The organism is Scatolibacter rhodanostii (assembly GCF_900197595.1).
GTDB lineage: Bacteria > Bacillota > Clostridia > Oscillospirales > Acutalibacteraceae > Scatolibacter > Scatolibacter rhodanostii.
The window spans coordinates 115,343-173,013 of sequence record NZ_FZLO01000005.1 but is presented as its reverse complement, the minus strand read 5'-3'; the positions used below and the strand labels follow the sequence as shown (position 1 = coordinate 173,013).

The following is a 57,671-nucleotide window of genomic DNA, read 5'->3' as shown; positions in this document are numbered from 1 at the left end:
AACGTTGACAATAGAACCCTTATTGCAGCCTTCGTTCAACAGCATTTTTCGAACAGCATATTTGTTGCTCATAACGATACCAATCATATCGGTGTCAATTACGCGCTCAAAGTCAGAAAGCTCCATTTCGTGCAAGGGTGCTTTCTTTTCCGGAATGCCGGCATTTCCAATTAAAATGTTCAGTTTACCATAAATTCTAATTGTTTCATCCATTAAGAATTTCACTTCATCTTCTACCGTTATGTCGCATTTTACGAAGGCAGCTTCTCCGCCTTTTTCTTCGATGGCGTGCACAACGCTTTCTCCGCGTTCTTGGTTACGTCCTGAAACGATAACCTTTGCGCCTTCTTCTGCAAACAAGTAAGCGGCAGCTTCTCCGACACCAGAGGTAGAACCTAAAATAACAGCAACCTTATTTTCAAGTAATTTCATTTTTTCCTCCCAGCCTATATGGCTATGTTCATAGTTTTTAGATTTATTTATTTCGGTTAAGCGAGCGATTAAGATGGAATACAGCTGCTATTCCCAACAGAGCCAATACGATAGAAATATAATAACCTGTGGTGAATTTTCCTGTAGTTGCATAAAAATAGGTGGCCAATTTAGGGCCGACAAAAGCAGCTAAAGAATACCCAAAGAAAATAATACCATAGTTAATACCTAAATTCTTAGAGCCAAAAGCTTTTGCTGTGAGAGGGGGAAACACAACCATAGGGCCGCCAAAAGCAAAACCGAGAATAGCGACAGCAAGATAGAACGCAATTTCTGATCCTTGACCTGTAAAACTAATGATGATCAAAGCAATAATTGTTAAGGTAAAGGAAAGAATGAGCGATTTTGTTCCGCCAATTTTGTCGTAGATAGTACCAAAACTGAGTCGGCCAATAAAATTCATGATGGTAGAAACACTCACCATAAGTGCTGCTACTTGTGTTGTCAATTGAATTTGAACCGTAGAAATCGTGTAAAGCACGCCAATCATCATATTTCCGGCACAAGCAACCGCCATAAATATGAACAACATCTCATAGAAATGGAAGGTTTTTACCATCTGCTTGGGAGCAAGATCTGTTGTTTGTGCGGTTGTTGCTGAAGCAGAAGCTTGTGTTTTTTCTTCGGGTGGATTCCAGCCTTTAGGCTTATATCCAACAGGCGGTTGCGCTTGTGTTACAGCAAAGAAAAGCGGAATAATAATGACAGCCAGACCAAAGAACAAAAGTGTTTTATTGACGCCCAAAGAATGGTACCCTGCATTTAGAATAGGTGCCATTGCAAACGGTCCCAGTGAAGCAGATGACAATAGTAAGCCAGAAGCTTTTCCACGTACATCCGGAAACCATTTGAGTGTAGAAGTAAGTAAAGCATTATAAAGAATACCGGCGCCCAGCGCAGTTACAACGCCAAATGACAGATAAAACATTAGAACGGAGTCAGCCATACCGGTAAGAATCCATCCTAAGCCACAAATTGGTGCACCTACAGCAACAATCAGCTTGCAGCCATGCTTGTCTGCATATCGTCCGGCAAAAATACCAACGGTAGAAAGGGTTAGAAGATACAACGCATAGGCCAGTGTTAAAGAGTCTAAGGTAAGTCCCTTTTGTTCGGCCACATTGCTGCTAAGCACAGAAAAAGTGGCGTTAACAGCGAGAAGAAAAATGGTGAGCCATGCACCAAGAAATATAAGCCATCTTGGGTAGCTCTTGCTACTGTCTTGTTTCATAAAATCCTCCTGAATAATAATGAATTCGACGCATAAAGATATGAATCAGAGAAACTTCATCAAGCTGGTTACCATCAAAACTTCCGCTCATTTTGATTGACAATCCTAACAAATTGTCAAATAACTCCTTGAAACACCCTAAATTCTACATAATTTTACGCAATCCTTCAGTAGTATAGCAAATAACTATTGTTAAAAAAATAACTTTTTGGTATAGTATTCATAGCACCAAGCTATCAATCAAACTTTTTAACCCACGGTATAAAAGGAGCCAACAAATGAATTACAATCACTTAAAATACTTTTCGGTTTTGGCACATCTACAACACTATACAAAAGCAGCTGATGTTCTACAAATCTCTCAGCCTTCTCTAAGCAATGCCATCAGACACATGGAGACAGAACTTGGCGCTTATCTTTTTGAAAAACAAGGACGCAATGTTCGGTTAACCAAATACGGAAAACGGTATTTAGAATATGTGGATAAATCTTTGGATTTTTTAGAGGTGGGACAAAAAGAACTTGATAGCATGGTTAACTTAGAAAACGGGCGCATACAATTAGGCTTTATTGCTTCTGTATCTGCCACTTTAGTTGCACCTATCATGTCTGATTTTTTAAAGCAGCATGCGGGTGTTCGCTTTCACTGCCAAGAAGGCACTTCTTATCAATTAATTGATGATTTAGAGCAGGAAAAATACGATATCGTCATCTGCTCTCAAAAAACGGACAACCCTAACATCCGCTTTCAAGCGCTTTGGGAACAAGGCTTGACCGTCATAGTCCCTTGTAATCACCCGCTCAGTCTTAAAAATTCGGTTTGCATACAAGATTTAGCCCCATTCCCCATCATTTATTATGATAAAACAGCTGGTACTCGCCCTCTAATTGATAATCTGTTTCAGGCAGAAGGATGTACACCGAATATCTTCTGCGAAGTAGGAACAGATTTTTCTATGGTAGGCATGGTTGAGAACGGAATTGGAATTTCAATTGTATGTGACACTGATATGATTCGCCTATTCAACGTAAAAAAATTACCTTTAAAGTGTTCGTCTTACAACCGAATTATTTACATGGCTACCATGCAAAACAGCTTTGTGGGTGCAGCACCATTAGAGTTTTCTAAATTTTTGGTAGAATCCGTTAAGTGTACGGATAAAGAAAAGCAAAAAGGTTGAAAAAACAAAATAAAAAGATACAATAGTAATAATGAAGGTACTTTAACAATTTTATTGAGCGTATGATTTTGAAACTATACATAAAAGCGGGTGATTTTTTATTAAGGAATACTACACCATTGGAGAAGTGGCTAAAATATTCAAGTTGTCTACTCACACACTGCGGTATTACGATGAAATCAATTTATTAAAGCCATGGAAAATCGAAAAAAACGGCTACCGCTATTACTCAAAGGCTCAATTTGAAATGATATCGACTATCCTATTGTTGCGTTCTATTGGTACACCCATCAGCAGATTAATTACTGTTTTGGAACATGAAAATGCGAGCCTAATTGAACAAGAATTATCTAACTACACGCAAGAAATCGATAACAAAATAAATGCACTGAAAAATCTAAAATCACAGGCGTTGATGCTTCAAGATAGCGTAAAAGATACCTGCTACGACAATCAGATTACGGTTAAAACGATACCCAAGTTGTGGATGTTGGCAAAAAAATTTGATACGCAAGAAAATGACGAACTAGATATTAACGAAATCGTGAATGCGAATGATTCAGCACAAGAAAATTGGAATTCTTTTGCCAACATCATTTCTACTATTGACAAGAAATCTCTTTTGGCTGGCGATTATCATACTTATAATCAATATGGTTATATTTCAGAGCAACCGTGCAAAACTAATCGAGTAGACCTGCTGCAAGTCGTTGAAAGTCGGCTATGCGTGTGTTGTAATGCAAAAGTAAACCGAATTGACCATTTAGATATTGATGAGGTCTATGACAAAATGCTGCAATACATTACTTACAATAATTATCGAGTGGTAGCAGATGCCATTGAAAGAAATGTGCTGGACTTATATGCAGGCAGAGAAAAAGATTTGATTTTATTTTTTAAAATCTATATCCCCGTGGAAAAAATTTAGGCTTTAGATTATTGCCAATAAAAAGGATGGATTGCGGGTCAATCCATCCTTTTTATTTTTAACATTGTTGGGATTATAAAGGCTACTTTTCTCTGTATATAAACTGATTGAATACATTGCACTTCTACATTTCAGTTGACATTAGAGTTACTAGAAGGTTTATACTTTTGAATGAAATTCTGTTGTATGAAACAACGACTTGGTTTATTGTTGTTTCACGTAAAGTAAACTTTAAAGAAGGAGTTGCTCCCTATGAAAAAATTAGTTACTTCAAAAGGAAATATCTTTGTTGATTGGCTAGGTCGGCACACACTGCTGCATGGAATCAATATGGTTTGCAAAGAAAAAGATCGAAATTATATCGGAGATTATCATGACAAAGACTTTGAAACCTTACGTAACGGGGGCTTCAATGTTATCCGTCTGGGTATTTTTTGGGATGCAGTGGAGCCAGAACCAGGGAAATATGATGAACACTATCTTAGCAAGATAGATGAATTGATTGCCATGGCTGCAGCGCATGATATTCACGTGTTTTTAGATATGCACCAAGACTTGTTTGGCAGTCAATTTTCTGACGGCGCACCTGATTGGGCAACTCTTACTGACGGCTATGAACATGTCCAAACAGATTTGTGGAGCGAATCTTATTTGCTAAGCAGAGCTGTTCAAACGGCATTTGATAATTTTTGGAATAACAAGCCCGCCTGTGATGGTGTGGGCATACAAGACCATTATATTCATATGTGGAAACACATTGCATTGCGCTATAAAGACAATATCACGGTTATTGGTTATGATGTCATGAATGAACCTTTTATGGGTTCAGGTGCAAGTGAAGTTTTGCAAGCTTTACTCAGCGGTCTAGCCGAAGCGATGCCAAACAATCTCGCACTGAATCCAAATGATTCTTTGGCATTATGGTCTGACTCTTCGAAAAAAGAGGAGTTGATAGGACTTCTTACCGACAAAACTCTCTATACAAATCTAATACAAGGTGCGCAAGGTTCTTCACAGCAATTTGAGAAAACGAGTCTTCGCACATTTTATAATAGAATTGCCAGAACTATACGAGAAGTCGACCAAGAAACTATGATTTTTTTGGAAACCAACTATTTCAGCAATGCCGGGATGACTTCAGCCATTACCGCTATCGTAGATAAAAACGGTTTGCAAGACCCAAATCAAGCATATGCCCCACATGGCTACGATATTTTGGTGGACACAGATTTATATGAACAATCATGTAATGCAAGGGTGGAGGTAATATTTGAAGCTCACAAACAGGTGCAAAATAAATTGAATCTGCCTCTGCTAGTTGGAGAATGGGGTTGCTACCCCAACGCCTCAGAAAAGCAGTTGGAGCAAGCGGCTCATCTCGTTCAAATCTTTGAAAAAGACTTAGCCAGTGATACTTATTATGACTTTTCTCATCTCTACCACAATCCTATTTCCAAAGTAATTGTCAGACCATATCCCATGAAAGCCGCCGGTCGCATTTTAGAATACAGCTATACTCATCAAAATAACCGTTTTCATTGCAAAATACAAGAAGAGAAATCTTCTACTGATACTGTGATTTTTGTACCGAATCTGGAATCCATCAAAGATGTGACGTTAGTACCTTATGGACAAGGATATACCCTGGAACAAATAGACGGCAGCCATTCCGGCTATGTATTTCTTCCAGCTTTGGGATATCCGGAAATAAGACAGATTGATTTTTCTTTAATACAGTAGATTTAATCACTCAATTTGTCTTTTAATTTTCATGGCACTAAGCTATTCCCTTTCTTTTATTCTGTATTTTAATAAGCGAAAAGACCTGCGTATTATGCACAGGTCTTTTCGCTTATATTTCTATTTGAATAGCTACTACAGAGTGTTAATAGGTTAGCACTTCATGTCCTGTTTCTGTTACCAATACAGTTTTCTCCCATTGGGCAGAGGGTTTTCCGTCTACTGTATAAACAGCCCAATTGTCACCTGTATCTGTTACGATATCGGCTTTGCCCATATTCACCATAGGCTCTACTGTAAAAACAAGTCCTGGCACTAAAAGCATACCTGTCCCCTGTTTTGTCACATAACCCACCCACGGTTCTTCATGAAATTGTAAGCCAATGCCATGGCCTCCAATTTCCTCCACGACAGAATATCCATTCTTTATCGCATGGTCATTTACGGCTTGCCCCACATCCCCGAGAAATCCCCAAGGCTTTATCTGTTCAATGCCCAACTCCATACATTCTTTTGCAACATCAACCAATTTTTGCTTTTCAGGAGAAACTGAACCCACACAAAACATACGGGATGAGTCAGAAAAAAAGCCATTATAGATTGTCGACAAATCAACATTGACGATATCACCGTTTCTTAGAAACACATCTTTAGAAGGGATGCCATGACAGACAACGTCATTAATCGAAATACAAGAGCTTTTAGGATATCCCTCATAATGAAGATCTGCCGGAATACCACCAAGCTCTTTGGTTTTTTCATAAATAAGCCGATCTAGCTCTTCGGTGCTTACCCCGTCGATGATATAGTCTCCAATAAAATCCAGTAACGCAATATTTATTTTGCTACTTTCTCGAATCCCCTCAATTTGCAGTTTTGTTTTCAATAGTTTTCGTTGCGGTACTTCATGCCCTCTTAAACGGTATCTTTCTATTTGTTCATCCATAATGGAATGACATTTTTTATATTTGCGGCCGCTGCCACACCAGCATAAGTCATTTCTTCCAAATTTATCTAACATGTTATCTCCTTGCCCTAACAAATTTGGAGAAAGCAATCCATCTAAAGGTTAAGTCTGGCCAACTTGACACCACAAGCTTTTCGATATTGTCGCGGCGAGCATTGAAATTCTTGAGAAAAAGCTCTGGCAAACGCTTCTGACGATGAATACCCGTAACGAAAAGCAATATCGGTAATTTTGTCATTGGTCATGCAGAGATCATAAGCAGCCGCTTTTAATTTACATTGAGCAAGAAATTGCTTATAGGTCATGCCCATGTGCTCATGAAATTTTGCAGAACAGTAATACGGCGAATACCCAACATAAGCAGACATATCCTGCAAACTTGGGTTCTCTGTTATATTATTTTCGACCCATTTGGCCATTGACTTTATTGTTTGTAAAGACATTTGCCTCACTCCTTCCCTTAGTATATCAATTTTTGCTGATAATTACCTGATATAAGTTGCACAGATCATTATCATAGCTAAACTCGTCTGCCTGAATTTTGCCAAGCCGTTTGGCTTTTCACTGTTTTCTTGCTTTTATCACAAAAGTAGCCGGAAGCATTTTTGCTTTCTTTGCAAAATCGTCTTCTCTTAACGCCAACATATCTTCATCAGACTCCTCAATTAATTCTTCCATTATAAAGCCTGCCTTAGCCAGTACATTTATATACGTAGACAACTTACGATCGGATAAGGTAAGCGAACTATCGCCAAGGGTTACAGAATACCAAGACTCATCAAAATAGCTTTTTTTGAATAGTAGTGTATCGTTTTCTACCGCTACACATTTGTGGATGGGATGAGACCAGCTAAAAATAAACTTACCATCTTTTTTCAGATAGGAGGCAATGCGACAAAAGGTAGCTTCTAAATCGGTGGTCCAACCAATGGCATAAACTGAATACACAATATCAAAATAATTTTGCGGTATACCACATTCTTCTTCCATCGGTGAACAAACTAATTTTGCGGACAGACCATTTGCTGTTAAATGTTCTTCTGCCTTTTTAATCTGTTCTTGTGATAAATCAACACCCCATAGTTCTGACGCTTTACGTTCACCTACATACTGCAAAGAATGACCTGTTCCGCATCCTATTTCTAATACTTTCTTCCCAGTGATATCACCGAGAAGCTGACATTTTTCTTCTGAAATAAATGCGCCATAATGAGGCAGCGCCGTGGTGCCGAGAAGGTCATTTCCTTTTGTGTCCCAAAAAAGACTGTTGGCTCGATGAACCGTGTCTTTCTTCATGTGGATTGAAACCGCTTGACCAACCTCGCCGCCGCCAATAATATTCGTTCTGCTCACAGCATTCTTTTCCATATTTACCATCCTTAGAATAAATTACAGTACAATAATAACCGTTATCTTGTTAGAGAATATTTTGTCCTTTAAATCATCAATGGCTCATTTGAATCATTAATTCTGCCGCTTGTCCCGAAGTGATTCTTGATACATCAATTTTGTGCGTATTCAGTTTTGCATAAAGCGGAATCCGCTCTATACTCCTGTCTATCACATCTTCTTTTCGAATATTCGCATCCACATCCTTGCTTAACCGAGCAGAAAGTGCTTGTTCATCGCATACCAAAGAAATCGCGTGAATCTTACAATTTGCTGTATCAAGGCGCGAAACAATTTCATCTATAATAGCCTGTTGGTGCATCACCCAACAAAAAATTATGTTTTCGTAAGCAGAGCATTTAATAAACTGATTTAACAAAAAACAAATATTGTCCATTACCATATCTTTTGTTTCTTCTGTCACTTGAAAAGGATGCATATCCCAACACCAATCTCCATCAAGAAAAACGCTCTTATCCAAACTATTTTTCACAATTTGACAAGTCGTTGTTTTTCCTACTCCCATGGTTCCGCCCACTAAAAAAATATTCTTCATTTTTACCTCTCACACGCATTCTAACGGTTTCTATGTAATCCATACATTTTGAAAATGGCACTATAAAGCTAAAACAAGTATAGCAAAACCAGACATCCGTATCAATAGATGTCTGGTAATTTAATCAAGATAGATTTATGAAGTCATTTGCCTTCAAAATAATGTTCACTTCAGATTTTGATGGGGTGAAGCTCGATATAACCTCTAGCACCAATTGGTTCCAGCTGTATGCGAGGGTTTGACAAATCCCACTGAGCATCTATTACTTGGGGGTCATAATCAGCAATTGCCGCTTGCAGTTCTTCGATGGCAGGACAATATTCTTCTTCGTCAAAAGCTTCCCCTTTAAACATGAGATACTTTGCAGCTGGCAGAATAATGACATCTAATCCATCGGGAACAATGCCGTCATAATCTGCCGGAACCTCTACTCCCTGCACATACTCTGAAGTGCCGGGCTCGATATACTGCGACGGAAGCCATAAGCATACAGGTTCAGCACTAATTGATTTTATGCTTTGCAACAACCCCCATATGTCACAGCCAACTTCCTCACAATAGGCAAAATAGTCGGTTGCCTTGATTCCCCTTTTAATGAGTACCTTTCGTTCCGGTTTTTCAATTACTTGCACAAATACATTTTTCATAGTCTCCATTTTCTTCTCCTTTCGAGGTGTTCGATATTTTACTCCATAAGGAGTGAAAAGATAGAGAGGAACTGGATTCTTTGCATAAGCTCTTGGATTACACCCAAATTCTCGGAAGAATGCTCTTTGATAACCGTCCACGCTTCCAAACCCGAGTGATAATGCTACATCGATAATCTTGCAAGATTCATCCCGCAGTCGAATAGCCGATTTAGACAGACGCAACCTTCTAACATAATCTGCTGGTGTCATATTGGTATACTGCAAAAACAGGCGATAAGAATACCATGGTGAGAAACAAGACACTTTCGACAGCGAAGCCAGTGTAATTTCTTCGGATAAATAAGCTGCAATATAATCTTGCATTCGCTGAACAGCTTCAATTTGTTCTATCATCTTTTCACCTCCTCATGGCTCTTATCTTACCTCGGTAGGCAAAAAATTTCTCGACTATTTTTGCTTAATTCAATTTCGAATTAGCTAACGCATTTATCGTTCAACACACTTTTTGTCTGTTGGACGATTGCATTATTTAAAGCTACGCCGATGTCTTCTATGAGATTCTGTTTATATTTTGCAGTTACAACTTCAACCACATGGTTGGGCGAACACCGCCTGTACATCTGCCGTCGCTGAGATTTCCAATCAATATATTGTTACCTTGAATCCCGATATTACCGTCAGTGCCGTGAATATATACGGCTTTTACGTTTACTCTGCCCGGTGACCGAAGCCACCACCACCAATTCCAATCATTATCCTGAAGCATAGCCAGCCGTTTACCATTGTTCTTGTCTTTTCTTTCAAACCAGTAACGTTGGTTTTTTCCTTTGTGATATAAATTTGCGCTGCTGTCACCAAAATATTTACAGGCCGCCTCTTCAAGACTCAACAAAAACACATTGTCTGTCGTGTCATCTCCCCCTCGTGAACCATACCATGGGTTATCTAAATTTTGATTAAGCACAGGGATGATTCTTGCTTTTTCAGCTTCACTGAATCTGTCATAAAATTCACCATTTAGATATTTTCTCAGTGCACATTCTGCCCAAGTGGTATCTTTATACACATCATGGTAAGGGCGCTGTTCAATTATCTTTTCAGTTATCATCAGCACTTTGTCCTCTTGCTTGTCAAGCACACGCCAATCATAACTGCCAAAAGACAAGATTGTTCCAACATCAATCATTTCCATGTGTTTTCTCCTTAATGGGCAATAACAAGTCGAACTGTGTATCTTCCATTTTTGCTCCGTCCTGCATCATGTTGTAATAATTCAGCACTTCTTCAAAACACGGTTGCCCTTCGCTTATTTCATATTTTTCACTCGCCTTGACCCATTCTTGAAGCAAAGACCAGTCTTGTTGAAAATTCCAATCTCTTAACACATGAGCAGCATATGTTCCCCCAGCGAAGGTTTTCTTTACCAAAGGCGCTTTTACTTCCATGTCATCCGGTATGGACACCCATGCCTCATATGCAGTTGCTGTCTCCCCAATTCTGATTTTCAGGCTTTTGTCTGAACAGTCAAAGCCCATTCCTCTAGCATCAGGTTTCGCCTTTAGAAGTTTAGTTTCCCAAACAAATTGTTCTATTTTGCTAGTGGCTTCTGTTCCAACGCCGTATTCAAATTGCCCAGAGGCATAAGATGCCGCTACGGTCATTGGTGGAAGATAAACAATTCTCACATCTTTGTCTTTCAGTTTATTTAAAGCTTCATTTGCCTTGTTTAGTTCCTCCATTGGTTTCTCCTCCTGAATTGTGTTCTTCGGAAAAGAAAGACCGTCAACAACAGAAAACGCATAATTATCACTTAAATAATCCAATTGCAGGCACATATTTGCTTTTTCCTGCAAGTCTTTAACAAGACGCCCAATATAGATTTAACCGTTGCCAATGCCGTAATCTGCTCATCTATTTCACTCATATTGCGTTCAAATACTTCTATTATGCTTACCGCATTGTTGTTGTCAAAAATCTCACGAATCTTTTTAACAGAAACACGCAGTTTGCGTAATATGATGATTTGGCGAAGTCTGCGTATTGCTCCTTCGTCATAAACCCGATAAGCATAATCTTCTTTACGCACACTTTGAATCAGACCTACTTGTTCGTAATAACGCAGCATTCTGGTAGAAATACCGTATTCCTTTGACACCTGACTTGCTTTTTGCAGTTCCATTGTGCGACCTCATTTCTTTTTCCTTAGCTTCATCATAAAGCACGACACGGTGTTTGTGTCAAGGGATTTTTAAGCTTATTCTTTTTCTTACAATTCTACTTTGATTTTGACTTATTTACTGCTTTCCTCTATCTAATTGGTACTTACTATAATATAAACATAACTGCTATAAACGCATAAGCGTATTTAGTATTTCTATTCAGCACGATATAAACAGTCCCATATAGAATAGACATGAGAACAGTATATAAACCTGTGTTAAAATCCTGAAGTAAAATATGTACGAGCCCCCAAGTTAAAGCTAAAACCAAGCCACCCCAAGGTAAGTTTTCTTTTTTTGTAATCATATCTCCAAATTTTTGGCCAAACGCAATGGTCAATAAAATTAATGCAGATTCAAACAAATAGTAAATATTTTGAAAAATAGAAGTGATGAGCGCTTTATACTCTATAACTGGTTTAAACCCTTTGCACACGATAGTTGTAATTACAATGGCAATAACCGCTATGCCAATTGAAACCACCCAGCGTTTTGAGGAAATGGAATCTCTTTGCCCCATTAAATTAAGGTCGTACTTCTTTTTTGAAAAGTGCAAAAGAAAAGCCGTCATACTTCCCCACAAAAGACAAGTCAGCACCCAATGAGTCACATGATGAAAGGTCGTATAATCTGAGCTTTTTACCCCTAGTACAGTTGGCAAAAGCATAGAAAGGACAATTTCTAGCCCAAACCCCGCAAAGGCATACAGCGCTAATGCAAGAAAATCACTTGCCGTTCTCTTTTTTATCTTCATACCCATTCCTTCTTTCCTTTAATCATTTTCCCTCTGTTTAACATTTAACTCCTCGCCGTTTCGTCTATGGGTTCTTTGATTCGTTCTGTTAAAATAAAAGTCCCCGTTTACCTCTATTTGTGATGAAACTGGTATTACACAAAAAGGCTCCTGCATACTATGCGGAGTCTTTTTGCTAATGGTTAATCTCTTCTTTTAGAATTATATACTATTTATTATTCTTATTGCAACAGAAAGTTATATTACTTCTGTTGTTTTTTCTGCCTAACCCCCCTTTATTCCTTGACTGGTACTTTTATAACTGAACTATTCTATCCGTCCTTAACCTTCATCAATCCTCAGTTTAGCTTTCAAATCGTTCCTTCAATCTGCCGTTTTTCTGCAGCAGCTCGTCAAACAAGTCTTCTTCTAATACTTATCAAATCCTTCATTTACAGTGAAAATCTCTGTCCCTTCATCTTGCTCAGTAGAGTCCTCGTCTTTCACGGGATAAACAATCTGATCTTGTGTCAATTTAAATTTTGCGACTGCTTTCTGTAAAACATGTGCCTGTGCTGCCAATTCTTCACTTGAAGCAGAGCTTTCTTCGGCCGTAGCCGCATTCGTTTGCACCACTGACGAAACTTGTACTAATGCATGATTAATTTGCTCAATTGCATCCGTTTGCTCTCTAGAAGATTCTTCAATTTCTCGAACTACCTGATCTGCGAGATGCACTTTTTCAGATACGTTCCCCAAAACCTTTAGGGTCTCAGATGCCAGTTGTTCTCCTTCATGCACAGAACTGGTAGATTTTTGAATCAGTTCTGCAGTCTGCTTCGCCGCTTCTGCCGATTTTGTAGCCAAATTACGCACTTCGTCCGCCACCACGGCAAAGCCTTTTCCCGCATTACCGGCGCGTGCCGCTTCTACTGCTGCATTCAAGGAAAGAATGTTAGTTTGAAAAGCGATATCTTCCACTAGTTTTGTAATCTTAGAAATCTGCTGTGAGGATTCTCCTATATCACCCATTGCTGTATTCAGGCGCTGCATATAATGATTGCTCTCTGCTACCCCTTTTCCTGCTTGCTCAACGTATTCCGTTGCTCTACGAACATTGTGTGCGTTTTGCTCTGCTTGCTGTGCTATATTAATAGCAGAAGCACTCAGTTCTTCTACCGTTGCCGCTTGTTCTGTTGTACCTGAGGCTATTGATTGCGCTCCACTTGCAACCTGCTCTGCCCCTGTATTCACCTGTTCTGCTGTAACATTAATTAGCTGGAGTGTTGCATTCAAGGAGGAAGATGTATCAAGCAAAGATTGCTTAATCGCAGCAAAATCGCCTATATAATCTGACTCTACCGAAATACGCATATCGCCTTGCGATAACTGGGTGAGTTTTGTGCTAATGTCCTCAATATAAGACATAATTTTTGTGTTAGTCATTCGAATATTATTTGCCATACCACCTAATTCATCCGAACTTTCATAGACAGGCTGAACATGCAGATTTCCGTTTGACATTTCTTTATAAACACCCTCGATTTCTTTAATCGGGGTAAGAATTGCTTTTGTTATGACAAGAATAGAGAGCACAGTAACCGATATGGCAATCACAAGAATTAAAATCAACATTACCCAAACTTGTGAAATGGTCCGTGAAGCCGCTGCACTTTGCTCTGCTTCACGAGCTTCACCAGTAACCATGAAATCATCCAAAATTTCATTGGCTGCATTGAAAGCAGGCAAATAACTGTTTGTATAAATCTCATAGGCAGTTTTACGGCTGTCTACTGCTGTATCTCGAATTTGTTCTACAATTGCTTCACGAGCTTTTCCTACTTCACTCATCAATTCTTTCACTTCAGCAATTTTATCATCATTCACATTGCTTCGCTGATTATTGGCAAATGAATCAAAGCTGGCAAGATAACGATTAGCGCTTTCTTCAGCAGCTGCCAAAGATGGTTCTACATCTGCCTTTTGGGATTTTTCTTGCAAAGCTATTAACAAATATCGCTGTGTAGAAACCATATCTCGCTGTGTGGATAAATTAGAATTGGCCAAAGGATAGGTATATTTCGAGTACAAATTCACTTGTTCACCCATTCGGGAAATTCCCCACGCTGCTACAATAAAAGAAATCAGTACAATCATGAATATTCCACCGAACCCAAACAAGAGTTTTCCTCGAACCGATAACCTTTTAACTAATGGTAGTTTCTTTTTCTCCGTCATATAATGACCCCCATTTCACTTTCATACTCATTTCATTTTGAACGATTTTACATCGGCAAACATCACAAATGTATTAAGCAACGAACTTGATTCGAGACTCCCCTCCATTTCTCTGTGATTTTATCCTATTCATTTGCTATTATAAGCAAACCTATCTTTCAAAATCCTTTATAAATATGGATAAATTACTAAAATTATACAAATTTTTACTTAATTATATAACTTTAATGTGTATGATGTCAATGATTTTAAAAATAATTTGTCTAAAAAGAAATTATTTTAGTTTATAATACTTATAATTGCTGAACACTAAATTTCTATAATAAATTTAAATTGGCGCAAATAAAAATCTCTCGATATAAATCGAGAGATTTTCTGTTCTTCATCACTATGTAGTTATTTAAAATTTCACTTTGCTTTTTCTGTTAACCCCTAAAATTCCTCCGAGTGAACCACTAAGCAATATGGCGGCAATCTTCCACACACTGGCAAAGCTCATACTATTATGATAGACCAACAAAGAAACAAGTATCATAATTAGTGAAAAAACAGCGGCAGCTGACAAGCCATAAAAGGCACCCTGTTCTTTTACACGAGTGGACACAAAAAAAGCACCAAGAAATGCCGATGCACAAGCAATGATAGTGGTCAAGAGATTGACGAAATCTCCTGCCAAGGTGCCTGCTTTCGCCAAAATAACGGCCACAATAAACAAAAGGCACAAAGAGATAACTGACATGATTGCCACAGAAACCAAAATTGTTCTTAGCTTTTTCATATAAAAACAACCCCATATTTCAATCTATAATAAAGATATGAAACATAGAGTTCTTTTATGCCTTGCCTTAATAGAAAATTAGTCTTCGTCGTGAATGGTATCAACACTGCCGATTGCCCAGCGTTTGATATGCAGCTTTGATTTATCGCTTCCTGTTTCAATCACAATAGACTCTGTTTCTTCTTTCACAGCGATAATTCTGCCGCTAATGCCGCCGATTGTTGTAATCTCATCGCCAACCTGTGCATTCTTTTTCATTTCAGATTCTTTTTTTCTCTTTTTGTTCTGGGGACGAATCATCATAAAGTACATGACGACAAGAATTAAAAGCATGGGCAACAAAGACACCAGCATGGTCATCAGGTCGCCGCCCTGTGCCGCTGTGGTCGTAGCAGCAGCTGCTGTGTCAAGAAATATCAATTGATTCATTCAAATCGCACCTCCAAGTTAATGTTATATATTATAGCAAAAAAAGATAAGACAAGCAAGTGAATTTTTTGTGTCTTTCTCTCAAATTCTCTGTCCAAGTTTTTCGGCATATTCGTCACAAAAAGCCTCAAATGTTCCCTCATCTAAGTGATCTCGAATCTGCTGCATGAGGTGATTGTAAAAATGCAGATTGTGCATTACGGTCAGACGCATAGCCAGCATTTCTTTGGCTTTAAACAAATGATGAATATAGGCTCTTGAAAACTTTTGGCATGTTGGGCAAGTACAAGTTTCATCCAGAGGTGCTTCGTCCAATGCGTATTTCGCATTCATCAGGTTTCGGCAGCCCTCCATTGTGAAAGCATGTCCATGACGTGCATTTCGGCTTGGCATAACGCAGTCAAAAAGGTCAACCCCACGCCGCACCGCTTCTAAAATATTCTGTGGTGTGCCCACTCCCATTAAATAACGAATTTTACCCTCTGGCATATGCGGTTCAACCGCTTCAATAATGCGGTACATTTCTTCGTGACTCTCACCAACTGCCAAACCGCCAATAGCATAGCCGTCCAAATCCATTTTTGCAATGGTTTTCATGTGGTCAATGCGAAGGTCTTCATATGTTGCCCCTTGGTTAATACCAAACAGCAATTGTTGTGGGTTAATCGTATCTGCCTGTGCATTAAGGCGATTCATTTCTTTTTGACAGCGTTCAAGCCAACGTGTTGTGCGTTCCGTAGAATGCTTAGCATAGTCATATTCCGCCGGATTTTCCATACATTCATCAAACGCCATTGCAATGGTAGATGCTAAATTTGACTGAATTTGCATACTGCTTTCCGGTGACATAAAAATTTTATGGCCATCGATGTGAGAAGAAAATGTCACGCCTTCTTCTATAATATTGCGAAGCTTTGCCAACGAGAAAACCTGAAAACCTCCGCTATCAGTGAGAATGGGACCATGAAAGCCGGTAAACTTGTGCAGTCCACCGAGCTTTTTAACGGTTTCATCACCGGGGCGCAAATGCATATGATAGGTATTGCAAAGCTGAACTTGGCAATCTATATCATGCAAATCATAGGCAGAAACACCGCCTTTAATTGCCCCTGCTGTTGCGACATTCATAAAAGCCGGTGTTTGCACTTCTCCGTGTACGGTAGTAAACGTTCCTCGCCTTGCCTGCTTTTCTTTCTTAATTAATTTGTACATAGCCAAACCTTTCTTATCCTTTTCTTGTTCTTGTTTCTGTTCTGCCCTATTATATTGCTTTCAAAAGTTACTTTAGCTGATAAACATCGCATCTCCAAAACTAAAGAATCGGTATTTTTCTTTGACTGCTTCTTCATAAGCATGCAGAATGTTTTCTTTTCCGGCCAAAGCCGACACAAGCATAACCAATGTGCTTTCCGGCAAATGGAAGTTTGTGATCAAAGCGTCTATCCCTTTGAATGTATAACCAGGATAAATGAATATCTCTGTCCAACCGTTGCTCTCCGTAAAGTGACCGTTTTCATCGGCACAAGATTCCAGCGTTCGGCAGCTTGTTGTGCCAACGGCAATCACTCGCCCACCGTTTTTTCTGGTCTCATTGATGATATCAGCGGTTTCCTGCGGCATATAATAATGTTCGGAGTGCATTTTATGCTCATCGATAAATTCAGCGCTGACAGAGCGAAACGTTCCCAACCCCACGTGCAAAGTCACAAACCCAACTTTTACCCCTTTTGCACGCAGCTTGTCCAGTAAATCTTCGGTGAAATGCAAACCGGCCGTTGGCGCCGCAGCCGAACCAAGCTCTTTGGAGTATACTGTCTGATAGCGTTCTTGGTCCTTGAGTTTTTCGTGAATATAAGGCGGCAGCGGCATTTGCCCGATTTTGTCAAGTATGGCAAAAAACACGCCGTCATAAGAAAATTTCACCAAACGATTGCCGTCTTCTTTCACTTCGACGACTTTGCCCTGCATTAGTCCTTCACCAAAAGTAAATTCTGTGTCTACTTTTGCTTTTCTGCCTGGACCTGCCAAGCATTCCCAAATATCTTCTCCCAAGTTCTTGAGCAGTAAAAATTCTACCACCGCACCGGTCTCTTTTTTTGTTCCATAAATTCTTGCCGGCAAAACACGAGAGTCATTCAGAATTAGACAGTCATTTTCATGAATAGCTTCTACAATATCATAAAAATGCTCGTGACTAATTTCTCCTGTTTGTTTGTTCAGCATTAACAGCCTTGAAGTGTCTCTTTTCTCAAGCGGTGTTTGTGCAATCAGTTCTTCTGGCAGATCATAATAAAAATCACTTGTTTTAAAAGAATGTGTCATAAATCCTCCCAATATGAACGAAATTCATGCCCATGGAATAGTATAAATTGTGATAGGTAATCCTCAAAAAAAATTGACAATCCTAGCAAACTAGGGTATGATTAATGTTAGAAATAGAGGCGCGGTTTTCACGAGTAAATTATCGGAGGTTGCCCAAACCTGTGAAGATTTTTGAAAAGGCAAGCCGCCGAAGAGTATATTTGGCGCATATTCTCTGGGTGCAACAGCGAAAGCTTTGCAACTGTCATCATGTTGATGGAGTGCTATTCGTGTTTTTTGAAAATAAGTCTATAACACGACATTTCTATTATATGTGATTGACACCCGGTTTTCAAGCCGGTTTTTTTCTACCTACTATTGGGAGGCATGATTTTTTTAACTAGCCTTCTAAAACATATTGTTTGGCCGCATTAAGCTTTCGTTTTGCGCAAGCAATATGAATTTCATCCCTCGCATACTATGCGGATAAATTGGTTTTTTGAAAGCAAATTGTTCTGGGTAATTTGGGTAAGAAGAACACAGGTAGTATAAAGAAATGTTTTATGATTAATTTGATTTGCATACCCTTTACTTACTGATCTCCTTTTTCTAAAACCCTTAACAAACTATGATTTCAATAACCCCCTTAAGAAAGGATTGATTAAAATGAATAAAAAGTATAATGTTGGTATTATCGGCTGCACAGGAATGGTTGGTCAGCGTTTTATGCTGCTCCTTGAGAATCACCCGTGGTTTCACGTCACAGCTTTAGCCGCCAGTGGACGTTCTGCCGGAAAACCCTACCATGAAGCAATCCAAGGACGTTGGTTTATGCCTGAGGCAGTTCCTGCGGCCATGAATGATATGAAAATTTATGATGCTGAAAAAGATATTGATGAAATCGTCTCAAAAGTTGACTTTGTTTTCTGCGCCGTTAATATGGGCAAAGATGAAATCAAAAAGCTTGAGACTGCCTATGCAAAAGCTGAATGTCCAGTTGTATCCAACAACAGCGCTTTCCGTGGTACAGATGATGTTCCTATGATTATTCCTGAAATTAACGCTGATCATACTGATGTTATTGAAGCACAGAGAAAACGCCTTGGCACAAAAAGAGGATTTATCTCTGTCAAATGTAACTGTTCTTTACAGAGCTATGTTCCTGCTCTTCATCCCCTCATGGATTTAGGTGTTACAAAAGCTTTGGCTTGTACCTATCAGGCTATTTCAGGTGCCGGCAAGACATTTGAAACTTACCCTGAAATCGTCGACAACGTGATTCCGTTTATCGGCGGCGAAGAAGAAAAATCAGAGCAAGAGCCACTCAAAATTTGGGGTAAAGTCGTAGACGGCAAAATCGTCAATGCTACTTCTCCAAACATCACCGCTCAATGTTTCCGTGTTCCTGTTGCTGACGGACATATGGCTGCTGTCTTTATGTCTTTAGAGAACAAAATCTCTAAAGAAGAGATTATTGAACGCTGGAAGAACTTTAAAGGCCCCGCACAAGAATTAGAGCTTCCCAGTGCACCTAAGAACTTCTTGCATTATTTTGAAGAAGAGAACCGCCCGCAGACTAGACTTGACCGTAACCTTGAAAATGGTATGGCAGTTTCTATCGGCAGACTGCGTGCTGATTCACAATATGACTATAAATTTGTCTGCATGGCCCACAACACACTTCGTGGCGCAGCCGGCGGTGCGGTCTTAATGGCAGAACTTCTCTGCAAAAAAGGTTTTTTTGACTAAACCAATCTGAAAACCACTCGAATCCACTAATTTTGTTTAAAATCCTATTTTCTTTTGTAACGAGGAAATAGGATTACCATTTTATTCTTTAACAAAGGAGTCTACACAATGAAAGAGATTCTATTTACAGGCTCAGGTGTTGCTCTTGTAACACCCTTTGACGAAAACAGGAATATAAATTATGAGGAACTTGAAAAGCTGATTGAATTTCAGATTGAAAATAAAACAGATGCTATCATTGCTTGCGGCACTACAGGCGAATCCTCTACCATGACCGAAAAAGAACATTTAGATGTCATCGGCTTCATCATCGACAAGGTTGCCGGACGTATCCCTGTGATTGCCGGAACAGGCAGCAACGATACCCGCACAGCAGTTGAGCTTTCTGTGCATGCCAAAGAACTTGGTGCAGATGGTATTTTGCTCATTACTCCTTATTACAATAAAACCTCACAAAAAGGCTTGGTTGAGCATTATAATTACATTGCAAACGAAGCAAAAATTCCGGCAATTGTTTATAATGTGCCTAGTCGTACCGGTCTTAATATTTTGCCTGAAACTTATCTGGAAATTTCTAAAAACCCCTACATTGTAGCTACAAAAGAAGCAAACGGCAACGCTGGAGCTCTTGCTCACACCATTTCACTTTGCGGCAACAATCTGCATGTATACAGCGGTGAAGATAATATGACTCTACCCATTATCGCTATGGGTGGTTTGGGAATCATCTCTGTTTTTGCCAATGCGCTGCCTAAAGAAATGCACAATTTGGCACAAGCCGCTTTAGATGGCGACCTTGCTGCTGCCAGAGCACTCTCCAATGAATATCTTGATTTAATGGACGGTTTCTTCATGGATGTCAATCCCATTGCGATTAAAGATGCCATGAACCAAATGGGTCTTGTCTGCGGCCCCTGCCGAATGCCGTTGACTTCTATGACCGATGCCAATCACGCAAAGATGCAGGCTTTACTGCAAAAACACGGCTTAATCTAATGCCTGATGTACGGGGAATGTAAAATCGGAGGACACTATGATTAATATAATTTTATATGGCTGCGGTGGCAAAATGGGCAGAACCATTCAAGCTTTAGTCAACGAACGGCAAGACTGTCAAATTGTCGCTGGAGTGGACGTCAATGTATGCGAAAACACGGACTTCCCTGTTTATCACGAAATCGCTTCTATTGCCGAATCAGCTGACGCTATCATTGACTTTTCTCATCCGTCATCACTGCCGTTTATTCTTGACTACTGCAAAACACGGAACATCGCTGCCGTATTATGCACCACCGGTTATAGTGATGAACAAGTTGCTGAAATTCAAAAAGCAGCTGCTACCCTACCTTTATTTTATTCCCGAAATATGTCGTTGGGTATCAACCTGCTCATTGAACTTGCCAAAAAAGCAGAGCTTATTTTAGGTGATGATTTTGATGTGGAAATCATTGAAAAGCACCATAACCAAAAAATTGATGCTCCGAGCGGCACTGCTTTGATGATTGCTGACGCCATTAATGATACTCGAAATAACGAGATGAAATATACCTATGACCGTCATTCTCGCCGCATGAAACGTGACAAAAGTGAAATTGGCTTGCACGCTATCCGCGGCGGCACCATTGTGGGTGAGCATGAAGTTATCTTTGCCGGACGTCACGAAACACTTTCTCTTAGCCATTCAGCACAGTCGAAAGAGCTATTTGCTTCTGGTGCCGTCAATGCCGCCATCTTTATGAATCATAAACCGGCTGGTCTTTATGACATGTCTGATTTAGTGTAAGCTTCTTTGCTTTGTCTTTTGTATTTCATAGCTTCTCTAGTAGTCAAAATTAGCCACCACTTCTTTGGATACAGTTAAGAAAGGAATGATTATCATGTCTGCTACCATCACAGCAACCGCTAATATCACATTGGTCACCCTGCAAGGTTTTCCGGCAAACATTAAATCTGTTTCTGATATATTGGCAAAAATTGCGTCCTATCACATCAATATTGATATGATTTCGATGGCTCCTACTCATGGTGCCTCGACCGGTCTTTCTTTCTCCATTTCTGACGAAGACTTGGTTGAAATGTTGGCCTTTACTTCAGAACTCAAAAAGCAATTGGGTATTAATGTGATTGTAAGCAGTGTGAATCATAAAATCTCCATTCATGATGAAATTATGCGACATACTCCGGGCATTGCTGCCCGTGTGTTCGCAGCCATTGCCGATACTGACGCTGATATCCGTTTGATTACCACCTCTGAGGTAGAAATCTCTTTACTGGTGAGCGAAGCTGACTATGACACGGTTCTCTCCTCTCTTGAAAAAAACTTGATTTAATTAGCTAAAAAATAAATAATATAAAAAAGCAGCTGTCTGGATTAATACTAGACAGCTGCTTCTTTTCGTTCTATGGCAATCAAGAAAATATTACCTCATTTAAGTCTGAAACATATTGATTGGAATTTCGCCTAATCGTTTCTTCTTCTGTCAAAAAGCTTTCATCTTTTACAGCCACTGTATAAAACCCAGCTAATTTTGCCGTTTGCAGTGCATGAGGAGAATCCTCAAAAATAATGCAATCTTCAATTTTTGCATTCAGTCTTTCGGCAGCCTGTAAAAATATGTCTGGCTCTCGTTTGCTGTTGCCCACTTCGACCGATGTAATGATAAAGGAGAAATATTTGCCCAATCCTGTTCTTCTCAAGGCATATTCTACTAAATATTGATCGGTAGCCGTAGCAATGCACATCTCTTTATCTTTGTGTTTTTCCAGGAATGCAATCACTCCTGGCTTAGGTTCGATTTCAAAACGGTATTTTTCTTCTATTAAGTCGTTGATTTTACTGCAAACCAACTCCGGACGCATCGCAATGTGAAAAGTGTCAATAAAATATTCGGCTGCCTCCCACAAACTTTTTGCTTTAAAGACTTCTGGAAGGTTATCTGGAATTTCAGATTTAGGAACTCCTACATATTCCAAAAATTCATAATCAACTGTATCCCACACATACATAGAATCCATCAATGTACCGTCAAAATCAAAAATAAATTTATTCTTCAATTTTGCAACCTCCTCTGATAATTCTGTATCGTTTATTGTGTACTCTGCCGTAGCAACTAGGCAAAAATCTGGAAGTTAATCTTTCGTTTAACCGTATCATTCTCTTATAATTCTTATTTAACCAAAGACTTATTCATACATTCAAATGATACTGAAAACCTCTATAAAAACAAAAGTGAGGAATGCGAGAATGCATACCCCACTTTGAATATGAAAAGTTTTTTATCCATCTACTTTTAGCTCTAAGTAAATGATTTTGCGCAATAAACTTATTCTTTCACAGCTAAATAGCAACTCCCATAATTGATTATACCATCAGCTGTAAATTTTGTCAATTTATGTCATATTATAGGACACAAGTTTCATATTTTATCTTTAATTCCTTTATAAAATATTTATATTTTTTTTAAAGACAAAGTTAATCTAACTCTTCATCTTCTTGGCAAAGTCTTTTCTACAATCTTATACGCTCTCAAGATAAATCAGTTTGCCTTTGAAGTCACCCTGCATTTTTTCTAATAAAATGCCGGCATTCATGAGGGTACTGCCTTTATAAGTCTTGTCGTTTACTGACAATCTATAAGATTTTTGCTCGTCAAGACCTTTTAGGCGGAGGATTCTTCCTCTTGTATTCGGCTGCGCCATAACCTGAATATAGGTCACCAAAGCTTTGGTCTTATCCTTAGAAACAACCTGCCAACAATCATGATTGTGGTTTTCGCCGTATGAAGCTAAGCGATAATAGTCACCCTCGCGCACCAAATCATTATATCGGTGATACATCTCAACCTGTTCTGGAATCATAGCTCTATCTTCTGCCGGTATTCTTGTGACATCAAGCTCATAGCCAAATGTTCCAGCCAAAGCTACATAGCCTCTGGTTTCAAATGGGGTTACTCTGCCAACCGTATGATTCGGGCAATCGCTGACATGTGCTCCCATTGCAGACAGCGGATAAACCATAGCTGTACCCTCTTGAATTGACAATCTCTCAATGGCATCCGTATCATCCGAAGTCCAAATTTGTGGGCTGTAATAAAGCATTCCGGGGTCAAAACGGGCACCACCACCAGAGCAGTTTTCCAACAAAATATGCGGAAATTCTTTGGTCATTCTTTCTTGCAGCTCATAAACGCCTAAAACGTAGCGATGGAACAATTCGCCCTGTCTATCAGCTGGCAACTCCACTCCGCCAATATCGCTAAGCGGTCTGTTCATATCCCATTTGACATACTCAATATTGGCACTGCGCAAAACAGTGGCAACACTCTCATAAATATAGTCAATTACTTCTTTTCTAGAAAAGTCTAATACATATTGATTACGCGCTAAGCCTGCTGTTCTGTTCGGAATAGCAATTGCCCAGTCTGGATGAGCACGGTAAAGATTAGAATCTGGTGAAATCATCTCAGGTTCAAACCAAATTCCAAATTTCATATTCAGTTTATTGACTTCATCCACCAAATATTTTAGACCACCGGCAATTTTCTCTTCATTAACCGTCCAATCTCCCAACGCTCTATTATCATCGCTTCTGTGACCAAACCAGCCATCATCCATGACTAACATTTCGATACCCAAAGAAGATGCTTCTCTAGCAATACTCAGCAATTTTTCTGTGTCAAAGTTGAAGTACGTAGCTTCCCAGTTATTGATTAAAATAGGCCGCTTTTTATCTTTATATTCGCCTCGAATCAAGTGATTTCGATATAAGTCATGGAAATTCCGGCTCATGCCGCCAATTCCTTCACTTGAATAAACCAAAACAGCTTCAGGAGCTTGAAAAGAACATTCTTTCTCCAGTTTCCATTTGAAATCAACTGGATTGATACCAATTACAGCACGCACAGTGCCATGTTGATTCACTTCTGCCAACGTATGATGATTGCCTGAGTACACCAGATTAAAGCCATACACTTCTCCTTCTTCTTGAGAAGCATTTGCTGTTGTCAATGCCATAAATGGATTTTCCTGATGGCCTGATTCTCCTCTTAAAGAAGCCACACCCTGTTTACCATAGCCAATCTTTCTTCTTTGAATATGGCGCTCTCTTGCCCAAGAGCCGTGTAGTGTAATCAAATCAAAGTCACGGTTATCCATATCTATACAAGAAGAAAGTACTTTTGTTAGATAAATTGCTTCTGAACCATGATTATTGACACGTACACTTCTTGTCACAGCATCAACATCATTAAAAATGCTATAAACTAGCACAACCTCTAGGCCCAGCACTTTATCTTCACAATAGAGTTCTAATGTTTCGCAGTTAGATTCGTCGCCAAAAGTAGAGGGCAGACCTTGCAGAACGGACTTGCCTGCATAAATTTTGTGGCTGACATATCCCAACTGCAGTCCTTTATGCCCTGACAAAGTTTCGACGGCTATAGAATCTTCGCGAAAATCGCCTACTCCATGTGTGGAATATTCCATTGGAAAACTATCATAAAAACTTAGTCGGTCACGATTGTTTTGGCTTGGTACAAAAGGTGCTTCACTAATACGCAGTAAATACTGCAAATCACTGTCTTCCACTCTTTTGCCATAATAAACATGTCCGACAAAATTCTCTGTGTCTACAATACCAATGACATAACTGGTATTTTTCGTGTCTAGCTTAAACACTTTTTCAGCCTCATAAAATTTAATGCCCATTCTTTTGCTCCTTTTGGTTTACTAAATCTCGTCTCAAAGGATTGCCACAGTTTGCCTAGAAAGACAAAGCTACCGATTTAATTCTCACTTTTTCCATCCAATAACTTGGCCCTCGCAATATGCATTAATCTTATCATGAGTTGTTTTAGGTTGCAAGACATATCCTCTATTTTTCTAATTTGATTTAATCGCTCGGTTCGCTTTCTACAAGCAAAATAACAACTCAACATTTTCGAAAAATATAGTTCATCCATTTTCTTCATCTTGACAAGCAGTTAGGGGTGTGATACTATTTTATAGTTAATAGATATCGATTAAAAAGCCTTAAATTGGTTATAAATCGACTGATTTTGAGGTTCAATGAGTAATCTCATTTTGAAAAAATTTCTACTATCTGTTCTTTTGATTGTGAAGATTTGAATTATAAAACTTTGGTTTGATTCTCGTACACCTTTCTCTTTCAAAGAATGATAAAGTTAGAATTAAATTGTTGTCGTTCTGGCACAAAGAGGTGTTTTATGCATACAATCACTGGCAAACCCACAGATGATTCTATTATGATTCGCAAAGAAGTTTTTGTTTCTGAGCAAGGTTTTGTTGAAGAGTTTGACGAGACCGATAATGCAGCCAAACATATTGTTCTCTATATCAATAATTTGCCGGCTGCAACTTGTCGCTATTTCAAGAAAGCAAACAGCAATCAATATACAATTGGCAGAGTTGCTGTCCTAAATACTTTTCGTGGACAAGGACTTGGCAAAAAAGTAATGGAGCTTGCTGAAAAAGCAATTGCAGAAGATAACGGAGAGTCCATTATCTTAGCTTCTCAAACGCAGGCACAGGGCTTTTATGAAAAATGCGGTTACACATCAGTAGGTGAAGTTTTCTTAGAAGAAGATTGCCCTCATATTCATATGCAAAAAGCTTTATGATCTAGATTTCCGTTTACTTATTAGCAGATTAGAAGAGTGTGCTTAGATAAAGCTCACTCTTTTTTATTTCTTATCTACTACTTTTTCTCTATATTTGCATCTTATAGAAAACTAAAAAGCCAACCTTTACATTATAAAAGGTTGGCTTTTTAAATAAGCAAATTTTTTATCTATTAGCGATTATCTTACAACTATATTGACCAGTTTACCTGGAACATAAATTTCTTTGACAACTGTCTTACCTTCTAGTGTCGGTGCAATTTTAGCGTCAGCTTTGGTTAATGCCAGTGCATCTTCTTTGGTGATATCAGCAGCCACCGTCAACTTTGCACGTACTTTACCGTTAATCTGCGCCACAATCTCAATTGTTGATTCGACACATTTGCTTGCATCATAAACAGGCCAAGATTGTTCAGCGACTAGTCCACTGCCCAGTTGATTTTTCGCCCAAACTTCTTCTGAAACATGAGGCGCGTAAATATTCAACATAATACTAAACGCGGCAAGCTCTGTCTTTGTAATCGTTCCAACTGCATAAATATCATTTAAAAGACTCATCAAAGCAGCAATACCGGTGTTGAATTTGAGGTTTTCAACGTCTTCATCAACCTTTTTGAAAGCCTTGTGAAAAGCACTTTCAAGCTCAGGACGAATGGAGTCACCATCTGTCAGAATATTCTGTAAATTCCAGTAGCGATCAACAAATCGACGGCAACCTTTAATGCCATCACTGCTCCATGGGGCAGCCTTTTCAAAGTCACCGATAAACATTTCATAGAGTCGCATGGTATCAGCGCCATATTCTTCTACAATGTCATCGGGGTTGATAACGTTGCCTCTGGATTTACTCATCTTTTCGCCATTCTCGCCTAAAATCATGCCGTGGCTTGTGCGTTTGGCATAGGGTTCTTTGGTCGGCACCACTCCAATGTCATACAGGAATTTGTGCCAAAAACGGCTATATAACAAGTGAAGCGTGGTGTGCTCCATGCCTCCATTATACCAGTCAATGGGTGACCAATAATCAAGTGCTTCTTTAGAAGCCAAAGCCTCACTGTTGTGTGGGTCCATATAGCGCAAGAAGTACCAAGAAGAACCTGCCCACTGCGGCATAGTGTCAGTTTCTCTGGTCGCTTTTCCGCCGCATTTTGGGCAGCTGGTATCAATCCAATCCGTCATTTTGGCAAGTGGAGATTCACCGGTATCGGTCGGTTCATAGGATTCCACATTAGGCAATCTTAAGGGCAAATCATGCTCCTCAAGCGGCACCCAACCGCAGGTTTCGCAATAAACCATCGGAATCGGTTCGCCCCAATAACGCTGACGGGAGAATACCCAATCACGCAATTTATAATTCACCTTGCTGTGGCCGATTCCCTCTTTTTCAAGATGCTCGGTGATTTTCTTCTTTGCTTCTTCCACCGATAGGTCATTTAAAATACCAGAATTGACCATAATACCAGTACCGCAATCGGTAAAGGCTTCTTTTTCTACTTCGCCGCCAGCTACTACTTCAATAATCGGCAAGTCAAATTTCTTAGCAAATTCCCAGTCACGAGTATCGTGTCCCGGAACCGCCATAATGGCGCCTGTTCCATAAGAAACCAGCACATAGTCTGAAATAAAAATGGGGATTTCTTTGCCCGTTAATGGATTAATCGCTTTGACACCTTCAAGGCGCACACCTGTTTTATCTTTGGCAACTTCTGTTCGCTCAAAGTCAGATTTCTTAGCCGCTTCTTCTTGATAGGCATGAATAGCATCCATATTTTGCAACTTATCGGCCCATTTTTCAAGGTAAGGATGTTCCGGCGAAACGACCATATACGTTGCCCCATAGAGTGTATCAGGACGTGTCGTGTAAACTGTCAGCAAGTCACCCTCAGTGGTCTTGAAATCAACCTCAGCGCCTGTTGATCTGCCAATCCAGTTTTTCTGCTGTGTTTTAACACGCTCTGGGTAATCAAGATCATCCAAATCATTGATAAGACGCTCGGCATATTCCGTAATCTTCAGCATCCACTGTGATTTATTTTTATGCACAACCTCACTGCCGCAGCGCTCGCAAACACCATTCACCACTTCTTCATTTGCCAAAACACACTTGCATGAGGTACACCAGTTAACATTCATTTCTTTTTTGTAAGCAAGGCCATTTTTGAAAAGCTGAATGAAAATCCACTGTGTCCACTTATAATAGTCAGGATCTGTCGTGGCAATTTCACGGCTCCAATCAAAAGACATACCCAAAGATTGAATTTGTTTCTTGAAACGAGTAATATTTTGGTTAGTAAATTCTGCCGGATGCACGTGATTTTTTATGGCATAGTTCTCAGCGGGTAGGCCAAAAGAGTCCCAACCCATGGGGAAAAGGACATTATAACCCTGCATACGGCGTTTTCTGGAAACAACGTCCAAAGCCGTGTAAGGACGGGGATGTCCTACGTGCAAGCCCTGACCGGAGGGATAAGGGAACTCTACCAAGGCATAAAATTTTGGCTTTTCAGAATGGTTAGAAGCCTCAAAAACACCGGTTTCGCTCCATTTTTTCTGCCACTTTGATTCAGCAGATTTATGATCGTATTTCATGATATCAGACCTTTCTCACAATATAGGGAAAACCTGCTTGGTAAAGCAGGTCATTGTTTCTTACTTCAAAAAATCAAGTTCCATTTTTGTGCCATCTCTCCAAAGTCGGTCTAAATCGTAAAAATCCCGACCCTCAGGGGTAAAGATATGCACCACAACCTCTGCATAATCCAATAAAATCCATGAGTTAGAACGATAGCCTTCCACACCCATAGCCATAAGGCCTTCTTCTTTGAGCTTGACTTCCAGCTCGTCTGCCAAAGCTTTCACGTGTGTGTTGCTTGTGCCGGTTGCGATTAAAAAATAATCTGCCAAACTTGAAATAGAATCTATTTTCACAATGTTAATATCTTCTGCCTTTTTATCATATAGAATTTGTGCAGCCTGTTTTGCCATTTCCCAAGATGCCATATTTACACCCTCTCTTTTCTCTCATTCAAACATAATACAATGTCGTTATACGCTTCTGCCGTGTTTAAATCGAGCAAAACTCCTTTTTTTGTCAGCTCTGCAATGGTAAACGCAAAACCGTAAAGCATAGCATCTTCCAAGCTGATTTTTGCAAGCCTGCGCATTTCTTCAACGCCAGGATAGTCACGGTCAGCAGAGTTAAAATCAGCAACAAAAACGACTTTTTCTAGGAGACTCATATTCTTTTTGCCGCTTGTATGCCAGCGAATTGCCTCAATAATATCACCATCTTCAATACCGATGATATGCTTGACATACGCAGCGCCACTGATAGCATGATAGAGCTTATGCGTTTTTTTCTCTGTTTCTTGCATCATTATACCAAAACGCTCTATTATTTTCAACTGTTCTTCAATAGGCGTTTCTTTGCAGATATCATGAAGTATGCCGGCGATTTCTGCTTTGTTCACATCGGCACCATATTGCTTTGCCAGTTTGGCCGCTTCTTTCGAAACACACTGGCTATGATAAAATCTAGCATCACTCAATTTTGGGCGAATCAACTTTTCACACTCTTTAACAGAAATCATGCTTGCTTTCCCCCATTCCTACCATTGCTTTTCTGCCACTTGTCATTTTCTTTCTTGCGTAAAACTTAAAACACTAGCTATAAATATGATTTTCTTCTATATACTCTGCCACTGTCTGCGGAACCAGACTTTGAATATCCTTGCTCCGCTTTCTATTCTCTCGAATTTGTGTGGAAGAGATCGACAAATACGGAATCTCTTCAATGAGCACTCTCGCCGCATATTCTGTTTCCAATATCAACTTATGCTGCTTGATTTTTTGGATACTATGGCTTCTGGGTGCCACGACAATATTGGCAAGCTTCATAATTTCATCAGCTCGGCGCCAATTCTGCAACGTCAGAAACATATCTTCCCCCATCAGCAAAAAAATCTGGGCGTCCGGATATTTATCCTGCACAAATGCCAGTGTATCCGCCGTATAGCTGCGACCCTGCCGCTTGATTTCAATATCGCTGACTTCTGCCTGTGATAGTTCAGCCACTGCCAGTTCACACATAGCCAAACGGTCTTTTGCAGAAGCTAAATCTTTCACTTCTTTATGAGGCGGTGTTCCTGTGGGAATCAGCAAAAGCTTTTGCAAATCTAAACGTTTTATAAATTCTTGTATCACATGAACATGGCCAGCATGAATGGGATTGAACGTCCCTCCATATACTCCTAATCTCATTTTCGTGATTGTTTAGGCAAAATGATTTTAGGCTCTTTATGGTTTCTCTTATATAAGCAGAATTTAGAACCAATGACTTGTACAACTTCACTTTTGGTGGCATCTGCAATTTTTTCTGCCGCTTCTCTAGGTGAAATGGGGCTTGTTTCGGTCAACACTTTCCCTTTAATTAGTTCTCTTTTCACCAAAGCATCGCCTGCCTGTTGAATTAAGTCATCACTGATTCCGTTTTTTCCCACCATTAAAATTGTATCTGCATTAACCGCCAGTGAGCGCAGAAATGCTCTTTGTTTGCTTGTCAGCATAGTTACCTCTGTTCTTGATTTAAATAATCATTTAATTTTACGGCAAACTCTCGAAGAGATTTACCTCTATGGCTTCTTTTATCTTTCTCTGCCGGAGAAAGTCTACCAAAGGACAAGCCCTCTTGCATAAAAATGGGGTCATAGCCAAAACCGCCCTCACCGTCTGCTTCATGGGCAATTGTACCAAAGCATTTTCCCTCGGCCTCTATCACATCACCATTTGGGAATACACAGCAAATGGCACTCGTAAAATGCGCCTGTCTATTCTCGGCAGGGACATCTTCCATATTCGCAAGGAGCAGTTCAAGTCGGCCCACATCATCGAGCCCCTCGCCGCCGTATCGTGCCGAATACACGCCCGGTGCTCCGTCAAGCGCATCAACACATATGCCTGAATCATCTGCCACTGCAGGCATACTTGTTTCTTTGCACGCACTCTCTGCTTTTATTTTGGCATTCTCGGCAAAGGTTATACCGTCCTCAATTGGTTCGCTGATATCGGCCGTCACAATTTCAACCCCTAAAGGAGCCAAGATACGCTGAAATTCTTCTACTTTATGTTGATTATGTGTCGCAATCACTAATTTCATTACGGGTTCTCCTTGTTAGAACTGTCACGGGCAAACAACCCCTCTGCAAAATCTTCGGGTATAAACGGCTGTAAGTCATCGACTTGTTCACCAACACCCACAAATTTCACGGGCAAATCTAAGTCTTCACGAATTGGCAGAACTACACCGCCTTTTGCTGTGCCATCTAGCTTAGTAAGAATAATACCAGTGATATCGGCCGCTTCTTTAAATTGTTTTGCTTGATTCACAGCATTTTGTCCGGTTGCAGCATCCACTACCAACAGAACCTCTTTATCACAACCAGGCAATTCTCTGTCAATAATTCGTGCAATTTTAGCAAGCTCGTCCATCAAATGTTTTTTGTTGTGCAGTCTGCCTGCTGTGTCACAAATCACTACATCCGCATGACGAGCTTTTGCTGCGGTTATCGTATCAAACACAACCGAAGCCGGATCTGAACCCTCGGGGCGACTGATAATAGGAACATCGGCTCGCTCTGCCCAAACTTCAAGCTGTTCAATGGCTGCTGCACGAAAGGTGTCGGCAGCACCCAGCAAAACAGATTTCCCCTCTGCTTTCAAGCGCGCCGCTATTTTGCCTATGGATGTCGTTTTACCCACACCATTGACGCCAATCACCAAAATCACAGACGGCTTTGTGCCAAGTTTCAACTCACAGTCACCTGAAAGCATTTCCGCTACGACTGCTTTTAGCTCATCCATAATCAAAGCTGGGTCGGTAATACCCTTTTCTTTGATTTTTTTTCTCAACATTTCACAAATATGCTGTGAAGTCGTCACGCCAACATCACCCATAACCAGAAGTTCTTCTAGCTCTTCAAACAACTCTTCATCAATTTTTGTGAAAGAATTGAGCATGCTTTGAATTTGTCCGCTAACGCTTTCTCTTGTCTTTTTCAGACCTTCCTTTATCTTATCAAAAAAGCCCATTCACAACCATCCTTTCGCACAAAGCGGGTTTTCTCTATCTTCATCTATCAATCTATTCTCATAAAAATCATCTTTTTTAGCCCGCATATGTATCCAAATCAGCATCTGTCTTAAGTGACAACAGCTTCGATATTCCCTGATCCTGCATGGTGACACCATACAGCATATCAGAACCTTCCATCGTACCTCGACGGTGTGTAATGGTTATAAACTGCGTATTTGCACTCATGCGGCGCAGATATTGAGCAAACCTTGAAACGTTGACATCATCCAGTGCCGCTTCAATTTCATCGAGTACACAGAACGGCGGTGGGCTGACCTTCATAATCGCAAAATAGATAGAAATGGCAACCAGTGCTTTTTCTCCACCAGAAAGCGATTCAATGTGCGTGACAATTTTACCCGGCGGATGAACTTTAATTTCAATACCTGAATTAAGAATATCACTTTCATCTGTAAAGGAAAGTTGTGCACTGCCTCCACCGAAAAGCTCTTTGAAAATCTGTCCAAAATTACGGTTGATTTCTGCAAAGCGAACCGCAAACTGTTCTTGCATTTGTCGAATTAAATCGCCGATTAATTTCAACAACTCTGCTTTCGAAGTTTCAACATCGGTCACCTGCTCTTTGAGGAAAGTATAGCGCTCGGCTACTTCTTTATATTCAACCACAGCTGCCACATTGACAGCACCCAATGACTTGATATTGCTTTTTAGCTGCTGCAAGCGAATTTGTGCTTTAGAGATATCTTCAATCTTGGCGCCAAGCTCTTCCGCTTCACGCTTGGTTAGCTCATATTCTTCCCACAGTTTTCGTACAACAGAGTCATATTCATTCTGCAAATTGCTTTTTCTCTCTTGCAACCTTGCCAGCTCTTGTCCCACATTTTCACGCTGAGAAGAAGCTGATTTTTCTTCTTGGCGTAACTGTGAAAGCTGACGTTCTAATTCTGCTCGCTTGCTGAGTATCTCTGCAACAGAAACACGTTTTATTTGTGCTTGCTCTCGCAAGTCTTGTGTTTCTTGCTTTTTCTGCTCAATCAGCTCCTGAATTTCAGTAATCTTTTCTTCAGTCAGGCGAATTTCTTCTTGTAAGGCCACCACGGCGCTTCCACTCTGATTTTTGCGAAGTTTGAGTTGCTCTACTGTTTCTTCAAGTGCTTCTTTATCTTTAAGAGCCGACATTTCGCCTAACTTAATTTGCTGGATAGCCGCTGAAATATCTTCGGAACGTTGCTGAAATTCTTCACGGCTATGGCTCAATTTTTCTGATTCTTCTTGCAAAGTTTGCAGCTGTTTTTCAATTTTTGCTATTTCAGTTGCTGCCGTTTCTGCTATCAAATGCAACGTAGCCAAACGACCGCCCGCATTCTCTTTTTCGCTCAGCAAATTTTGGCAGTCTAGCTTAAGCTGTTCCAAATCCCTTGTTGCGCGGTTCTGTTCAGAAGCAATCTTAATATGTTCCTCCTGCAAAGAAACCAGCTCGGCCTTGGCACTCTCCCAATCTGCTTGGCAAGCAGCAAAATCCTGCTGCTTCTGCTGATAATCTTGCTGTGCTTGTAAGACCTGTTCACGCAGTTCTTTTGCTTTCTGTGTGATTCTTTCAATTTCCGCATTGCGGCTCAAAAGTCCGGAATTACGCACGTTAGCACCGCCTGTCAGCGAACCGCCGGCATTCACAACTTGTCCATCCAAACTCACTATGCGGTAACGATATTGAATTCGTTTGGCGATTTCGACCGCACTGTCTAAATCCTCTGCCACCAACACACGTCCTAAAAGGGAATCTCTAATGCCCTCAAACGGTTTATCACACTCGCAAAGCTCAGTTGCCACACCGACAAAACCGGGCATAGAGGAGACTTCAGCGGGATTCGCTCGGTTTCCTTTAATTACCGTTCGCGGCAAAAAAGTAGCTCGTCCAATTCCTTTTTGCTTTAAGAAACGAATGGCAGCCTTGGCGTCCCCTTCTGTCTCTACCACGATATTCTGCATAGCGGCGCCCAAGGCGGTTTCCAGTGCAACGGCATATTCTTTTTGCACGTGAATCAGTTTGGTAACTGGACCATGCACGCCTTTGAGTATGCCTCTCTCACTTTCTTTCATGACAGCCTTAACACTCTGCGCAAAACCCTCTAAGTTTTTCTCTAAGTCAGCAAGCAGCTTTGCCCGCCTTTCTTGTTCACTGGCGTCAAGCATTCGTTTGTCGCATTCAGCTTTGACAGTTTCCAGCTTTTGTCTACGTGAATTCACACGCAGTTCATGGCCTTTCAGCGCATTACGGGTTCGGTCTGCCGCCAATTCGTTTTCTGCCAGCATAGCCGTAAGCTCCTGCACCTCAACGGACAAGGTTGCTGTTTTTTCGGCATTCTGCGCTATATTTTCATCAACTGCACCCGCACGAAGTTCAACCTCTTGAACCGATGACAGAGCGGAGGATTGTTTAATTTTTTCTTCTGCTGCTTCTGCGTGCAAACGGGCAAGTTCTTGGGCTGTTTTTTCAATCTCTTTGGTAGAATTATCAGCATTTTCACGCAGTGCTGTCATCTTTTGATTGAAAGAATCGAGTTGCTGACGACTTGCTTCTACTTCTGCTAATTTCAGGCGAATTTGCTCTCTTTTCACCGCAATCTCATTCTGAATATCTTGTTCAGAGTTCTCAGTCAATTCAATTTGAGATTTTAGTCTCTCGATATTTTCTTCTGCGTGGTGCGTATCGTTTTCAAAAACAGAAATTTCACCTTCTGTTCGCAACGCTTTTTCATCAAGCTGCGAAGCCATGGTTCTTTCTTCTTCCATCTTGGCATGGCAGAAATTCATTTCATTGGTATGCTGCTCAATCGACTCTTCTAATTCCTCTAACCGGCTGACAATTTCAGCAAATTGATTCTCTGTTACAGCGATTTTTTCTGTATGTTCACGCAACACTTTAGTCGAACGGTCAATGGTTTCTACCCAAAGGCCAATTTCAAGTTCTTTTTTCTCAGCGTCCCACTGAATAAACTGCTCTGCCTTTTCTGCTTGTATACGCAAAGGTTCAACACGGTCTTCTAATTCTGTTAAAATGTCACGCAGACGCACCAGGTTTTCTTCTGCTTTTTTCAAGCGCCGCTCTGATTCTTCTTTGCGGTAGCGAAATCGCGAAATGCCTGAAGCTTCTTCAAAAATCTCACGTCTATCTTCACTTTTGGCACCCACAATGCTGTCAATCTTACCTTGACCGATAATTGAATAACCGTCACGACCCAAGCCGGTGTCCATAAAAAGCTCATTAATATCTTTTAGGCGCACCATGGTTTTGTTGACCAAATATTCACTTTCGCCGGAGCGATAATATCGTCTTGTAATTGCCACATTGTCGTTGTCAAACGGAAGTCGTCTGCTTTTATTCTCAATGTTCAGCGTCACTTCGGCATATCCCTGTGCTTTTCGTTTGGGGGTACCGCTAAAAATGACATCTTCCATTTTGGCGCAGCGCAAAACTCTGACGGATTGCTCCCCCAGAACCCAACGCACAGCGTCACTGATATTGCTTTTTCCGCTTCCGTTCGGACCGACAACCGAGGTGATTCCCTCTTCAAACGTCAGCTTTGTTTTATCGGGAAACGTCTTAAATCCTTGCAGTTCCAAAGATTTTAAAAGCATGGCTTCTCCCCTTATCTTATTGGTTTCCTTTTTATTTCTACTCGCTGTGCTGTGTTTCAAGCAAATACTCTCCCACCGCCACAGCAGAATCTTGCACAAATTGAACGGTAAATCCTTCTTTTTTTAAATCTATCTCATTTGATTTTTTCTGTCCTGCCGCCACTGACAAATACTTAGGGTTAACCTTAATAGTATACTGGATTTCTCCTGTTTTGACAAGGTTCTCCTGTAAATCAGCTATAAGACGTTCATAGAAAATCTGACTTAGGCAAAGCTCTTTAAAAGCAGGGTGAAACGGCCCAGCGACACACTTTTTTTGCATTTCTCCTTCTGCATGCAGTCCTACCCGAATCACTTTAATTTCGGCCTGTTCAAAAGTAGGAATTAACTTGGCACAAAGCTTCACTGCTTCTTCTAAGCCCTGCGGTGTATACTCATTCTTTTGCCAAAGCTCATACAGATAGGTATCCTTAAACAGAAGTGTGGGATAAATGCGCACGGTATCCGGTTTGAGTTGGATTATTTTTTGTGCTGTTTCAAGAGCTTTTTCGGGTGTATCTTGATAAAGACCCGTCATCATCTGCAAACCCAATTCAAAGCCAAACTCCTGAATCATAACAGCCGCTTCTTCCACCTGTTTGGCGGTGTGTCCACGTCGATTGGCAACCAAGACCTCATTAGACAGCGACTGTGCGCCCAGTTCAATGGCTGTGACACCGTGTTTCTTTAATAATGACAGAATTTCTCCATTTATTGCGTCAGGTCTTGTCGAAACACGAATTCCTTTTAAACGAAACCGAGTTACGTCCTCATAAGCTGCTTCAAGCAGTGACAGCATATATTCTCTGCGAATCGCTGTAAAACTGCCCCCAAAAAAAGCAATTTCCACACTTTCAGGTTCTTGCACAATTCTCCCTTGTGCCTGCAAAACGGCATGGTGTACATCTTCTCCCGAGATAAGATTGGTTTGTCCCGTGATTTCACGCTGATTACAAAAACTGCAATGACAGGGACAGCCAACATGCGGCACAAACAGCGAAATATTAGCGTGTTTAATAGCCCATCAGCTCCAATGCTTCTCGTGCGGCCTGTTGTTGTGCGCCTTTTTTGCTTTTGCCGCCGCCTCGTCCAATAATGTTGTTATTCAGGTGAACCTCAACTTTAAAATGCTTATCATGGTCAGGCCCGGTTTCAGACACAACAACATATTCCAGCTTTTCTTGTGGATTTTGCTGAATCACTTCCTGCAGAATCGTCTTGTAATCTTTAAATGGCTTGTCGGTTTGCTTTTTAGCCGCCGGTGCAATAAAGCGAAGCGTAAATGCCTTGGCTTTCTCTAAATCACAGCTGTCAATGTAAATAGCGGCAATGGTCGCTTCAAAAACATCCGCTAAAATACTAGGCCGCTCCCGACCGCCCGAATGCTGCTCACCATGACTGAGAAAGAGAAAATCGCCCACTTCAAGCTGTTTGGAAAATTCGCAGAGAGAGCGTTCACAAACCAGAGACGCTCTGTTTTTGGTCAAACGTCCCTCTGGCAAATTCGGATAGTTCTTAAATAAGTATTCCGCTGTCACAAAGCCTAAAATGGAATCCCCCAAGAACTCCAGTCTTTCATAGCTCTGCACTTCTCCTCTTTGTTCATTGGCATAAGAAGAATGAGTCAATGCTTTTTTTAGCAGACTTCTATCTTTAAACGAATAACCAATTTTTTCTTCGAACTCCTCAAGCTGTCTCATCTTCTCCTCCGGATTTTTTGGAAACTGTTTCTGCGATAATATCAATAACACCTGATTCTACATAATTCTTTGTCAAACGCAGCGCACTGGCAACTGTTTTTGCCTTCGCACTACCATGAATTTTAAAGACAGGTTTTGTCGCACCCATAATGGGAGCGCCGCCATGTTCATGATAATCCATCGATTTCTTGAGTTCTTTCATGTCGCCCATAACCGCAGCAGCAGCAAGCTTGTTTTTCAAACTTTTTGTAAAAATACCTTTAATTTTGCTCATAACAGCTGTAGCGACACCTTCATATACCTTCAAAATCACATTACCAGTAAAACCGTCGGCAATGACAATATCCGCACCGTCAAGAGGCACGTCGCGACCCTCTATATTGCCAACAAAATTAATATCTTTTGCCTCTTTCATTAGTTTGTTGGTTTCAATGCGCAATTCGTCGCCCTTGTGATCTTCTTCGCCAACATTGACAAGACCCACTCTCGGGTTTTTCACTTTCATAACATGCTTCATATAGGCGGTTCCCATTTGGGCAAATTGCAGCAACATAATGGGGCGGCAATCTACGTTAGCGCCACCGTCAGACAGCATGAAAAAGCCTTCGCTTTTGGGCATAACCGGCGCAAATGTCACTCTTTTAATTCCTTTAATGCGCTTCACAATCATAGTCGAACCAACTACAAGCGCACCGCTGTTTCCGGCACTGGCAAAAGCATCTCCCTTGCCGTCTGCCAATGCTTTGAGTCCTACGGCCATAGAACTGTTGGCTTTTTCTTTGATAACACTGGTTGGCTCATCATGCATAGAGATGACATCATCACACTCGAGAATCTCCATTTTAGCGATTGCCTCTGTGAGTTCCAGCTCTTTCGCCGCCTGTTCAATTTTGGCACGATTACCAGAAAGAAGAATCTCAATGCCTAGTTCTTCTGCTGCCTGCACACAACCTTTGAGTATTTCACCCGGTGCATTATCTCCGCCAAATGCGTCCACAATGATTTTCATAGTCATCTCTCCTTTTATTAATTCTATCGTTCAATTTGTTTATCAATCTCTTTCAGCGAGCGTTCTGACAGTGCGCCATATCGCAACCTTTTATCTCGAATTTCGGTATCTAATCTTGGCAAAATTCCAAAATTAGCACCCATAGGCTGAAAGCTTTTTCCCTCATAGGCTGAAATATGCTTCGCCAGTGAGCCCATCATTGTGGTTTCTGGCAAAATCAGCGGTTCTTCTCCACTTAATCGTTTCACCGCATTAATGGCAGCCAAAATCCCAGAAGAAGCTGACTCCATATAGCCTTCGACCCCTGTAATCTGCCCTGCAAAAAACACATTAGGGTTTGTCCTTAATGAAAAATCAGCATGCAGCAATTCGGGCGAATTCAAAAAAGTATTGCGGTGCATGACACCATAGCGCACAAATTCAGCATTTTCCAATCCCGGAATTAGAGAAAAGACACGTTTTTGCTCGCCAAATTTAAGATTTGTCTGGAATCCCACTAAATTGTAAAGTGTCTTTTCACGATTTTCTGTTCTCAACTGCACCACTGCCCACGGACGATGACCTGTTCGAGGGTCAACTAGTCCTACCGGCTTCATCGGGCCGAAACGAGCAGCATCCCTGCCTCTTTGCATCAAAATTTCAATCGGCATACAGCCCTCATAAACCTTAGGATTCTGCACATCAACATCATGCAAAGGCGCACGTTCTGCGCTGATAAGCTCGTCAGCAAAACGTTCGTATTCTTCTTTGTTCATAGGACAATTGATATAGTCACTTTCGCCTTTATCATATCGTGTCGCATAAAAGCACTTTGTAAAATCAATGCTCTCTGCCGCCACAATCGGAGCTGCCGCATCAAAGAAATAGAGCGACTGGGGACAAATTTCGGCAATTTGTTGTGCCAACTTGTCCGATGTCAGCGGCCCTGTCGCCACGACAACAATTCCTTGGGGAATGGTCTCTACTTCACCATTTATCACTTCAATCAGCGGGTTCTGTTTGATTTTTTCTGTCACCATAGCCGAAAATTGGTCTCTGTCCACCGCCAATGCCCCACCAGCGGGAACTGCGCACTTGTCCGCACATTGCATGAGTAATGACTCAAAACGGCGCATTTCTTCTTTTAAAAGTCCGGCTGCGCTGTCAATTCTTGCGGCTTTAAGCGAGTTTGAACAAATAAGCTCGGCAAAATCTTGGCTTTTATGAGCAGCAGAAAACTTCTCTGGTTTCATCTCATAAAGCTTCACAGCAATGCCTCTTTTAGCAATTTGATAGGCCGCTTCGGAGCCGGCAAGCCCTGCACCGATGACATGAATGACGCTGCTCATTCTTCTGCCTCAGCTAGTTTCTTGCCCTCAAACGTACAGTTAGGGGTAACACAATAAAGTTCAGGATTTTTCCCTTTTTTCTGCATCAGGGTTTTATGGCAAATCGGACATTTTTCTTTTGAGGGTGGATCCCATGACACAAAATCGCAATTAGGATATTCACTGCAGCCAAAAAATTCTCTGCCTTTTTTGGATTTACGTGAAATAATCTTACCACCGCATTTTGGACATTCCGCACCGGTTTCTTTTAAGATTTTCTTCACATTCTTACATTCAGGATAGCCAGAACAGGCCATAAAGCGACCAAAACGGCCATACTTAATGACCATCGGCAAGCCGCATTTATCGCAAATTTCATCCGTCTCATCTGATTTAAGCTTAATTTTAACGCCGTCCATTTCTTCTTTGGCTTTTTTAACAGTTTTCTCAAATTCGCCATAGAAGTTACGCAGAACTTCAACCCATTCATCGTCTCCACGCTGAACACCGTCTAATTCATCTTCTACACTAGCCGTAAACTTGGTGTTGACGATTTTGGGGAATCTTTCTTTCATCAGCTTTGTAATAACCTCACCCAGTTCAGTGGGTCTAAAAGCTTTTGCCTCACGAATGACATATTCTCGGCCTGTGATGGTAGAAATTGTTGCGGCATAGGTAGATGGACGTCCAATCCCGTTTTCTTCCAGCGTTTTAATGAGCGAAGCTTCTGTAAAGCGTGGGGGCGGCTGTGTAAAATGCTGATTTCCCTTGAGCTCTTTGACTTTCAGCTTCATGCCGACTTCTAAGTTCGGCAAATCCTTGCCTGCTTTTTCTTCTTCATCATCTTTACTCTCTTGATAAAGAACTGTAAAACCATCGAAATGAACGTTAAAGCCAGAAGCTTTAAAAATATATTGATTCGCTTTAATTGTCGCTTGTGTGGTATTCAGCACGCAATTTGACATCTGGCAAGCAAGAAAACGCTCCCAAATCAATTTGTATAATTTATATTGGTCACCTGTGAGTGATGCTTTGATTTCATCAGGCACAATACTAATGTTAGCCGGGCGAATTGCCTCATGACCATCTTGCGCATTGGCACGAGATTTAAACACTCTCGGCTTTGTCGGCAAATATTTTTTACTCCAACGGGTTTCAATATATTCAGCAGCCTGTCCGATGGCTTCTTCAGAAATACGAAGCGAGTCTGTTCTCATATAGGTAATCAAACCGACAGAACCCAATCCGTCAATTTCTACGCCCTCGTATAATTCCTGTGCCGCTTTCATAGTACGTCTTGCCTGAAAACCCAGTTTACGAGAGGCCTCTTGCTGCAAAGTAGAGGTAATAAAAGGCGGTGCCGGCGCACGATTTCGCTTGCCTTTTTTCACCGTATCAATCAAAAATTCAGCTTCTTCTAAATCAGCCAATATTTTGTCAGACTGTTCTTTGGTTTTAATTTCAATTTCGCCTTTTTCATCGCCATGAAAAGCAGCAGCAAAAACAGACCGTGAGGGCGGTGCAGTCAATTTTGTATCAATCGACCAATATTCTTGTGGCTCAAATGCCCTAATTTCTTCTTCTCTATCAACAATCATGCGCACGGCAACAGACTGTACACGGCCTGCAGAAAGCCCACGGCGAATCGTTTTGGCAAGAAAAGGACTTAGCGTGTAGCCCACCAAACGATCTAAAATTCTTCTGGCTTGTTGGGCATTGACCAAATCCATATCAATGGCACGGGGATTTTCCATGCCATTTTGCACACCATGCTTAGTGATTTCGTTGAACGTTACACGGTCTACCGCTGTTTCTTCCAGTCCCAAAATATAAGCCAAATGCCAAGAGATGGCCTCTCCCTCACGATCAGGGTCAGTCGCGAGATAAATCATATCTGCTTTTTTGGCAGCGTCTTTTAATTCTTTAACTGTTTTTTCTTTTCCTTTTATAATCGAATATTTCGGTGTGAAATCATTCTTTACATCAACACTTAAACGGGATTTTGTCAAATCTCTGACATGCCCCATTGAAGCGATTACTTCATAATCATTTCCAAGGTATTTTTTTATCGTTTTTGCCTTGGACGGTGACTCAACGATTACCAATTTTGACATTACTTACCTCCAATTCAGAACAGAAATCTGCCTGAAAGTTATTCGAGACCACAACATATGGTCGTCTTAAATTTAGATTATACTATCTATTTTCTTTTTTTTCAATCATAAATCATTTCAACGCATATCTTCTGCCAGAGAAAGAGCGGATTTGAGCAGAAAGTTCAAGTTCTGTCAGTGCCGCCAATACCGCTGAAGAACTAAGATTTGTTTCCTTTTCGATAACAGAGAAATGCTGCGGCTCTGCTGATAAAACAGAGAGTATTCTGTCCTTGTCTGTCAGTTCTGCTCCCTTAAAAATCTGTCGCTTATCTTCGACGTCGGCCATTACCGCCGCAGCCATAGGCATCTCAATTTGAATCACTTGGGGTACAACTTTTTTCTTTTTAGGATTGTTAACAATCACAGGAGAAAAGCGATTTTGGTAATCTTCTAGAATTTCATCGCCCGACACAATGGATTTTGCGCCGTCCCTCACAAGTGCCTCACACCCTGCAAATTCCTTGCTTCCCGCATCTCCTATATAAACAAAAACATCTCTGTCTTGTTCTTTGGCATGCCTTGCCGTAATCATTGCTCCACTTTTTTGCTCCGCTTGTATAATCAAAGTTGCGCAAGATAAGCCAGAAATAATACGGTTTCTCACTTGAAACGTACCTTTTGTTACCCCAGTATCAATCGGATATTCAGTCACAAGTGCGCCATTATCAACAATTTTTTCTCGCAAAGCATAATTTTCTACCAGATATCCATTTGTCAGCCCACAAGGCAGTACGCAAATCGTCTTCCCCATTCCTCGCATGGCACCGCGATGAGCAGCAGAGTCTACACCCAACGCACCGCCGCTAACCACCATAGCTCCTGAAATGGCAAGCTGATAGCCAATGGTTGTTGCAGCGTCTAAAGATTTTTGCGACGCTTTTCTGGTTCCCACAACGGAAATGGTCGGCGAAGTATCTACATTTGGCAACTCGCCTCTATAATAGAGTACAGCAGGAGGATCAAAAATATTACGAAGCGCATCCGGATATTTTTCATCTTCGGGTGTTATGACTTTATGCTTCAGCTTTTCGCACATTTCTAGCAGAATTTCTGCTTGTTCCAAGGAAAAGACAGAAAGCATTCGAGCTTCTTTTTCTGAAATAAATTTCATTGAATTCCATAATGGTGTCTTTCCGTTATGGAATTCCTCCACTCCTCCTTGAAATCGACGGTGTATTGTCCACGGCTTATGACTTCCTGCTCCAAAAGCGTGCTGAAGCCATATCCAATATGCCCTTTTATCCAACTTCAACCCAGCCTTTCTTGATTTCTGCGGCTACTTCGAAATTTCCCACAAACAAATTGCTGCTGCTGCCGCTGCATTGAGCGATTCAGCCCTGCCCTTCATTGGAATTGTAATCTTGCGTTTGCAAAAACGAATCGCTTCTGCTGTCAGCCCATTTCCCTCATTGCCGATAAAAATCATGGTATCGTTTGGATAAGAAACACTGCCAAGCTGTTCAGCCGTTTCATCCGGAACTGCCGCTAGGCAAAGCATATTCTCTATCCCCTCAAATTGGTTTATTTCTGACACTTCAGCACATGTTAATATTTGCATACGAAAAACCGCACCCATTGAAGCTCTCACCGCTTTAGGAGAGAACAAATCACATCCGCTAATATGCACCAGACCATCAAAGCCTAGCGCTTCTGCTGTTCGCATAACCGTACCTAAATTAGCAGGATCTTGTACATTTTCTAGTGCCACCCACTTACCGGCAAGTCGACCTTGCCTCTCTGTTGGTATTTGACAAAGACAGAATACCCCTTGCGAGCTTTTTGTTTTCGCAAGCATTTCTGCCACATGATCTTGAATTTTGTAGGTCACTTTCGCCAAAGCAACAACAGGTTCTATATAAGAACCATATTTTTGACACGCTTCTTCCGTCAGGAATAGTTTTTCTATTTTAATGCCGCTTTTGGCTGCATCTTCACAAAGTCTAGCTCCTTCAAGAAAAAACAAACCTGTTTTTCTGCGCTCTTTTGCGGATGAAGCAATTTCAACAGCGGCGCGAATTTCTGCATTTTTTCTACTGGTAATCCACGGCAGTTCTGCCATAATTCTGCTCTCCTCTGAAACAACAATATAAATCGAAAACAAGTAATTCATTCAATAAATAAATTTTTAGAATAGTCTTTATCGGCCACCTTGCATCCTGCGTCTTTCAACAAAAACAGACAAAGTTTTTAACTCCTGTTTTTCTAGTGATTAGATTCGCATTTGTAAAAGCTAGTTTTCGCTTTATAGTCTTTTAATCTTTTTCCACAAAAACAGAGAGCGCCCGAGGCAATCCTCAGACGCTTGCATGCTCGCTATTATAAAGCTGATTTAGCTTGTTCTACAAGAGCGGTAAAAGCTTTTTCGTCAGAAATAGCAATTTCTGAAAGCATTTTTCTATTCAATTGAATGCCTGTTTTCTTAAGACCATTCATGAAAGTAGAATAATTAGTACCGTTTAGTTTGCAAGCAGCAGAAATTCTGGTAATCCAGAGTCTTCTGAAATCTCTTTTTCTATGTTTACGGCCGATGTAAGCATAATTGCCTGATTTCATGACGGCCTGTTTAGCCATTTTAAAATGTCTGCTCTTAGAACCCCAATAGCCTTTTGCAAGCTTTAAAACCTTTTTTCTTCTTTTGCGCGTAGCAACTGCGCCTTTTACTCTTGCCATTTATAATTACCTCCAAATTCGGAATTAAACTCTTTTAACATCCGAAACTCTTTATTGATACGGAAGAAGTCTTTTGATTGCTGCTGAGTTTGTTTTATCTGTAACGGCTGTTTTACGCAGTCCTCTTTTACGCTTCGTCTTCTTCAGCGTGGGCTGATGACTCGTGTTAGCATGTGCACGGATAAGCTTTCCGTTTTTAGAGACTTTAAAGCGCTTTTTTGCGCCGCTGTGCGTTTTTAACTTTGGCATAATTTCTCCTCCTTGATATTCTAGAGATGCCCTTTAACATTATTTCGCCGATTTCGGCGCAAGGAACATGAACATAGAACGGCCTTCCATCTTAGCCGGATTTTCCACATTAGCCGTTTCTGCCATTTCTTCAGCAAAACGACGCATGGTGGTCAAGCCAAGCTCCGGATGTCCCATCTCTCTTCCGCGAAAACGAATGGAAACTTTTACTTTGTTGCCACTCTTCAAAAACTTTTCAGCATGTTTTTTCTTAGTCTCGAAATCATGGACGTCAATGTTGAGTGACAATCGAATTTCTTTGAGTTCGATGACTTTTTGATTCTTCTTGGCTTCTTTATCTTTTTTGGATTGTTCAAATCTGAACTTACCGTAGTCAATGATTTTACACACGGGCGGTTTGGCCTGTGGTGCAATCTTGACAAGATCTAAGCTTTTTTCTTCTGCCAGTTTCAAGGCATCATGAGAAGACATCACGCCAAGCTGATCTCCGTTGTCGCTGACAACGCGAACCTCGTTGTCACGAATTTGTTCGTTAATCTGCAGTTCCTTGTTGCTAATGGGTAAGCACCTCCATCATTATACAAATTGAATCGAGTCACAACATAACAAAAGCGGACAGATTTCTCTGTCCGCAAATCAATTCAAACCTATATGCTTGCCGCATATTTTCTGATATTGACCTGTGTCAGACGAAACTGCACGGGTGAGAGTATGACTCTTCTTTGTTTTACTATACCACTATACACTAAACTCAATGCATAGTCAAGACATTTTAAACTTTTTTCGGTCTTTGTTTTTTCATGCGTTCTTCTTTATTCAAAATTCTTTTGCGCATACGAATGCTTTTTGGTGTTACTTCCACTAACTCATCATCTGTAATAAATTCGATGCTCTGCTCGAGGCTCAATACAGAATGAGGCGTTAATTTCAAAGCTTCGTCAGCACCGGAAGAACGAGTGTTGGTGGCATGTTTCTTTTTACATACGTTGACAGTCATGTCTTCACTCTTCGGGCTTGCACCGATAATCATACCCTCATAAACACTTACGCCGGCACCAATAAACAAGCGGCCGCGATCTTGTGCATAGAAAAGACCATATGCTGTCGATTCACCTGTCTCATGAGCGATCAGTGAGCCTTGTGAACGCATGTTGATGTCACCTTTATAAGGTTCATAACCCTCAAACACGTGATTCATAATACCATTGCCGTTTGTATCCGTCAAGAACTCTGAACGGTAACCCATCAAACCTCTTGCCGGAATTTTGAATTCCAAATGAGTGATACCGGAATCTTTAGCATCCATGTTGATGATTTCAGCTTTACGTGTGCCCAGCTTCTCCATGACAGTGCCCACATAATTTTCTGGTACTTCAATCATGAGAAGCTCCATCGGTTCCACTTTCTTGCCATTTTCTTCTTTAAAGATAACAGTTGGCGGTGAAACTTGGAACTCATATCCTTGGCGGCGCATTTGTTCAATTAAAATAGAAAGATGAAGCTCTCCACGTCCAGATACTTTCAGTGTATCAGAAGATTCGGTTTCTTCCACACGCATGGCCACGTTAGTTTCGATTTCTTTCATCAAACGGTCACGAATATTACGGGAAGTGACAAATTTGCCCTCACGTCCTGCAAACGGACTGTTATTGACCATAAAGAGCATACTAACGGTAGGCTCATCAATTTTAACAAATGGTAGTGGATCGGGTTTGCCCAATTCACACGCTGTTTCGCCAATATTTAAATCGGTAATACCGGAAACAGAAATAAGATCGCCCACTGTCGCTGATTCTGCTTCTACACGTTTAAGACCCTCAAACTGGTAGAGCTTGACCACCTTTGCATTACGAGGTGTGCCGCCTTCGGTACAAATGGTAACAGTTTCATTGGTATGAATGCTACCTCTCTCAACACGGCCAATACCGATTCTGCCCACAAAAGCATCATAGTCAATATTGGAAAACAAAACCTGCAAGGGTTCGTCAAATTCACCTTCGGGAGCTGGCACTTCATTGATAATGGTTTCGAAAACAGGTTTCATATCTGTTCCCTCGGTTTCAAGAGGGTCATAAGTGGCATAACCGTCACGGCCAGAAGCATAAACAACTGGGAATTCGAGCTGCTCTTCGTCTGCGCCCAACTCAATAAACAAGTCAAGCACTTCGTCAATGACTTCTGCCGGTCTTGCACCGGGTCTGTCAATCTTATTGACAACGACAACAGGTTTTTTGCCAAGGCCCAATGCTTTTTTCAAAACAAATCTTGTCTGGGGCATACAGCCCTCAAAAGCATCGACAAGCAGCAAAACGCCGTCAACCATCATTAGTATACGCTCTACTTCACCGCCGAAATCAGCATGTCCGGGGGTGTCCACAATATTAATCTTAATATCATTGTACATCACGGCTGTGTTCTTTGACAGAATCGTGATGCCTCTTTCTCTTTCCAAGTCACCGTTATCCATAACACGTTCAGCAACCACTTCGTTAGAACGAAAAACACCGCTCTGTTTCAAAAGCTGATCGACAAGGGTCGTTTTACCATGGTCAACGTGGGCAATAATTGCAACGTTTCTTAAATTTTCTCTTTTAGCCATTCCATTTATCCTTCCTGCATTCAGGTTGTGCCTGTTTCAAACATTTTTCACTGACTATTTATTATAACACCTTTCTTATGCTTTGTGAACCGATTTTTTGCTAGAATAGTGCATTGATTTTCTTCTTATTCTTTTATTATTTTGCGCAAATCGCTATATTTTATGAAAAATTATATTTTTGTCTCTTCCTCTTACCTTCTAAACTTGACATCATTAAAAATCTACTTCATAATGAAAAGCAATCATTTTAGCATAATAAAATAATCTAATGAACAGCAAAGTGCCTTGTGAAAAAACACTTGTCTTCTTTGCTCTCTGGAAGGATGGTTCTGATCTATGAAAGCAGTTATTGCGGTTATCGGAAAAGATATGGTCGGCATTTTGGCGGAGGTTTCTAGCACTTGTGCTGCCAAAAAAGTGAACGTACTCGAAGTAACACAATCTATTTTGCAGGATATGTTTGTCATGGTTATGATGGTCGATACTTCTGCCTGTACGGTTCCTTTTTCTGAACTTTCAGACAGCTTGACACAACTGGGTACACAGATGAACCTCAAAATTCATGTTATGCATGAAGATATTTTCAATTCTATGCACCGCATTTGACATCTGACCCCATTTCATCTGGTAAAGAGAGGCTGAAGATTAATGAATACAAACGAAATTCTTGAAACAATCAATATGATTGACAACGAAGACCTTGATGTGCGAACCATTACCATGGGCATTTCGCTTTTAGATTGCATGGATTCTGATGTTAAAAAATCCACTCAAAAAGTTTATGACAAAATTTGCCGCTATGCCGGTGATTTAGTCAAAACCGGTGAAGATATTTCGAAAGAATACGGTATTCCGATTGTGAATAAACGTATTGCCGTTACCCCCATCGGCATTGTATCGGGTGCCTGTCAAACTGCTTCTCCAATTCATTTTGCCCATGCGCTTGACAAAGCCGCCAGAGAAGTTGGTGTCAACTTTATCGGTGGCTATTCTGCTCTTGTTCATAAAGGTTTCGGCCCTGGCGACTATGCTTTAATAGAAAGCATTCCGCAAGCTCTTGCTGAAACTGACTTTGTCTGTTCCAGTGTCAATATCGGTTCAACCAAAGCCGGTATTAATATGGACGCTGTCAAAAAAATGGGTGTAATCGTGAAAAAAGCAGCTGAACTCACCGCTGACCGTGATTGTATCGGCGCGGCAAAGCTTGTCGTGTTCTGTAATGCTCCCGAGGATAACCCTTTCATGGCAGGTGCTTTTCACGGCACTGGTGAAGGTGATTGCGTGATTAACGTGGGTGTTTCAGGCCCGGGTGTTGTGCGTGCCGCCATTAAAAAATCAGGCGACGGCTGTACGCTTGATGAAATTGCAGAGTTAATTAAGCGTACTGCTTTCAAAATCACGCGAACCGGTCAGCTTGTGGCACAAGAGGCTTCACGCAGACTTTGTGTTCCTTTTGGCATTGTCGACCTTTCGCTTGCTCCTACTCCCGCAGTGGGAGATAGTGTTGCTTATATTCTAGAGGGTATGGGTTTGGAACAGTGCGGTGCTCACGGCACAACTGCCGCTTTAGCTCTGTTAAATGACGCTGTTAAAAAAGGCGGCGTGATGGCCTCCTCACATGTTGGCGGACTTTCAGGCGCTTTCATTCCTGTTACAGAAGATGCTGGCATGATTGAGGCCGCCCGAAGCGGTGCGCTGACACTCAACAAGCTCGAAGCCATGACAGCGGTTTGTTCTGTGGGACTTGACATGATTGCCATTCCCGGCGACACTTCTCCTGAAATTATCTCGGCCATTATTGCGGATGAAGCAGCAATCGGTATGGTTAACACCAAGACAACCGCGGTACGTTTGATTCCAGCCATCGGCAAAAAGTGCGGTGAAGAACTCAACTTTGGCGGTCTGCTCGGCGGCGGTCCCATTATGGAGGTTAACCAAAAATCTCCGGCTGCCTTTATTCATCGCGGCGGCAGAATTCCAGCACCTTTGCAGAGCTTAAAGAACTAATGAAAACCTGATCTGCTATCTTTCCTATAAAAGAGGCCACACTTATGGTTGAAAATTATCTTGAAATTTTATATGACAATGAGGTTTTAGAAGGTGAAAGAATTCGCCTGAGGAAATTTGCTAAAGCAGATGTCGATGATGTTTTTGCTTATGCGAGCGATGAAGAAGCTACAAAATATTTGACATGGGGTCCATTTGAAAAGAAGAAACAAGCCTTACACAACATTACTGATTTCTATTGGTCAAGACCAGGAATTTATGCTATTGAGCTGAAAAGCGAAAACAAGTGTCTTGGCTGTATTGATATTTGCTTAAATATCAAAGATGAAAAATGTGAATTTGGTTATGTACTCAACCGTCATTATTGGGGACATGGCTACATGACGGAGGCATTAAACCTCATTCTTTCTCTCTGCTTTGACAAACTTGACCTAAACCGTGTGGAAGCTCTGCATTATACTCCCAACATCGCTTCTGGCAAAGTCATGCAAAAGTGCGGTATGAAGCACGAGGGAACTTTTATACAAGAAGTAAAAGTCAAGGGTGTATTTTACGATTGCGAACACTACGGTATTACACAAGAAATGTGGAAAAATCGCTGATATTGCGGTGCTTCTGTTCTAAACTCTAGTAAATAATGAAGAGCGGAGTCAATTGGCTTTGCTCCTTTATTATTCTATCTACTTTTTTGTATGTTTTGATTAAATCAGCTTGTCTTGTTGAAAATATATTAGTTTATAATTAAGTTGACATTTGAAGTCTTTTTGTATATTATATAATCATAGTTCATTTATATGATTACTATGAAATGGTGGTTCGAACCTTTCTGGGCTGTCCGTTCTACTATAATAAATATACCCTAGAAAAGATTTGTGGCAGCTTAAATTTCCAAAGAAAGGGGCATCCTGTTGAATTTAGAATTTATCCAAAAATATGCTAATCTATATGTCCATGCTGCGGGTTTGACGTTACGTCTTGCCCTTATTGGAATCCTGCTTTCTATCTTGGTGGGTTTTCTATGCAGCTTGGTACAATATTATAAGATACCCGTACTAAGAAAAATCATTGGTGCTTATATTGAATTATCTCGTAACACACCGCTTGTCGTGCAATTATTCTTTCTCTACTTTGGTTTGCCGAAACTCGGCATACGCATCAGTTCTGAAACCTGTGCCATTATCGGCCTGACCTTTCTAGGCGGCAGTTATATGTCTGAAGCCTTTCGCAGCGGTTTGGAATCTATCGATAAAATCCAAACGGAATCTGCTTTAAGTCTTGGTTTTTCTCGCTTTCAAGTCATGCGCTATATTTTATTGCCGCAGGCGGTTGCGATTTCTGTTCCGGCATTTGCCGCTAATGTTATCTTTTTGATTAAAGAAACCTCTGTGTTTAGTATTGTTGCACTGGCTGATTTAATGTATGTGGCAAAAGACCTAATGGGTCTTTACCATAAAACCACTGAGTCGCTTTTCATGTTGGTAATCGGTTATTTGGTCATTCTGCTGCCGATTTCTATTTTAGCTACCCTTCTCGAAAGGAGGCTTCGCTATGCAGGATTTGGGAATCAGAGTACTATTTGAAGGCAATAACTTTGCCAGACTGATGGGCGGATTGGGCATTACCATTCAGATTTCACTGCTGTCTGTCCTCTTATCCATTGTTTTAGGTGTTTTATTTGGTGTTTTTATGACACTGAAAAACCCTGTCACCCGTGCGATTTCTCGTGTTTACTTAGACTTCATTCGCATTATGCCTCAATTGGTATTGTTGTTTATCGTATATTTCGGGCTAACCCGAATGTTTGGCATTAATCTTTCAGGCGAGGTTTCAGCTGTCATCGTCTTTGTTTTGTGGGGTACGGCTGAAATGGGCGATTTGGTGCGTGGGGCATTGATTTCAATCCCGATTCATCAATATGAAAGCAGCTATGCTTTGGGAATCAGCAAGAAGCAAACTTACTTATATATTATTATTCCTCAAACATTGCGCCGATTGATTCCGCTGGCTATCAACCTGACTACCCGAATGATTAAGACTACTTCTCTCATTGTGCTGATTGGCGTTGTTGAAGTTTTGAAAGTTGGTCAACAAATTATTGAAGCCAACCGTTACACTGCCCCAGACGCTGCTCTTTGGATTTATGGAACAATTTTCTTTTTGTATTTTCTGACCTGCTGGCCTATCTCTAAGCTTGCCGGTTATCTAGAAAAAAAGTGGAAGAATTGAGGTAAAAACTTTATGAAAGACTTGTTGACCATTCAAGATCTTTTTAAACAATATAATAAAAATAGCGACCCTGTGCTGAAAGGGATTTCTTTGACGGTTAAAGAGGGCGAAGTAGTTGTCGTTATCGGTCCTTCCGGCTGCGGAAAAAGCACACTGCTGCGATGTATTAACGGGCTTGAGCCTGTGCAGAACGGCAGCATTTCACTGGACACTCAAGTCCTCACTGATAAAACCACTGACTGGCAGTCTATCCGTCAGAAAATCGGTATGGTTTTTCAAAGCTATGATTTATTCCCCCATATGACTGTGCTGGATAACATTTTGCTTGGGCCGCTGAAAGTGCAAAAGCGCAAAAAACAAGATATTATTCCAGAAGCCGAAGCACTCTTAACCCGTGTAGGACTTCTTGACAAAAAAGATTCTTATCCCAGAGAACTTTCAGGCGGACAAAAACAGCGTGTTGCCATTGTTAGAGCCTTGATGATGAAACCAGAAATCATGCTTTTTGATGAAGTAACCGCTGCTCTCGACCCCGAAATGGTCAGAGAGGTACTAGATGTCATCATGGAGCTTGCCAAAGGCGGCATGACTATGATGATTGTGACCCATGAAATGCAGTTTGCCAAAGCCGTGGCAGACAGAATTTTATTTATGGATCACGGTGAAATCGTAGAAAGCGGAGACCCCGAAAGCTTTTTCACCAACCCCCAAACAGAACGAGCCAAACAATTTCTCAACATTTTCAGTTATGAATCTACTCAATAAACATAAATTTTTAATCTTGAAATGAGGTAACATCATGAAAAAAGCAACTAAATTCTTATCACTTGTCCTCTCACTTGCCCTTATTACCGTTCTTTTTGCTGCTTGCTCCACAAGTAACAAAGCATCTTCTGCAAGTGAGGCTTCTGAAAGCAAAACCACTAGCTCTGATTCTTCTGCTTCTGACGTAAGCGAAGTAAAAACAGGCAATGGCACAGCTCGTTCACTGGATGAAATTAAGGAAAGCGGCAAAATTGTTATTGGTGTATTCAGCGATAAAGCTCCCTTTGGTTACATCGATTCACAAGGCGAATATCAAGGCTATGACGTATATTTTGCAAGAAGAATTGCGAAAGACTTAGGCGTTGAAGTTGAATTTGTTTCTCTTGAGCCTTCTAGCCGTGTTGAATATCTTGAAACAGCAAAGGTTGATATTGTTCTGGCTAACTTCACTGTTACTGCTGAAAGAGCTGAAGTAGTTGATTTTGCTCTTCCTTACATGAAAGTAGCTCTTGGCGTTGTCAGCCCAGATAATGCACTGATTACCGACGTAAAAGACCTTGAAGGCAAAACATTGATTGTTGCCAAAGGCACAACAGCTGAAACTTACTTCTCTGAAAATCACCCAGAAATCAATCTCTTGAAATTTGATCAATATACCGAAACTTTCAATGCTCTAATCGATGGTCGTGGTGACGCTTTTTCTACTGACAACACAGAAGTCTTAGCTTGGGCTTTGCAGAACGAAGGCTATACCGTTGGCATTGAAAGTATCGGAAATCCTGATACAATCGCTGCTGCTGTTCAAAAAGGTAACACCGAACTGCTCAACTGGATTAACGACGAAATCAAAACTTTAGCTGACGAGCAATTCTTCCACAAAAACTTTGAAGAAACGCTTGCTCCTGTTTATGGCGATGCTGTTCTGCCTGAAAACCTTGTTGTTGAAGGCGGCGTAATCGAATAATCATCGTAACAGTTAACAATACTAACAACGACCTTTTCAAATTACAAAAAGCTGGCATGGAGAAATTTCCATGCCAGCTTTTATTTTGTATTTTAATGACTGCTCTCAAAGGTTATTAATGGCTAAATCATTCCATTTCAGGCATCCAAACACGCATAGAATTTAACCCGCGATTTCCCCAAGCGTAGTAAGGAATTAAGTGAATACTGCACGCTTCTGCCTGTGGACGTTCAAAAGAATACAGGTTATCTTGATCTTTCATACGATAGCCTTCTACTTCAATTGGAACAATTCCCTCTAAACAGTCAGCTTGATATTCTCCTATCGTAACTGCTGATTCTTTCTTTACTCTCAAACCAAGCACATCTCCGTCATTGTCTGTGCCCTCTGCGCAATAGACAAGAGGTCCTCTTAAGAAAGCTGTCTTGCCACTGTCAGCACTCACATTATTGCGAGCGTAGACTTTTTTCACACTCATATCAAAATGAACCGCAATTTCATCTTCTGCCATGAAAGCTTTATTCAAATAAGCATATCCATCTCTTATTTCAAATTTGGCTTCTTCGCCGTTCAGCAAAATAGAGGTATCAGCGCTCCAAAATGGCATTCTAATGGCAAGTGTCAAATCCATTTTATCTTGTGTCGGCTCAAAGCGATAAACCACTTTTCCATCATAAGGATAATTGGTTTCTACTTTAATTTTTCCTTGCAGTGTATCCGTTAAGTCAAGCATTCCACCGATAAACAGGTGAGAATAGACCGTGCTCCCTTCTTCACTCCAAGCATAGCTGCCGATAGAGGGCAGCAATCTTGCTACATTGGGAGGGCAACAGGCACAAGCAAACCACTTTGGCCGCTCAGGCAAGGTATGTCTATGGGTAATCGCTTTTCCCGAAATACCGGGGAGTACCTCCAATGGGTTTACATAGAAAAATCTTTTGCCATCTAGCTGCATACCGGCAAGCACACCATTATACAACGCACGCTCCATAATATCAGCATACTCAGACTTTTTCTCAAGGTCAATCATCTTTCTGGCAAAGAAAATTAGTCCAATAGAGGCACAGGTTTCGGCATATGCCGTATCGTTAGGCAGATGAAAATCTTTGGTGAAAGCTTCTCCTTCATAGCTAGAACCGATAGAACCTGTCACATACATCCGTCGCTCCACAATGTTCTTCCAAAGTCTTTGACAAGCAAGCTTCAAAGATTCATCCTGCGTAGTAGCCGCTACATCCGCCATACCTGTATAAAGATATACGGCACGAACCGAATGTCCTACCGCCTCTGTTTGTTCCCGAACCGGCACGTGATTTTGCGTGTATTCTCTATCCGCACAATTATTGTTCCAAACTGTCCACCCTTTTACTTTTTGCTCTTCTAAAAAATAATCTGCATCCACTCCTCTAACGTCAACGAAATGCTTGGCAAGCTCTAGATATTTTTCGTTGCCTGTGCAGCGATACATTCTCATAAGTGCCAATTCAATTTCAGGGTGCCCCGGATAGCCCGGTGTTTTTTGCACAATAAATCTTTCATAGATATGGTCTGCCATACCACACATAATATCCAGCAGTTTTGTTTTTCCTGTACATTCAGCATAGGCAACTGCTGCCTCCATCATATGTCCCGCACAATAAAGCTCATGTGCTTCGGCTAAGTTCGTCCAACGTCTGGCAGGGTCTTTGGCGGTGAAATAAGTATTGAGATAGCCGTCTTTGTGCTGAGCACGGCCAATTAAATCAATAATTTCATCACAGCTTTTTTCCAAGGCTTCATTCGGTGACATCTGAATCGAATAAGCGGTAGCCTCTAACCATTTGGCTAAATCGCTGTCCTGAAAAACCATGCCATAAAACTCAGCACTATTTTTGCCTGTCTCAATTACTTCTGCTGCCAGTCTGAAATTTTCGACTGCATGGCTTTTCTCTGCTCCCGGAATTTCATCTTTCAACGCTTTTTCTTGATAAGGAATGACAACATTATTTACCAAGCTTTCATAGCGCCCAAAAAAAGGATCTGTAACCGTAAATTTCTTTAGAATTTCATTCATACTTTTCGCCTCCACACATTTTTAATAGCAAATTACATGTATTATACTCTTATAATTCAAAAATTATAATGGAATATATTCTTGATTTCATGTAGAATATTCTTTTTATATCTTGGGGATATAAGAATCTCGAAATTGTGAGGGAGATTTTCCTTCTTTTTTTTTAAAAATCTTGCTAAAATAAAAAGCATCATAAAAGCCAAGCACAGCCGCAATATCGGCAATAGACTTTTCTGTTTCACTCAACAGCTTTTTTGCCCTCTTCATTCTCAGTATGGTCTGATATTCCTTAATCGTACGGCCTGTCTGCTTTTTAAACAAAGTACCCATATGCTTATAGGTAAGTTCCATTTCTTCTTCAAGCTCCTGCGCTGAAAAATTGTGCAACACATTTTGCTCTACAAACAATGAAACTTTGTGTACGAGCTCGCTGTTTTTATCGCTTCTTTTTCTATTTTGCCACTGAACGCTCTGCAAAAGGATTTCCCACAGTGACAAATTCACTCTGATAAAATCAGCTTCATTACAGGATTCAAAAGCCTGAATTAACTTCTTCATTTCTTCTTTTATCGGATGGTTAGGCGGCAACTGCAAAAGCTTGGGCAAGTTCATATGACAAGGCAACGGAGACAGATTTCTATGATTGTGTACTTCTCCATTTTCTAAAAGCTGGCTATTTTCAGCTGGCTCTGGCATATAAAAATGAACATAATACCAAGATGTGCCATGTTCAAATTCTTCCTCTCCCCAATGATGAACACCTTGCTTTAGAAAAAACAAAGTTCCCGGTGTCAATGTATAAGCGATACCGTCTTCAATCACTTGCATTTTTCCACTCAAAATATAGATTAAAACATGAGAGTCCATCGTCCTACTCGGATGAACCACCGATTTCAGAGCAATTTTAAAATCGGCTTCATTGACAAACGGCAAAGAATTACAAGGAATTTGGCATAGGTAATTTTCAGGTTCCACTCTTTCTCTCCTTCTCTATCGAATCAAAAAACAAATGCAGATGACTTTATAAATTGACCTTATTCTATCACTTCTACGCAAAAAAGCCTAGGTCTTGTTTGTAAATTTAAGAAGCAATGCCCACTATCTTAAATTTCACAAACAAAACCTAGCACTTTATAACTTTCTTTAACGGATAACCTTCTTAATTTTTTCACCTGTTATTGGTTGCTCATTAAATTGACCGCTAATTTTCTTGATTTTGAAAACCCGGAAACCATTCTTTCTTTATGCTTTCTACCTGCTGTATGCCCTCTGCTGTTAACGCATACTTTTCTTCTCCTACTATCCAGTTTTTTTGCCGCAAGTCTGCCATTATTTTCTTTTCACGCTTGCTTGTTACCGCTGCTCTTTCCATTGCGTTCACACCAGAATCTATTTGCAGCAAAAAAGCGTTTTCAGCAAAGTATTCTTTCTGTTTTTTCTTTTTCACGATATCGGCAAAAAAGCCACGCTTGGGAGCTAAAAAGAACACTAGCATAAAGATGATTCCTGTCGTTACCGCCATAGAACCGGCAATCGAAACATCCAAATAAACCGCAAGCTGATAACCAACAATGGCACTAACGGCAGCAAACCCAGCGGTCAAGCCAATCATCTTTTTTAGATCATCTGTGAGAAGATAAGCCGTTGCCGGCGGTGCAATCATAAAAGCAACCACCAAAACTGAACCAACTGCCTCAAATGCACCTACCGTCGTGAGCGAAACCATTCCCATTAGACTATAATGGAACACGGCAGGAGAAAAACCAATCACAGCACTTAAAATCGGATCAAATGTCACAAGCTTGAGTTCTTTAAAGAATATGCCAATAAACAGAATATTCAAAAGCAGAATCACACCGCCAGTGTACATCCCTTTTGCACCAATATCAATACCCAATACAACCATGCGTTCAAAGGGAGCAAATGCCAACTCTCCCAATAAAACAGAGTCTGTGTCTAAATGCACACTGCCGGCATA

55 protein-coding genes and 1 riboswitch (2 of these 56 running past the window's edge) are annotated in these 57,671 nt (G+C 40.8%); of the genes, 15 read left to right on the top strand and 40 right to left on the bottom strand.

Features of this window, described 5'->3' with window-relative positions:
* Positions 1–432 carry the 5' portion of an SDR family NAD(P)-dependent oxidoreductase gene (locus tag CS931_RS10745; RefSeq protein WP_099205789.1) on the bottom strand. It extends 327 nt beyond the left edge of the window, so 432 of the gene's 759 nt are visible here — the first part of the coding sequence; the start codon lies at positions 430–432; its stop codon lies beyond the left edge, outside the window.
* A 43-nt stretch (positions 433–475) separates the two neighbouring features.
* Positions 476–1,723, bottom strand: a complete 1,248-nt coding sequence (locus CS931_RS10740; RefSeq protein ID WP_099205788.1) for an L-lactate MFS transporter — start codon at positions 1,721–1,723, stop codon at positions 476–478.
* A gap of 278 nt (positions 1,724–2,001) precedes the next feature.
* Between CS931_RS10740 and CS931_RS10735 the strand changes: the two genes are divergently transcribed.
* The 3 genes from CS931_RS10735 (at position 2,002) to CS931_RS10725 (ending at position 5,572) form a co-directional block, all read left to right on the top strand.
* Complete coding sequence (locus CS931_RS10735; RefSeq protein ID WP_099205787.1) at positions 2,002–2,904, top strand: LysR family transcriptional regulator; 903 nt, start codon at positions 2,002–2,004, stop codon at positions 2,902–2,904.
* A 100-nt stretch (positions 2,905–3,004) separates the two neighbouring features.
* Complete coding sequence (locus CS931_RS10730; RefSeq protein ID WP_099205786.1) at positions 3,005–3,832, top strand: MerR family transcriptional regulator; 828 nt, start codon at positions 3,005–3,007, stop codon at positions 3,830–3,832.
* A gap of 252 nt (positions 3,833–4,084) precedes the next feature.
* On the top strand, positions 4,085–5,572 hold the full coding sequence (locus CS931_RS10725; RefSeq protein WP_099205785.1) for a cellulase family glycosylhydrolase: 1,488 nt from the start codon (positions 4,085–4,087) through the stop codon (positions 5,570–5,572).
* Positions 5,573–5,717: 145 nt separating this feature from the next.
* Here CS931_RS10725 and CS931_RS10720 read toward each other — a convergent pair whose 3' ends face one another.
* The 14 genes from CS931_RS10720 to queA form a co-directional block, all read right to left on the bottom strand.
* Positions 5,718–6,593, bottom strand: coding sequence for a methionyl aminopeptidase (locus CS931_RS10720; RefSeq protein WP_099205784.1), 876 nt, complete (start codon positions 6,591–6,593; stop codon positions 5,718–5,720).
* A 41-nt stretch (positions 6,594–6,634) separates the two neighbouring features.
* On the bottom strand, positions 6,635–6,982 hold the full coding sequence (locus CS931_RS10715) for a helix-turn-helix transcriptional regulator (protein WP_099205783.1): 348 nt from the start codon (positions 6,980–6,982) through the stop codon (positions 6,635–6,637).
* Positions 6,983–7,100: 118 nt separating this feature from the next.
* Complete coding sequence (locus tag CS931_RS10710; protein WP_099205782.1) at positions 7,101–7,907, bottom strand: class I SAM-dependent methyltransferase; 807 nt, start codon at positions 7,905–7,907, stop codon at positions 7,101–7,103.
* A gap of 76 nt (positions 7,908–7,983) precedes the next feature.
* Positions 7,984–8,484 (bottom strand): ATP-binding protein, encoded by a 501-nt coding sequence (locus CS931_RS10705; RefSeq protein ID WP_099205781.1) that lies wholly within the window; start codon positions 8,482–8,484, stop codon positions 7,984–7,986.
* Positions 8,485–8,654: 170 nt separating this feature from the next.
* Positions 8,655–9,527, bottom strand: coding sequence for a helix-turn-helix domain-containing protein (locus CS931_RS10700; protein WP_099205780.1), 873 nt, complete (start codon positions 9,525–9,527; stop codon positions 8,655–8,657).
* A 184-nt stretch (positions 9,528–9,711) separates the two neighbouring features.
* The gene (locus tag CS931_RS10695) at positions 9,712–10,326 is read right to left on the bottom strand and encodes a DUF6273 domain-containing protein (RefSeq protein ID WP_099205779.1); all 615 of its coding nucleotides are present in this window, start codon (positions 10,324–10,326) and stop codon (positions 9,712–9,714) included.
* Positions 10,313–10,873, bottom strand: coding sequence for an effector binding domain-containing protein (locus tag CS931_RS10690; protein WP_099205778.1), 561 nt, complete (start codon positions 10,871–10,873; stop codon positions 10,313–10,315). Before CS931_RS10690 ends, CS931_RS10695 begins: the two co-directional genes overlap by 14 nt.
* Before the next feature lie 71 nt (positions 10,874–10,944).
* Positions 10,945–11,313: a helix-turn-helix domain-containing protein gene (locus CS931_RS10685; RefSeq protein ID WP_099205777.1), complete on the bottom strand. Its 369-nt coding sequence runs from the start codon at positions 11,311–11,313 to the stop codon at positions 10,945–10,947.
* Positions 11,314–11,459: 146 nt separating this feature from the next.
* Positions 11,460–12,107 carry a hypothetical protein gene (locus CS931_RS10680; protein ID WP_099205776.1) on the bottom strand — a complete coding sequence of 216 codons (648 nt, stop codon included), beginning with the start codon at positions 12,105–12,107 and terminating at the stop codon, positions 11,460–11,462.
* Positions 12,108–12,515: 408 nt separating this feature from the next.
* On the bottom strand, positions 12,516–14,324 hold the full coding sequence (locus CS931_RS10675; RefSeq protein WP_099205775.1) for a methyl-accepting chemotaxis protein: 1,809 nt from the start codon (positions 14,322–14,324) through the stop codon (positions 12,516–12,518).
* Between the two features lie 400 nt (positions 14,325–14,724).
* Positions 14,725–15,102 carry a TIGR04086 family membrane protein gene (locus CS931_RS10670; protein WP_099205774.1) on the bottom strand — a complete coding sequence of 126 codons (378 nt, stop codon included), beginning with the start codon at positions 15,100–15,102 and terminating at the stop codon, positions 14,725–14,727.
* A 78-nt stretch (positions 15,103–15,180) separates the two neighbouring features.
* Entirely contained in the window at positions 15,181–15,531 is a 351-nt protein-coding gene (gene yajC / locus CS931_RS10665) for a preprotein translocase subunit YajC (RefSeq protein WP_099205773.1), read from the bottom strand.
* An 81-nt stretch (positions 15,532–15,612) separates the two neighbouring features.
* Entirely contained in the window at positions 15,613–16,743 is a 1,131-nt protein-coding gene (tgt, locus tag CS931_RS10660; RefSeq protein WP_099205772.1) for a tRNA guanosine(34) transglycosylase Tgt, read from the bottom strand.
* A 72-nt stretch (positions 16,744–16,815) separates the two neighbouring features.
* Complete coding sequence (gene queA / locus CS931_RS10655) at positions 16,816–17,853, bottom strand: tRNA preQ1(34) S-adenosylmethionine ribosyltransferase-isomerase QueA (RefSeq protein ID WP_099205771.1); 1,038 nt, start codon at positions 17,851–17,853, stop codon at positions 16,816–16,818.
* Positions 17,854–17,959: 106 nt separating this feature from the next.
* Positions 17,960–18,127: riboswitch (Lysine riboswitch) on the top strand.
* A 371-nt stretch (positions 18,128–18,498) separates the two neighbouring features.
* Between queA and asd the strand changes: the two genes are divergently transcribed.
* The 4 genes from asd (at position 18,499) to CS931_RS10635 (ending at position 21,911) form a co-directional block, all read left to right on the top strand.
* Positions 18,499–19,581: an aspartate-semialdehyde dehydrogenase gene (asd, locus tag CS931_RS10650; protein ID WP_099205770.1), complete on the top strand. Its 1,083-nt coding sequence runs from the start codon at positions 18,499–18,501 to the stop codon at positions 19,579–19,581.
* Positions 19,582–19,689: 108 nt separating this feature from the next.
* On the top strand, positions 19,690–20,577 hold the full coding sequence (dapA, locus tag CS931_RS10645) for a 4-hydroxy-tetrahydrodipicolinate synthase (protein ID WP_099205769.1): 888 nt from the start codon (positions 19,690–19,692) through the stop codon (positions 20,575–20,577).
* 37 nt (positions 20,578–20,614) lie between these two features.
* The gene (dapB, locus tag CS931_RS10640; RefSeq protein ID WP_099205768.1) at positions 20,615–21,364 is read left to right on the top strand and encodes a 4-hydroxy-tetrahydrodipicolinate reductase; all 750 of its coding nucleotides are present in this window, start codon (positions 20,615–20,617) and stop codon (positions 21,362–21,364) included.
* Positions 21,365–21,458: 94 nt separating this feature from the next.
* Entirely contained in the window at positions 21,459–21,911 is a 453-nt protein-coding gene (locus tag CS931_RS10635) for an ACT domain-containing protein (protein WP_242964977.1), read from the top strand.
* 79 nt (positions 21,912–21,990) lie between these two features.
* On the opposite strand, the gene CS931_RS10630 is transcribed toward CS931_RS10635, so the two are convergent.
* Both CS931_RS10630 and CS931_RS10625 read right to left on the bottom strand, forming a co-directional pair.
* Positions 21,991–22,635: an HAD family hydrolase gene (locus CS931_RS10630; RefSeq protein ID WP_099205767.1), complete on the bottom strand. Its 645-nt coding sequence runs from the start codon at positions 22,633–22,635 to the stop codon at positions 21,991–21,993.
* A 462-nt stretch (positions 22,636–23,097) separates the two neighbouring features.
* Complete coding sequence (locus CS931_RS10625) at positions 23,098–25,287, bottom strand: alpha-galactosidase (RefSeq protein WP_099205766.1); 2,190 nt, start codon at positions 25,285–25,287, stop codon at positions 23,098–23,100.
* Between the two features lie 518 nt (positions 25,288–25,805).
* Here CS931_RS10625 and CS931_RS10620 point away from each other — a divergent pair.
* A complete protein-coding gene (locus CS931_RS10620; protein WP_099205765.1) occupies positions 25,806–26,219 on the top strand; it encodes a GNAT family N-acetyltransferase in 414 nt (137 codons plus the stop codon).
* A 180-nt stretch (positions 26,220–26,399) separates the two neighbouring features.
* Here the strand turns inward: CS931_RS10620 and leuS are convergent, their stop codons facing one another.
* The 19 genes from leuS to typA form a co-directional block, all read right to left on the bottom strand.
* Complete coding sequence (gene leuS / locus CS931_RS10615) at positions 26,400–28,808, bottom strand: leucine--tRNA ligase (RefSeq protein WP_099205764.1); 2,409 nt, start codon at positions 28,806–28,808, stop codon at positions 26,400–26,402.
* A gap of 60 nt (positions 28,809–28,868) precedes the next feature.
* Complete coding sequence (rsfS, locus tag CS931_RS10610; protein WP_099205763.1) at positions 28,869–29,219, bottom strand: ribosome silencing factor; 351 nt, start codon at positions 29,217–29,219, stop codon at positions 28,869–28,871.
* Between the two features lie 2 nt (positions 29,220–29,221).
* A complete protein-coding gene (gene yqeK, locus CS931_RS10605; RefSeq protein WP_242964976.1) occupies positions 29,222–29,809 on the bottom strand; it encodes a bis(5'-nucleosyl)-tetraphosphatase (symmetrical) YqeK in 588 nt (195 codons plus the stop codon).
* A 73-nt stretch (positions 29,810–29,882) separates the two neighbouring features.
* Positions 29,883–30,479 carry a nicotinate (nicotinamide) nucleotide adenylyltransferase gene (gene nadD, locus CS931_RS10600; protein ID WP_099205762.1) on the bottom strand — a complete coding sequence of 199 codons (597 nt, stop codon included), beginning with the start codon at positions 30,477–30,479 and terminating at the stop codon, positions 29,883–29,885.
* Complete coding sequence (locus tag CS931_RS10595) at positions 30,476–30,784, bottom strand: YhbY family RNA-binding protein (RefSeq protein ID WP_099205761.1); 309 nt, start codon at positions 30,782–30,784, stop codon at positions 30,476–30,478. Before CS931_RS10595 ends, nadD begins: the two co-directional genes overlap by 4 nt.
* A gap of 2 nt (positions 30,785–30,786) precedes the next feature.
* The gene (gene rdgB / locus CS931_RS10590) at positions 30,787–31,374 is read right to left on the bottom strand and encodes an RdgB/HAM1 family non-canonical purine NTP pyrophosphatase (RefSeq protein WP_099205760.1); all 588 of its coding nucleotides are present in this window, start codon (positions 31,372–31,374) and stop codon (positions 30,787–30,789) included.
* Positions 31,374–32,306 (bottom strand): signal recognition particle-docking protein FtsY, encoded by a 933-nt coding sequence (gene ftsY, locus CS931_RS10585; RefSeq protein ID WP_099205759.1) that lies wholly within the window; start codon positions 32,304–32,306, stop codon positions 31,374–31,376. The genes rdgB and ftsY overlap by 1 nt, the downstream gene beginning before the upstream one ends.
* Positions 32,307–32,382: 76 nt before the next feature.
* Complete coding sequence (smc, locus tag CS931_RS10580; protein WP_099205853.1) at positions 32,383–35,949, bottom strand: chromosome segregation protein SMC; 3,567 nt, start codon at positions 35,947–35,949, stop codon at positions 32,383–32,385.
* A 37-nt stretch (positions 35,950–35,986) separates the two neighbouring features.
* On the bottom strand, positions 35,987–36,979 hold the full coding sequence (locus CS931_RS10575) for an elongator complex protein 3 (protein ID WP_242964975.1): 993 nt from the start codon (positions 36,977–36,979) through the stop codon (positions 35,987–35,989).
* Between the two features lie 22 nt (positions 36,980–37,001).
* Positions 37,002–37,688, bottom strand: a complete 687-nt coding sequence (gene rnc / locus CS931_RS10570) for a ribonuclease III (protein WP_099205757.1) — start codon at positions 37,686–37,688, stop codon at positions 37,002–37,004.
* Positions 37,675–38,697, bottom strand: a complete 1,023-nt coding sequence (plsX, locus tag CS931_RS10565; protein WP_099205756.1) for a phosphate acyltransferase PlsX — start codon at positions 38,695–38,697, stop codon at positions 37,675–37,677. The genes rnc and plsX overlap by 14 nt, the downstream gene beginning before the upstream one ends.
* A gap of 23 nt (positions 38,698–38,720) precedes the next feature.
* Positions 38,721–40,025: a methylenetetrahydrofolate--tRNA-(uracil(54)-C(5))-methyltransferase (FADH(2)-oxidizing) TrmFO gene (gene trmFO / locus CS931_RS10560; protein WP_099205755.1), complete on the bottom strand. Its 1,305-nt coding sequence runs from the start codon at positions 40,023–40,025 to the stop codon at positions 38,721–38,723.
* On the bottom strand, positions 40,022–42,118 hold the full coding sequence (topA, locus tag CS931_RS10555) for a type I DNA topoisomerase (protein ID WP_099205754.1): 2,097 nt from the start codon (positions 42,116–42,118) through the stop codon (positions 40,022–40,024). Before topA ends, trmFO begins: the two co-directional genes overlap by 4 nt.
* Before the next feature lie 112 nt (positions 42,119–42,230).
* Positions 42,231–43,313: a DNA-processing protein DprA gene (dprA, locus tag CS931_RS10550; protein ID WP_099205753.1), complete on the bottom strand. Its 1,083-nt coding sequence runs from the start codon at positions 43,311–43,313 to the stop codon at positions 42,231–42,233.
* A gap of 123 nt (positions 43,314–43,436) precedes the next feature.
* Complete coding sequence (locus tag CS931_RS10545) at positions 43,437–44,219, bottom strand: TrmH family RNA methyltransferase (protein WP_159459812.1); 783 nt, start codon at positions 44,217–44,219, stop codon at positions 43,437–43,439.
* A 257-nt stretch (positions 44,220–44,476) separates the two neighbouring features.
* Positions 44,477–44,830 carry a 50S ribosomal protein L20 gene (gene rplT / locus CS931_RS10540; RefSeq protein ID WP_099205751.1) on the bottom strand — a complete coding sequence of 118 codons (354 nt, stop codon included), beginning with the start codon at positions 44,828–44,830 and terminating at the stop codon, positions 44,477–44,479.
* A gap of 51 nt (positions 44,831–44,881) precedes the next feature.
* Entirely contained in the window at positions 44,882–45,079 is a 198-nt protein-coding gene (gene rpmI, locus CS931_RS10535; protein ID WP_099205750.1) for a 50S ribosomal protein L35, read from the bottom strand.
* Positions 45,080–45,118: 39 nt separating this feature from the next.
* On the bottom strand, positions 45,119–45,604 hold the full coding sequence (gene infC / locus CS931_RS10530) for a translation initiation factor IF-3 (protein WP_370738192.1): 486 nt from the start codon (positions 45,602–45,604) through the stop codon (positions 45,119–45,121).
* A 247-nt stretch (positions 45,605–45,851) separates the two neighbouring features.
* A complete protein-coding gene (gene typA / locus CS931_RS10525; protein WP_099205748.1) occupies positions 45,852–47,678 on the bottom strand; it encodes a translational GTPase TypA in 1,827 nt (608 codons plus the stop codon).
* A 336-nt stretch (positions 47,679–48,014) separates the two neighbouring features.
* Between typA and CS931_RS10520 the strand changes: the two genes are divergently transcribed.
* The 7 genes from CS931_RS10520 (at position 48,015) to CS931_RS10490 (ending at position 53,640) form a co-directional block, all read left to right on the top strand.
* Positions 48,015–48,284 (top strand): ACT domain-containing protein, encoded by a 270-nt coding sequence (locus CS931_RS10520; protein ID WP_099205747.1) that lies wholly within the window; start codon positions 48,015–48,017, stop codon positions 48,282–48,284.
* A 42-nt stretch (positions 48,285–48,326) separates the two neighbouring features.
* Positions 48,327–49,685, top strand: coding sequence for a PFL family protein (locus tag CS931_RS10515; protein WP_099205746.1), 1,359 nt, complete (start codon positions 48,327–48,329; stop codon positions 49,683–49,685).
* Between the two features lie 44 nt (positions 49,686–49,729).
* The gene (locus tag CS931_RS10510) at positions 49,730–50,287 is read left to right on the top strand and encodes a GNAT family N-acetyltransferase (protein WP_099205745.1); all 558 of its coding nucleotides are present in this window, start codon (positions 49,730–49,732) and stop codon (positions 50,285–50,287) included.
* Between the two features lie 306 nt (positions 50,288–50,593).
* Positions 50,594–51,265 (top strand): amino acid ABC transporter permease, encoded by a 672-nt coding sequence (locus tag CS931_RS10505; RefSeq protein WP_099205744.1) that lies wholly within the window; start codon positions 50,594–50,596, stop codon positions 51,263–51,265.
* Entirely contained in the window at positions 51,234–51,911 is a 678-nt protein-coding gene (locus tag CS931_RS10500) for an amino acid ABC transporter permease (protein ID WP_099205743.1), read from the top strand. The genes CS931_RS10505 and CS931_RS10500 overlap by 32 nt, the downstream gene beginning before the upstream one ends.
* A 12-nt stretch (positions 51,912–51,923) precedes the next feature.
* Entirely contained in the window at positions 51,924–52,676 is a 753-nt protein-coding gene (locus CS931_RS10495; RefSeq protein WP_099205742.1) for an amino acid ABC transporter ATP-binding protein, read from the top strand.
* 34 nt (positions 52,677–52,710) lie between these two features.
* Positions 52,711–53,640, top strand: coding sequence for a cysteine ABC transporter substrate-binding protein (locus tag CS931_RS10490; RefSeq protein ID WP_099205741.1), 930 nt, complete (start codon positions 52,711–52,713; stop codon positions 53,638–53,640).
* 127 nt (positions 53,641–53,767) lie between these two features.
* On the opposite strand, the gene CS931_RS10485 is transcribed toward CS931_RS10490, so the two are convergent.
* The 3 genes from CS931_RS10485 to CS931_RS10475 all read right to left on the bottom strand — a co-directional run.
* Complete coding sequence (locus CS931_RS10485; protein ID WP_099205740.1) at positions 53,768–55,693, bottom strand: glycoside hydrolase family 127 protein; 1,926 nt, start codon at positions 55,691–55,693, stop codon at positions 53,768–53,770.
* Positions 55,694–55,798: 105 nt separating this feature from the next.
* A complete protein-coding gene (locus CS931_RS10480) occupies positions 55,799–56,668 on the bottom strand; it encodes a helix-turn-helix domain-containing protein (RefSeq protein ID WP_099205739.1) in 870 nt (289 codons plus the stop codon).
* 226 nt (positions 56,669–56,894) lie between these two features.
* Positions 56,895–57,671, bottom strand: the 3' portion of a protein-coding gene (locus tag CS931_RS10475; RefSeq protein WP_099205738.1) for a metal ABC transporter permease. Its footprint extends 321 nt past the window's final position; only the last 777 of its 1,098 coding nucleotides appear in the window; the start codon falls outside the window, past its right edge; it ends in the stop codon at positions 56,895–56,897.

Bases quoted from the DNA above. Each gene is read 5' to 3' on its own strand.
- CS931_RS10740 (WP_099205788.1), bottom strand. From the start codon at position 1,723: ATGAAACAAGACAGTAGCAAGAGCTACCCAAGATGGCTTATATTTCTT.
- CS931_RS10735 (WP_099205787.1), top strand. From the start codon at position 2,002: ATGAATTACAATCACTTAAAATACTTTTCGGTTTTGGCACATCTACAA.
- CS931_RS10725 (WP_099205785.1), top strand. From the start codon at position 4,085: ATGAAAAAATTAGTTACTTCAAAAGGAAATATCTTTGTTGATTGGCTA.
- CS931_RS10720 (WP_099205784.1), bottom strand. From the start codon at position 6,593: ATGTTAGATAAATTTGGAAGAAATGACTTATGCTGGTGTGGCAGCGGC.
- CS931_RS10715 (WP_099205783.1), bottom strand. From the start codon at position 6,982: ATGTCTTTACAAACAATAAAGTCAATGGCCAAATGGGTCGAAAATAAT.
- CS931_RS10710 (WP_099205782.1), bottom strand. From the start codon at position 7,907: ATGGAAAAGAATGCTGTGAGCAGAACGAATATTATTGGCGGCGGCGAG.
- CS931_RS10705 (WP_099205781.1), bottom strand. From the start codon at position 8,484: ATGAAGAATATTTTTTTAGTGGGCGGAACCATGGGAGTAGGAAAAACA.
- CS931_RS10700 (WP_099205780.1), bottom strand. From the start codon at position 9,527: ATGATAGAACAAATTGAAGCTGTTCAGCGAATGCAAGATTATATTGCA.
- CS931_RS10695 (WP_099205779.1), bottom strand. From the start codon at position 10,326: ATGGAAATGATTGATGTTGGAACAATCTTGTCTTTTGGCAGTTATGAT.
- CS931_RS10690 (WP_099205778.1), bottom strand. From the start codon at position 10,873: ATGGAGGAACTAAACAAGGCAAATGAAGCTTTAAATAAACTGAAAGAC.
- CS931_RS10685 (WP_099205777.1), bottom strand. From the start codon at position 11,313: ATGGAACTGCAAAAAGCAAGTCAGGTGTCAAAGGAATACGGTATTTCT.
- CS931_RS10680 (WP_099205776.1), bottom strand. From the start codon at position 12,107: ATGAAGATAAAAAAGAGAACGGCAAGTGATTTTCTTGCATTAGCGCTG.
- CS931_RS10675 (WP_099205775.1), bottom strand. From the start codon at position 14,324: ATGACGGAGAAAAAGAAACTACCATTAGTTAAAAGGTTATCGGTTCGA.
- CS931_RS10670 (WP_099205774.1), bottom strand. From the start codon at position 15,102: ATGAAAAAGCTAAGAACAATTTTGGTTTCTGTGGCAATCATGTCAGTT.
- yajC (WP_099205773.1), bottom strand. From the start codon at position 15,531: ATGAATCAATTGATATTTCTTGACACAGCAGCTGCTGCTACGACCACA.
- tgt (WP_099205772.1), bottom strand. From the start codon at position 16,743: ATGTACAAATTAATTAAGAAAGAAAAGCAGGCAAGGCGAGGAACGTTT.
- queA (WP_099205771.1), bottom strand. From the start codon at position 17,853: ATGACACATTCTTTTAAAACAAGTGATTTTTATTATGATCTGCCAGAA.
- asd (WP_099205770.1), top strand. From the start codon at position 18,499: ATGAATAAAAAGTATAATGTTGGTATTATCGGCTGCACAGGAATGGTT.
- dapA (WP_099205769.1), top strand. From the start codon at position 19,690: ATGAAAGAGATTCTATTTACAGGCTCAGGTGTTGCTCTTGTAACACCC.
- dapB (WP_099205768.1), top strand. From the start codon at position 20,615: ATGATTAATATAATTTTATATGGCTGCGGTGGCAAAATGGGCAGAACC.
- CS931_RS10635 (WP_242964977.1), top strand. From the start codon at position 21,459: ATGTCTGCTACCATCACAGCAACCGCTAATATCACATTGGTCACCCTG.
- CS931_RS10625 (WP_099205766.1), bottom strand. From the start codon at position 25,287: ATGGGCATTAAATTTTATGAGGCTGAAAAAGTGTTTAAGCTAGACACG.
- CS931_RS10620 (WP_099205765.1), top strand. From the start codon at position 25,806: ATGCATACAATCACTGGCAAACCCACAGATGATTCTATTATGATTCGC.
- leuS (WP_099205764.1), bottom strand. From the start codon at position 28,808: ATGAAATACGATCATAAATCTGCTGAATCAAAGTGGCAGAAAAAATGG.
- rsfS (WP_099205763.1), bottom strand. From the start codon at position 29,219: ATGGCATCTTGGGAAATGGCAAAACAGGCTGCACAAATTCTATATGAT.
- yqeK (WP_242964976.1), bottom strand. From the start codon at position 29,809: ATGATTTCTGTTAAAGAGTGTGAAAAGTTGATTCGCCCAAAATTGAGT.
- nadD (WP_099205762.1), bottom strand. From the start codon at position 30,479: ATGAGATTAGGAGTATATGGAGGGACGTTCAATCCCATTCATGCTGGC.
- CS931_RS10595 (WP_099205761.1), bottom strand. From the start codon at position 30,784: ATGCTGACAAGCAAACAAAGAGCATTTCTGCGCTCACTGGCGGTTAAT.
- rdgB (WP_099205760.1), bottom strand. From the start codon at position 31,374: ATGAAATTAGTGATTGCGACACATAATCAACATAAAGTAGAAGAATTT.
- ftsY (WP_099205759.1), bottom strand. From the start codon at position 32,306: ATGGGCTTTTTTGATAAGATAAAGGAAGGTCTGAAAAAGACAAGAGAA.
- smc (WP_099205853.1), bottom strand. From the start codon at position 35,949: ATGCTTTTAAAATCTTTGGAACTGCAAGGATTTAAGACGTTTCCCGAT.
- rnc (WP_099205757.1), bottom strand. From the start codon at position 37,688: ATGAGACAGCTTGAGGAGTTCGAAGAAAAAATTGGTTATTCGTTTAAA.
- plsX (WP_099205756.1), bottom strand. From the start codon at position 38,697: ATGAAAATCATTGTGGACGCATTTGGCGGAGATAATGCACCGGGTGAA.
- trmFO (WP_099205755.1), bottom strand. From the start codon at position 40,025: ATGAGCAGCGTCATTCATGTCATCGGTGCAGGGCTTGCCGGCTCCGAA.
- topA (WP_099205754.1), bottom strand. From the start codon at position 42,118: ATGTCAAAATTGGTAATCGTTGAGTCACCGTCCAAGGCAAAAACGATA.
- CS931_RS10545 (WP_159459812.1), bottom strand. From the start codon at position 44,219: ATGGCAGAACTGCCGTGGATTACCAGTAGAAAAAATGCAGAAATTCGC.
- rplT (WP_099205751.1), bottom strand. From the start codon at position 44,830: ATGGCAAGAGTAAAAGGCGCAGTTGCTACGCGCAAAAGAAGAAAAAAG.
- rpmI (WP_099205750.1), bottom strand. From the start codon at position 45,079: ATGCCAAAGTTAAAAACGCACAGCGGCGCAAAAAAGCGCTTTAAAGTC.
- typA (WP_099205748.1), bottom strand. From the start codon at position 47,678: ATGGCTAAAAGAGAAAATTTAAGAAACGTTGCAATTATTGCCCACGTT.
- CS931_RS10520 (WP_099205747.1), top strand. From the start codon at position 48,015: ATGAAAGCAGTTATTGCGGTTATCGGAAAAGATATGGTCGGCATTTTG.
- CS931_RS10515 (WP_099205746.1), top strand. From the start codon at position 48,327: ATGAATACAAACGAAATTCTTGAAACAATCAATATGATTGACAACGAA.
- CS931_RS10510 (WP_099205745.1), top strand. From the start codon at position 49,730: ATGGTTGAAAATTATCTTGAAATTTTATATGACAATGAGGTTTTAGAA.
- CS931_RS10500 (WP_099205743.1), top strand. From the start codon at position 51,234: ATGCAGGATTTGGGAATCAGAGTACTATTTGAAGGCAATAACTTTGCC.
- CS931_RS10495 (WP_099205742.1), top strand. From the start codon at position 51,924: ATGAAAGACTTGTTGACCATTCAAGATCTTTTTAAACAATATAATAAA.
- CS931_RS10490 (WP_099205741.1), top strand. From the start codon at position 52,711: ATGAAAAAAGCAACTAAATTCTTATCACTTGTCCTCTCACTTGCCCTT.
- CS931_RS10485 (WP_099205740.1), bottom strand. From the start codon at position 55,693: ATGAATGAAATTCTAAAGAAATTTACGGTTACAGATCCTTTTTTTGGG.